Genomic DNA, 57,671 nt, shown 5'->3' on the forward strand with positions numbered 1-57,671 from the left:
GCTTCAATTCCATACAAAATAAAACTTAGCGCTCCCGATTGAAAAACACTGAAATTTTTTACTAAGAATACACATATCAACGGCAGCCCAAAAGCAAAAATCAAAAATAGAACAATGTGTTTCTTAATATTTTCATCTTTCATATTGATGTCCTCACAATAAAACTAACACACATAATCTTTCCTTCGCAATTTCTTACTAACCTATTTTACATTAATATAATAATAAAAATTAATTCAAACTAAATTCAGATTATGAATTAATTTTTATTATTAATAGCATAGAAAATTAAAAAAATAATGACAAGTATAAAATATATAATACCTAATATTAACCCTAAAGTTTTATTTATACTTTTAGCTATTGGTGTTGCAATTATTAATGCTGGTATTATAAATAAAATAATTATGTATTTATATGGTTTCTTTACAGTTATATAATCCATAAAAATTAATATTATTAATAATGAAAATGCAATAATTGGTATTATTTGAGTATTAATATTGAATCACCTCACCGTTTCATCTTATTTTACTAACCTTCACCATATAATTCGGTAAAATATAAAAAGCCTATTTTTTTAACCTTAAAATTATATATCTCATTTGCTGTGCCTATACCACCTATAGGATGATATTTAACACGATAAATCATTGCATTCTCATAATCAAGAATATATTTATCCATTTTATATTGCGGTTCATTAATATCAAAATTTTCCTTAAAAGCTGAAGCTGGATGACCTATCATAAATAAATGTGTTCTAATGGATCTAGAAGGAGTTACATGAACTATAATAAATCCTCCAATAATTATACACATTGATAATAATATACTTATTTTTCTTAAATATTTCATACTATCCCCCTTGTATAATTCTTCTCATCTTACTATTATTTATCAATGAAATTTGTCATTTAGTGAACTTTATAATAAGATTGTGAAATATTTATGGCATTGATGATACTGTAAAAAAGATAAGTCCAGTTAATACCAATAAGCCTATAGATAATATGCTCATAACTAATGTTATTTTGGCTAACAAATTAGAAATTTTATATTTTCTCATTAGTATGGCAACTCCACCGCCAATAATTATGAATATTCCCCACATTACAAAACCTTTAGTTTCATGTAGCAATTGGTCATTAGCAATCCAAAGTTTTAAAATAAAGAAAAACATGATAATAGAAATAAGTGATATTACTTGACTAAATAGTTTTAAAAAAACTTTCATAAATTTATGCCCCCTTAGTTTATCATAATTTACCATATTAATCTTATCTTCATAATAAAATTTAATTTCTATTCTTTGTTATCATCTTTAGAAGCTGTACATACTAATAGTATTGTTGAAGTTAATATACATACCAATATTAAAATATATATTTTTTTTTAACAATCCAACTTTATGATTTATTGTATTTAACAAGGAAAATGTAGCCAATGTTGTACAAAATACCATTACCCCAGATTTTTCATAATTTTTTCTTTTCAATAACATCATTCCTTTTTATGTAGTAATTATGTCTCACTAAATTATCACATTAATTTCTTCAAGAAAAGAGTCTTGCATACCTAAATTGATTTATAATCACTTACGGTTATTTAAACAATAATCTACAGTTTCAGCTTAATTCATATAGAGATTATACCATATTACCCCATATAATCCATTATTACAGATAAAATAAATTGTAGGCTTATTCTATAGCGATCTGCTTTACTTTTATACTCTTTATCCCCAATAACTATACCAAGAATATGCAGTACAAAAAATAAGGTTAACAACCACAAAAAATCAAACCACCAATTAGCCATATATTATATATAAACTAATTGGTGGTTAAGCAACACCTAATTCATTTAAATTTTCTGATATTATTTGAATATTCATCACCTTTTTTTGATTTTTATATGCTTTCTACATTATAAAATCTATTATTTTTATTGATTAAATTTTTATTGAACACATATGATTTGATAATTAACATCCGTATAAATTATATTTATATAGCTTGTGAACTGCTCCGACATATAGAAGTAAGAGTTTTCTACTTCCGAGAGTTCATAATTTAGACTCTTTATAGGCTTGAAATCCCCTTGCACCGAGGATACTGTACTATAATCATCTGTACATAAGCCTTGAATTAAATATAATTTTTAAGATAAAAGCCACTAAATTTTGTGTTCCAATATAGCTTAGCCTCTAGTATATCTAGTAAGCTAATTATATTTATTTCATTTCCATATTCTCAATCTTTTAAACTGTAATAACATTATTATATAGTCATACTTTAAATCAAATACTTAATATCTGTATTTTCTATACCCTAATGCCTTTAAACATTTTTTCTTAATCCTTTTATGAATTAGGGTTGCTAGAAGAAGTTTTTTATATCTTCTTCATGCTTTTATTGTAATGTAAACGTTTATATTTGTCAACTCTTTTTTAATATTTATTTAGCAAAATATTTTTCATTTATGATATGCCTCACCATAATAAGTATAGCGTAGACTTTTTAAAATATTATTTTACAATTTAGCGTCTTATCTATCTAAATTGAAAGTTTTCATAATGAAACTTTCCAACCTTTAATTTACTGCTTATGAATTGTTTTTTTAAATTTTCTCTCATTGGTTTAGGACCACAAAAATATACATCGATAGTTTCCTCAGTCTTTACATGTTTACTAATTTCCTCTACTGATAAAAATCCTTTTTCTTTTGAATTAAACAAATGTAATCTTAAGTTATCACTGCCTATTAGCTCCTGTAATTCATTCACATAAGCCCCTTCTTCTTCATTATTATATGCATAGAAGAAATCAATAGAGTAATCTTTTGGTATATCCACTTGTGAAAAACTTCTGAATGGTGTCACTCCAATTCCACCTGCAATCCATATTTGATTTTTAGTTCCTGTCTTGTAATTAAATTTTCCGTGAGGTCCTTCTACAACAAATTCATCACCAACCTTCAGTGTATCAAATAAAGCCTTTGTATCATCACCTAAATCTTTAATTGTAAATTGCAATTCTCCATCTTTAGGTGCTTCACTTATAGTAAATGGATGAGATGCAAATTTATTGTCTTTATCCAGTATTTTTAGAAAAGCAAATTGCCCTGATTTAAAATTCATGTTAGTTCCTAAGGCACTTCCTGTAATCTCTAATGTACCTTTTGCAACTGTCTCTAATTTTTTAACTTTGAAACGATATTTAAAAGCAGTTTTTTCATAAAAGAATATACTGTAAATAGCAGACAAAATACCTATACAATTTACAATGTTTAGCCATATGCTAAAAGCATTCATAGAAAAAACAGCATAATTTGCACTTCCATAATAGTGATAAATACCTAAGATATATCCAATCAACATGAATTTATGAATTGTCTTCCATCTTTCATAATTTAATTTTTTTGCCAAAATAGCAATAAGTATAATAATTACAAACAAATACATACTAAAACTTCCATACATAGCATATGGATCTCTAGGTATATGGTTACCTGCTTGAATTTCAATTCTTTTACCTATACTTATTGTTATATCATGAACGAAAACCATAAGAAGCGCTGAAATACCTAAGTACTTATGATAAATATATGACTTATCTAATCCATCAAACAGATTATCTAAAACCTTATGTCTGGTAGAAATAAAATTTATTAAAGCAAAGCCAACTAGGGCAAAAGCAGCCAATAATTGAGAATATTGACTTATTAGCGGAATGTCTCTTGTAGGCTTAATAAATAACCAAGACACCCCTGTTATTAAAATGCTAAATAAAATAATTAAAATACCTGATTTTTTTTTCATTATACAACATCTCCTGTAATTCACTGATAACTAAATAATCCTTTAAACTATACTCTAAGAATAATATTTTTATTTCAAAATTTAAAACAAATCCCCTAAAATTAATTTTCACATTTACTATTATTTAAAGAAAGCAGCATAAAACAGCTTTTTATCCTTAAATAAGAAGAATAAATTCCAGCTGCAAAGATTATATAAAGTAGACAATTGATTAAATATACTGAATTATCAACCGCAAAACATTTATAAATGCAAACTATGCCTGGAATAATAAAAAACGTTGCAGATACTAACCTTCCAATCTTATCAAAAACAAATGCTTTATTTGATTCTCTATTATAAGATTTAATAAATTTTGATGTTATTACAAACTCTAAAAATTTTAAACATACAAAAACTAAAAACCATAAAGGTAACATTTTTAGAATTATTAGCGCTGTATATGAAAGAATTATATATAATAAATCTGCAAACACATCAAGTTTAGCTCCTATTATGGAAACGGCTCCCATTCCTCTTGCAATTTTGCCATCTAATAAATCTGAAAAACAAATTGCCAGAAACATAACTATTAAATTTATAAAATTTCCTCTTCCATATGCAAATTGTTCTACAATAAAGTATAAAAATATAAAAGTCATAATTATTCTTGTTATTGTAATACTGTTAGGTATAAATCTAATTATATTTTTCATATATATTCCCTCTTAAAAATAATATTTTTTCATATGTTTCTAGATACTTAAAGTATATTGCTTAAATTTTAATATAAACTTAGAGTTAGCTTAAAATTTACTAAGAAAAAAGTAAATAAACTGTGTATCATGATTTTTAATAACTGTTGTATTTCTTACTTACCATTTTATAAGTAAATAATGGTATAAATATAAAATAAATATGTTAATTTTGTGTGATTTTTAAATAGAAACTGCATATTGAAATATTTTTGAAGTGCGACGCAAAAAATACCGTAAAATTATGTAATACAGTATTTTATAAATTATTAATATAGCGCCACAGCATATTATTTATCACTCTATTCTTAACGGTTTTTCTTATCCAGTTTTCATCATTGTCTTTTGCTTCATAACAGGCAATTCCTTCATTCAACCATCTTGGCGTATTCCCATTTATTTTGTTTACTAAGATATGAACAAACTCATGAACTGCTGTATTTACTACGTTATCAAAATCTGAATTGATTCTTTTTTAAGATTCTCTTTTGATATAATAGAAGCCGTTTGTAGTGCTCGAGTATACGGTGAATAGAGAATAATATCTGACTTGCCTATCCTAGCATCTCTAGAAGCCCTTTTAGCCTGTTTAATACCATTATTTGTTAATGGTATTAAGTCCATTGCTTGTCCTTTTAAATTATATTTATCTATGCTGTCCCACTCTTACTCTACCTGTCTAATGAAATAAAATTGTGTCAATTATATCACTTTTCTTCCTAATTTAGATTAATATTTCCTGTCATATAAAGTACCGCTTTTCCGCTTACCTTAACTCTGTCACCAGCCATCTCACAATATAACAATCCTCCTCGTTTTGATAACTGTTTGGATATCATTTTATCTTTACTCAATCTTTTTGACCAAAATGGTATTAAATTACTATATGCCGAACCTGTTACAGGATCTTCATTTACACCGAGTTTAGGATAAAAGCAACGGGATACAAAATCCACATCATTACCCTTAGCTGTAACAATAATACCTAAACCCTTATCAAGTCTTAATACCTTAGAAAAGTCAGGGCTTAAATTTTTCACCTGATATTCCGTTTCTAATACCACAAATAAATCTCTTGATAAATATAATTCAATAGGTTTTATGCCAATAACATCTGAAATTGTTTCTAACAATGGAATCTTTTCTGGCTCTCTTAACGGAAGATCCATCTCATACAAATCTGCCTTACGTTTAACCTCAAGTATTCCACTCCTAGTATTAAATATCATTTTTTCTATTCCTATATCAATATAATTTGAAATAACATAGGCGGTTCCCATTGTAGCATGTCCACATAAATCTATCTCTGCTTTTGGTGTGAACCATCTTAGCTCATACTCATTTCCTTTTTTAAGCACAAAGGCTGTTTCTGATAAATTATTTTCTGCTGCAATTTTTTGCATTATATCATCCTTTAACCATTCATTTAATACACACACCCCTGCTGGGTTTCCTTTAAATATTTCATCAGCAAAAGCGTCCACAACATAATATCTCATCAATCATATCCTTCTTTCTAAAAATATATTGGTTTTTACATTATTAATGTACCAAATTTGTCATCATTCTTTAAGTTGTATCGTAGCTATCTCCTTTAAATAGATATTCTTCTTCCTAATTTACTACTGTAATGGTTTATAAAAATTATTATTAAACTTCAGATATTATTAATAGTCATAAAGTGGTTTAATACTACAGTAGATACAATCCCGTTATTTATGTTTTTTTCGTAAAAATCTTTCAGGTTAAATAAAATAACATCTTTATTTTTCATTTCTTCCAATTCTTCCAATAGTTCTCCCAAACGAAAAAAATCAGTTACCACTTCTTTGCTATTATCTACTTCGAGTAACAATATATAATTATTCTCTAAAATTTTGAATGCTTTTTCAAACTCTTGAATTTTTATATAATAAAAAACCATATGTATTGTTGGATGCAGAAAACTATCTATAAGAATATACTGCCATAAGGCATCTTTAAACCCATCAATTTTACTTTCACCTATGAGTTCCGAATTATCAAATGACTCTATTTGCTTTTTCAATACCTTATAACTCTTTATAGATAATAATTTCACTTCTTCAATTGACTGATTTTTGTGTCTTTTATAATTTTGTCTATTTAAAACATCAAGATCTTCATGGAATGAAACATATTCAATCTTTTTTACTGATTCTAATTTTTTAGAGGCTAAAATCCTCCATTCGCTTATATGTGAAGCAACATCTTTAAATGTCCAGTTATCATAACTACCTAAAAAATTTTCCTTTTTATCTGCCAATTTAATTATAAAATTTTCTTCCTGAATATTGACATAATCAATAAGCTCAATTAATTTTCTTTTATAATCCATGCTTTGTCTCCCAATAATTTATTTGTATCTTAAATACTCATTAATTTCTATCTGATTACTAAATTATATTGGTATAATCTAGTAATCTGTTATTTTTTCATTTTCAACTGGCTTGTCAATATATTTTCTAATGCTTCTACGCATTTCAATTTCTTTAATCATCTATCATGTTCCCCTTTTTCAATAATATTTTAGTACGTTTTATAAGAAAACTACGTACTATTTAATTTCTGCAAAAATTTCATGTATATTTCCATCTGGGTCGGCAAATAGTGCTGTTCTTTGATTCCAAGGCATATCTTGTGGTTCATGAATAGAAGTTGCTCCTTTAGAGATTAACTTCTTAAATGATTCATCAACATCATTAGGATTTTCACATGGGAAAGCAAGTTCAAAGCCCTGTCCAAATGACTCTTTCCTATATTCGCTACTATACACATACATAACATCTCTCATACAAATAGCAAATCTTGCTCCATCGTTTTCAAATTCAACATAATTACCAAGGTCATTTTCAATTCTAAATCCGAGAACTTGATTATAGAAATTTTTCATTTTATCTATATCATTTGTCCAAATCGTAATAAGATTAATTTGTGCTTTCATTGTATATTTTTCCCCTTTCTTAATTTAACATATAGTTCTCTTTAAATTACCATTGTTCAACAATATAATAAAATTCTAAGCTTCTTAACAAATTAATATTATATTTAAGCTAAGTTTATTTATAAGTATTTTTATTTTTACTTTCTCCTACTGTTTTGCCTATGTAATAACCAACAAGTATCACACCTACTAAAAACAATAAGTATATTACCATGTTTAATGCTAATATATGATATTTACTGAATAATGAGGACAATAAAATTCCTAAAAAAAGAACTATGATACCATACCTTGATACATGATTCATAAATTCATTCACACGATTCATAAGTAACACTTCTTTCATTTTTAATGTTTTGTAAATAACATCTTATATCACAATAAATTACTAACCTGTATTAATTATATATTAAAATAGTACCATATTATTGGTTAGGTAGTAAATTATAATTACTAGAATTAAAGATCATAAATAAAGGCTTTACGCTTATTTTTTCTGTTTTAAAATTGGAATTGCAAAAGCTAATTCAACATATTATAATAAAAATTAGCATTATGTTGGATTAAAACGCATGGTAACAGACCATAAAATATCTCCGTGTATACGTAATTTACTTTCTAGTGCATTACAAGATACTGATATTATCCCTAAATGTAAATTATATCTTAATGTTAGTATAATAATTTTTTAAAAATAGGATAAATTCATCCTAAATATAAGATATATAAAATAAATATTTGGAGGGATTTATATATGTTAGTAAATACTCAGAAAATAATTTCTATGTCTGAAGCTAATTAAAACTTTTCTAAAATAGCAAAAATGGTTGATGAAGATAAATCTGTAGTAATAATGAAAAATAATAAACCTAAATATGTTCTTTTAGATTTTGAAGAATTTAGCAAAGAAGCCACTTCTGAAGAAGAAAAATTAGATAATATTGCGGATAGAATATTAGGAGATAATATAGAAGCATTTAATGAATTAGCTAAATGAAATACATTTCACTTGAATATATGTTAAAACTTCATGAAAAACTTATAAAAGCTACAGGTAGATCAATTGAAATAAGATATATAGAACTTTTAAAATCATCAATAGAAAATTCAAAAGTAACTTTTAATGTAGAAGAACTGTATCTTACTTCTGAAAATAAATCTGCTATAGTATGATAATATATAAAAAACATTCTGTTAACATATTTTGCTATTGTAGAAAAACTAATATGAAAGTTGTAGAATTAGCATGAAATAAGTAAAATGCAAGGAGGCATATAATGGCAATAGACTCTACTTCTCAATTAAACCAACTTAATGCATTGCAACAATTATCTAGTATTCAGAGTAATAGTAATACAAGTAATGATGATTCACTATTTTCTACTATGCTTGAAGGTCTACTTAGTAATGCTACTAATGGTAATACTACTAACAGCAACGCCGTTAATAGTAGTAGTGAATATTCAAAAAGTACTGGTAACAATGTGAGTAATGTGAATGGATTGGACTCTTTATCGCAGTTACAGACACAAAAATTAAATCAAATGGTTCAATTACAAGCTCTACAAAATGAAATGTCAAGTATATCTAGTAATGATAGTAATGACGATTCTAATACTGACACTTGTATAGGCAGCATTGGAGGAAATAGTACTGATATGTCACAATTAATGAATACCCTGATTCAGTCTGTTCAACAAAATCAAAATGGAAATGATAGTTCCATATCTCAGAAAGTTTAACCTATATTTTTTAGAAATTCTCCAATAGGAATATATCAAGATTTATTAATGTTTATAAACAGAGTTCTAAGTATATAATACTTAAAGCTCTGTTGTCCTTGCTTCACACTGAAATACTCTTACGATACATCTTAAGAAAAATGCACATCAATTAATTTGTCCAAAAAAAGAGTCTTGCATGCCTCAATTGATTTGTAATCACTTACAGTTATTTAAATAATAATCTACAGTTTCGGCTTAATTCATATAGATATCATACCATATTACCCCATATAATCCATTATTACAGATAAAAACAAATTGCAGTCTTATTCTATAGTGACCTATTTTACTTTTACAATCTTTATCCTCAATAACCATACCAAGAATATGCAGTACAAATAATAGGATCCGTAACTACAAAAAAATCAAATAAAAGATACAAAAATATATATATTACTTATCTTTGTAATCTTCTTTCTAAGGTCAATTATCTATCATTTAAGCTTTCTATCAAAAGTGTTATCCCTATAATCAAATGGAATATCCATCCTAAAAACGGTATCCATCCCAATGCATTACCTACTATCCCTAATATGTGACCTGCTTTACTTTTATACTCTTTATCCGCAATAACTACACCAACAATATGCAGTACAAATAATAGAACTAATGGTGCCCACCCGTGGGCTACTATAAAGATTCCTCCTAGAAATGGTATCCCTAAAAATAATTCTATTATTGCTATTATAATTTTGTATGTTTTTGATGTATTATTTGACATATAAATCACTTCCCTTATCAATATTTGTACTCTCACTAAATTTAGATGAATTATTCATGTCCATGCCACTGTTATTACTGTCATAAGTTAAATTATTATTTTATAATTATTATACTTTATATATCGTGTATTAATTTTATTTTTTTAGTTTACTTTATGTATATGATTTAATTAAATATAATCAATAAAGTCCAGTTCAATAACTACCAAAAATCAAACCACCAATTAGTCATATATAATATATAAACTAATTGGTGGTTAAGCAACACCTAATTCATTTAAGGCACATTCAAATACTTAATCCTCTTATATTATTTGAATATTCGTCACCTTTTTTTGATTTTTATATGCTCTCTGCATTATAAAATCTATTGTTTTTATCGATTAAATTTTTATTATCCTAATTAGATTAGTGCCTAATAAGAAGCAGCGTTGTAGGCAAAGTCATCTTTATAAATATATGTTTCGATTGCATCTGCTGCTTTGACATATCCCCCTGATGACAGCATTTCTTGGCGCATCTTGTCCATATTGGCTTTATAGGTGGAGTCATTCAAAATCTTGCTTGCCGCTACCCTTAAATTAGTGGCAGTAACATGTTTCTTATCAATCATTTCCCCAAGACCAAGTTCTATCATGCGCTTGGCTACAATTGGCTGATCGGCCCTCTGTGGAATTCCGATCACCGGAATCCCGTAATACATGGATTCATTTGCACTGTTCATACCGCAGTGGGTAATAAATAAATCGGTATGTTCTAATACTGCCACTTGTGGAACGAAAGAATATACATAGAAATTAGCAGGGATGTTACCCAAATCTTCAATGTTTATTTGTTTACCAATGGACATAACCACAGAAACATTAGTGTCTTTAAAGGCTTCCATGCAAGTTTTAAAGAATTTAAGGACATTTGTAGATACGGTTCCCAACGAAATGTAGATAATTTTTTCTTTCATATGATCAAAAGGAATATCACTTTCTTGCACACGCCCGCCCACAGAAGGACCTATAAATACAAATTGTTTTTCATCAAAATCTTCGTTATAGATCTGAAATTTTCTAGAGGTATAAACAATATTTAAATCTGGATTGTGATCAATTAATTCATATATCAAATCAGTATGTCTCAATTTTTTATCTTTGATTAAAAATCTTGAAAGTGCTTTTCTGAATAACTTGCTTTCCATGATTTTACGCAAGAATCCTTTACCTTTGGTAGAATCATTTGTAATCTTTTTATTTAAAGCAAAGGTGGAGGTTAAACAGACTGTTTTTATGTGTAACTCTTCGCCAAGCTTAGCACCAAAGAAAAAGCCCATTTCATAGATAATACAGTCAAAATTTTTGCCGATTTCTAAGGCTTTGTAGTAGATGGTTGACATGATGGCAAAAATATCTCTAACTACTAGTTTTTTGCCAGTTTGTGCTTTATAAGTGATAACATTTGCCCCTACAGAAGCTATTTTTTCTCGGAATTCTTCGCTTATGAGATAAGTAACCTCATGTCCCCTATCTACCAATTCTTTAGTAAGAGCGATAGTGGGATTGACATGTCCATGCATTGGTATGTTAAGCATTAAAATTTTTGCCATTTTGTAAATCTCCTTTCTATATGAAAACAGTTGTTATTGAATATAATTTATATTTTCAAGAATCATATTTACAAGTTATTATCTTCCAGTCAAAATTAAAAGTCAAGAATGTAAATATTTCTTTATAAAAATTTAATATATGAATGACTTTAATTTCTATCTCATCAATAGACTACACACCTTAAGGAAAAGCTAGATTTTATGGAAAAATTTACACCCCTGGGGTGTAAAGAATTCTACCTTTGTAAAAATATTCACCCCTGGGGTGCAATTTTATACAGTTTTTTTACAGTTACATAATAAGCAATTCCTAAGGGTATGCAGGACCCAATCCATGCAAGAGGATTAGCAAGAGATGCCCCAGCAAAACCTAAGTGTTTTGACAAAACCATAGCTGCGAAGGTCCTCATTGCTAGTTCCATAATTCCTGCTACAGTAGGTGCAAAGCTCTGTCCAAGGCCCTGAAGACTATACCTATAGATAAACAGCAGTGCCAATATAAAATACATTGCCCCATTGATATTTAAATAGGTTTGTGCAAGAGACACTACTTCTGGCTGACCCTCCCCTACAAAAAGTTTTATCATCCAATGACCAGCCAAAATATTAACCGCACCAACAACAATACTAAATCCTACAGATATAATGCTGCATTGTTTTATACCAATACGGATTCTCTGAATTTTGTTAGCTCCATAGTTTTGTGCTACATATGTGGCCATTGTAATTCCAAATGACATCATAGGTTGAATAGCTAGCGTATCAATCTTCTGTGCTGCAGTATATGCGGCTACAGATACCTCACCTAAATTATTCAGTGCAAATTGAATAATAATGGCACCAATGGCAATGATAGAAGCCTGAAATCCCATAGGAATTCCCATTCTTAAATGCTCCCATAATATTTCCTTTGTCAAACGCCAATCTTCCTTATGGAGATTTAAAATTGGTATTTTTCTCATAATATAGCTAAGGCATAATATGGCTGCAACCCCCTGTGATATTGTGGTTGCCCATGCTGCTCCTGAAACTCCCATGGAGAATTTCAAAATAAATATAAAATCTAAAACTATGTTTAAAATACTGGCAACGACTAAAAATATCAGTGGTGTTCGACTGTCACCTAAAGCTCTTATAATATTAGAAAACAAGTTAAACATCATTGCAGCTATAATTCCCCAGTAAATTATAATGATAAAATTATAAGCATCTTCTATAATTTCTGATGGTGTATGCATTATTTCTAAAATTGGTCGTGCTAATGCAACACTAATAATTGTTAGCACTACTGTGATTGCAAGACTTAGTACAATACTTGCCACATAACTTTGCCTTACTCCCTGATCATCCCTAGCTCCAAAACGTTGAGCTGTAATTATGGAAAATCCAGCAGTTAGTCCCTGTGCAAAGCCTATGATGAGAAACATAAGGCTTGCTGTACAACCTACTGCCGCTAGAGCATTTACACCAAGAGTACGTCCTACAATTAACGTATCCGCAATACTGTAAAATTGTTGAAAAATGTTCCCAATAAGTAATGGGATTGTGAAAAAAATAATCAGTTTAGCGGGATTTCCCTTTGTTATGTCTCTTGTCATAAAAACTACCTACCTTTGTCTATAAAATTTCAAATTCTACTCTAAGGCATGTGAAAATAAATAACAAGTCAAAGATGCGACGTCTATTTTGAATTATACAAGGAAACAGGTCCTGATGATAGTGGTGCTATCAGAGGGTTCTGCTGACGCAGTAGAATTCAAAATAGGCTAGCATACTGACTAGTTATTTATTTGAATGTGCCTAACTTTTAGTTCTGTAATAACATAATTTATATTTATCGTACAATCTATATATTTATACTTAAATCTACCCTTAAGTCAATAGTTTTTTATAAATTTAGAAATACTTATAATTACATAGTTCTTTTTCTATACTTTAGCATATTGACAATTCTAGTAAACGTTTATATTTAGATGAATTAATTTATTTTCTTGCCAATATTAATTATATTTCTTATAATGTGACTTGAATAGTAATGTCATTTTTTTTAAGATAGCTAAAATCATTTACAGCACTTTAGGCATGTGAAAATAAATAACAAGTCAAAGATGCGAGGTGTATTTTGAATTATACAAGGAAACAGGTCCTGATAATAGTGGTGCTATCAGAGGGTTCTGCTGACGCAGTAGAATTCAAAATAGGCTAGCATACTGACTAGTTATTTATTTGAATGTGCTTTATTCAATACAAGGAGATCCAATGAAAAAATTTAAGAAGACCTATATAGAAATAACTAATGTTTGTAATTTAAATTGTGAATTTTGTCCTAAGTGTGAAAGAAATCCAGAATTTATGAAAATTGAACTATTTGAAAAGATACTAAGTCAAATAAAAAATCATTCTAAGCATATATATTTTCATGTTAAGGGAGAACCTTCACTACACCCACAACTAGGCACATTTTTAGATATGGCTCACACTTATGGCTATAAAGTAAATATAACCACAAATGGTACACTTATAGAAAGTTCAAAGCAAATGCTATTAAATAAACCTGCCCTTAGACAAGTAAATTTTTCACTGCACAGCTTTGATGCCAATATAAAAACTACTACTATGGAGAAATATTTAAATGATATCCTAGTCTTTGCAAAAGAAGCCTCAATGAATACAAATGTCATTTCGGCACTGAGATTGTGGAATCTAAGTGAAGACAACAGTATTAATCTTAGTGAAGAGAAGAATAGATCTATTCTTAGGCAAATAGAGGATACTTTTAATCTTGATTATATGATAGAAGAAAAACTAGCTGAACAAAGGGGTATAAAGCTTGCCCACAACGTATATTTAAATCAGGCTTCCCGTTTTAATTGGCCTGGCATAAATGAAAGTGAAAATAGCCTTTGTGGCTTTTGTTATGGCCTACGGGATCAAGTGGCTATTCTAGTAGATGGTACTGTAGTTCCCTGCTGTCTTGATGGTGAAGGCATAATTAATTTAGGAAATATAAATTATACTAACTTTCAAAAGATCATAGAAAATGAAAGGTCTAATGCATTATACGACGGATTTTCCAATAGAAATGTAGTTGAACCTCTATGCCAAAAATGTGACTATAGAAGGAAGTTCAACTCATAAGGCATATTCAAATAAATAACTAGTCAGTATGCTAGCCTATTTATTTTCACATGCCTAAAGTAAAACACTTTATTCTTTATTTGAGCTCCACTCCACATTCATAAACTCCAAAAATGGAAAAGAGTTTTATCTGATAAGACCCTTTTCCATTTCATAACTTTGTTTAAGTCATTCAATTATATTTTTCATTCCAATTAATATTCTCCCAAGTATTCCTTTACTCTAGCAGTAGACTCTCCAACTCTATTAACTGCATCTGTTAATTCTTCTTCTGTACAATTTAATTCTTCACACCACCAATTTATTTCATCTTGTTCAGTTAAACTTATTTTCAAATAATTTGATGGTGCTTTTTTCCCAATTTTTCTTTTAAATTTAAATTCTAGCATAACATCATCTCCTAAACATATATTTTAGTATTAATAATATATCAAAATATTATTACAAATTTCTTTCAATATTATATATATTATCTTAAGTATTCAGTAAAATTTTTAATACAGAAAAAGCACCAATATTTCTATCTGTGCTTTTTCACAAATTATTGTTTATGGGGTATTCTTTATATTCAATATAATACATAATCATTGTTACAATTTCTTCTCAATAATGTATACATTATTTTAAATATAAATTAATAAATTTTGAATGTAAAACATAAATATGCCTAGAAGAAACATTAAATTTATCACACTGTAAAATAAGAATATATAAAACTATTGGGACTTACTCCAAAAAGTAAGTCCCAATAGTTTAAGTATTTATTTAATAATTTAATTCATCTTGTTTTCATTTGCTGAGTATTTATCATTGAAATGATAAGGACAAGTTGCTACTGTAATATTTTCATTGTGTAAAATTGTCTCTCTTAATAAGAAACTTGTATGGTTATGAAGCAAACTTCCCCACCATTCATCAACCATAAATTGAGACAATAGCAATGTAATTTTCTCATCTTTTCCTGCTGCTTTTGCTATAATATCAATATAGCTTATTAAAGGAGTAACTATTGCTCTATAAGGTGAATACTTTGATACTAAAAGTATATCAGTATTTAATTCCTTCCATTTATTTTGCAATTTATCTGCTTGAACTTTATCTGTATAAATACTAATAGCTATTACATTAGGTGTAATACTTCTTGCATATTGTAGTGCATTTAACGAAGCTTTATTTAAACTCTGTATAGGTATTACAAAAATATGAGTAAATTCTTTGTCTATATTAGCATTAATTAATTCTTCATGAGATGTACTTAAGTTAGCAGCTACCTTAGTATAATGTTTTTCTATAGCCATCATAATAAGTACTAGAATAGGTATAACTATTATAACTATCCATGCACCTTCAGTAAATTTCTCATATATAATAATTATTGCCGTTATTATAGAAATTAAAGCTCCAAATCCATTAATTAATACACGTTTTCTCCATCCACTTTCTTTTCTCTTCTTCCAATGTATAACCATTCCCGTTTGAGCTAATATAAACGAAAGGAACACGCCTACTGAATACAATGGAATTAATCTATGGGTTGTTGCATTAAAAATAATAACAAGTATACATGCTATAAATGAAAGTGCTATAATCCCTGTGGAAAAACTTAATCTCTTACCTCTTATTGTAAATTGTCTTGGTGCAAAACGATCCCTTCCAATTACATACATAAGCATTGGAAATCCAGTAAATGCAGTATTACAGGCCATAAGCAGTATAATGGCAGTAGTAATTTGTACAATATAGAACATAAATGTTTGTCCAAAGACACCATAGGCAATTTGTGCTACTACCGTTGGACTACCTTGTGCAGTTGGATATGCATGATAAAATCTTGCTAGTATTGAGGTACCACCAAATATGAGTAATATTAAAGTGGATAACAAAATCATAACAAATATAGCATTTTTTTGACTTGGCTTTTTAAAATTGGGAACTGAATTACTTACGGCTTCAAGTCCCGTTAAGGCTGAACATCCCGATGAAAAGGCCTTTAAAATTAGATATAAACTTATATCTCCAGCCATTTTAATTTGTGTATTTATCATAGGCGCTGGGGCTCCATATAAAGAATATCTTATTAAACCATAGACAATCATAAATAGCATACTGAATATAAATAGATATGTAGGTATACTAAATATTTTCCCTGATTCACTAACACCTCTTAAATTTAATATAGTCAATACTATAATAAGAAGTACAACTAATACAACTTTATGTTCTGCAAGATTAGGAAATGCAGATACTATTGCTTCCATTCCAGCACTGGCACTAACTGCAACTGTAAGTATATAATCAATAAGCAATGCTGCTGCTGCAATTAAACCAGCTTTAACTCCCAGATTTTCTTTTGCTACAACATAGGCTCCTCCACCGTGAGGATATGCCTTTATAATCTGAATATAGGAGATTGTAAGTATAAAAAGTAATCCTATAATCATTAAAGAAACCCATCCAAGCCATTGATAGGCTAATAAACCTATAACTCCTATTAATACACTCAAAATTTCTTCTGCTGCATAAGCTACAGATGAAACTGCATCGCTAGCCATTATAGCAAGACCAAATGGCACATTATATTTTTCACCAGCTCGTTGTTCATTTGCTAATGGCTTTCCCGTTAATAGATTCAAAAATTTATTTAACATTATATTCCTCCTATTATGTCTAGTATATAAGTCTATTATGTCCATTGAAAATTAATATATATATACTATATAGAAAATACTCCTATTTTTTCAAACTTGCAAGTATTGACTTTTACATATTTATCAAATTTTCTTTCTAATAACTTATAAAGTATTTAAATTTTATTACATCTTCATTTCAAAATACATAAATACATTATGTATTATTGCTAGTAATTAGGCATATGAAAATAAATAGTAAGTCAAAGATGTGACGTATATTTTGAAGCCTACAAGGAAATAGGTTCTTCAGATAGTGAGCTATCTGAAGGTTCTGTTGACGTGGTAGAATTCAAAATAGACTAGCATACTGACTAGTTATTTATTTGAATGTGCCTTAATAAAAAATACCGCAAATTCATTCTGAATAATACGGTATTTACAAATATTATTTTTTATTTTATTTCCAACTTACATCTGCTTTCTTCCTTGGTACTGTCCTTAGATATTTTACATCTGCATAACCTAGTATCATACATGTTACAATTTCTTTTCTTTTTTTAACGCCTAAGAAATCTATAATCTCTTTATTATCTTTTGCAGACTTTACAAAAAATCCACTGAAAAATGTTCCAAGGCCTAATGCATCAGCCATAAGTTCCATATTAGAAGAAGCCAAAGCTCCATCTACCGGGGAACCCGCTGTAACAATTATTACTGCTGGAGCATTAAAAAACAATCTATCATTTACACTAGGATTTTCTTTGTATTCCTCGTACATTTTTATAAGCATCTTAGCATATCTTTTATACATTCTAGTTTCCAGAGTTCGATTGTTAAGAACATATTCTGACATTGTCTTTATGCTTTCAAAAGCTAAAGCTTTCAGCTTATCTAATCCTTCTCTTACTACTATGTAAGATACATCCTGCATATTGCTTCCAGTTTGAGTAAACCTTCCAGCTTCTATAATTTTAGCAATCTTTTCTTCTTCCACTTCTTTATCTTTAAATTGTCTTACAGTTCTTCTGAATTTTATAAAATTTAATAGAGTATCAGAATCTATTGAAAAACGTTCTCTATTATAAGCTTTTACATCTTCCATACTGTAATCATCTGTTGATACCGCGTCTTTAGGACATACTGCAATACAATGTCCACATTTAATACAGGCTTTATTATTGATCTTTGCCTTACCATCAACCATTTCTATATCCATTGGGAAACAATCTTTAATGCATTGCCCACAGCCTATACACTTCTCACTATCTACCTTCATCATAATAACAATCTACCCTTTCCTGCAATCTTCTATTCATTTTAACCTGACTAACTTGGTGTAAGTCTCCCACGCACTCTGTGAAAGCGATTCACACAAAATCAAAAAGAAGATTTTGGTTCTCTGCTTTTCTTCAAGTGGGAGTCCAACGCCAAGTAAGCCATGCATTTGCAGTTCTAAAATTCATATGGGGTAAAAGAATCCCCACCTGAATTAAGAACTTGCTTCAATGTAATCTTTTATTTTTAGATATTTTATCCATGCCTAGCCGCTGTACATTCAATTTCTATGAACGAATCCACTTTCACATAGTGTGATAGGAGTATTATAGTGATTAGTCATCGGATAAATATCCTTTTAAATAATTATACTACATAATTTAGGCATATGAAAATAAATAACAAGTCAAAGATACGACGTATATTTTGAATCTTACAAGGAAAAATGAACCAACTTGATCTTTAGATGTAGCCGAAACGAAAGTACAGTTAATATTGTTCTTAGAATTTTAAATAATGATATTTTTCATTTATGTTATACTAAAAACATGAATTTATCAATAAAAAGGAGTTGAGTTTGGTTCTTATCAAACTAATGAGTTGCTTAGAATATGAACCCTATAATTATGAAATTTAAAAAATTTATATTTATAATTGTCGTTTTTATTTTAGCATCCTATGGAATATTTCGCCTAGGCAATGCTTTATATAAAAAAGTTAATACGGTAACATTTACCATACCTGAAGGATATACAACTGAAGAAGTAGCACAAGTATTGCAAAAATCAGGATTGGTCACAGAAAAAGATTTTATAAATGAAGCTGACAACTGGACAGATAATAATTACTGGTTTTTAAAAGGAGTGCCCAATGGTAAACATAAATTAGATGGCTTCTTATATCCTGACACATATTCTTTTCAAAAGAATACATCAAGTAAAATAATTATAAATAAAATGCTTAAAACTTTTGAAACAAATATGGAACCTAATAAAAATTATATAACTAAAAACAAACTAAATATAAAAAATGTTATAACAACAGCTTCTCTAATAGAAAAAGAAGCGGGAAAAGATGTAGACAGACCAAAGATAGCAAGCGTTATTTACAATAGGTTAAATAAAAATATGCCCTTACAAATAGATGCAACCATACTGTATGTAATTGGACATAGGGACAAATTGTACAATAAAGACTTAGCGGTAAAATCCCCCTATAATACCTACTTAAATAAGGGATTGCCACCCTCACCAATATGCAATCCAGGAATCAAGTCAATAAATGCTGCTATCCACCCAGCAAATACTGATTATCTCTATTATGTATTAAATAGTAAAACTAATGAGCATGTATTTTCTAAAACCTATGCTGAACATGCTAAAAATGTATCTATATATATCAAATAAGGCATATGAAAATAAATAGTAAGTCAAAGATGCGACGTATATTTTGAAGCCTACAAGGAAATAGAACCCTCAGATAGTGAGCTATCTGAGGGTTCTATTGACGTGGGGGATTCAAACTAGACTAGCATACTGACTAGTTATTTATTTGAATGTGCCTTAATAAAAATAGTCCACATATAATACTCATCTGTATTAATCATGTATAGTAAATCCTTAATATACAAAAACAGTACCGTAAAATTCCAGTTAAAATTTTACGGTACATATTTTTTATTACTTTATTTTTCTTCTACTTCCTTACCTGATTTAAATACAAATCCCATTACCTAAATCACAGGAAACCTTTCTTTTTTAGCCCATCTACCATTTCCGTCACAAACTATAGCAAATTTTAATGCTGTTATCATTTAGTGAATTTCAATTGTATATTCTCCTATTTCAGTACCTAAACGACTATACATAGAAAATGCCTTTAGATGACTTGATTTTAATATTGTTGTTGTAAGATACTTACTTTTAAATTCAGTTGAAACACCAAAATTAATACCATTGATTTTACCAATAATATTCGCAATTATTTACCTAATTTAACCTATAAGAAAATTATGACTTAACTTTATTATAAAAATGAAAACTAATATTATTTAAAAATTTATATTTTCATACAACTTTGTTCTAAAACCAATATTTTTATTTAACGCTGTAACAAGTATTTTGATTAAACTTTATTCAAAACCTTCAGAATGCTTGATTCTATACTTTTTTATTATATCAAAATGTCGAAAAAAAATGAACGCTTTTACTTGTTTTGTGGTCACGGATATAGTAATACATAAGTATATAAAGTATTAAGGGAGTGTTGAAAATGAAAAACTCTAAAGAAAAAAATACAGAGGCTATAGAAGCTATAGAAAATACATTAAAAAAATTAGATATTAAACAGCATAAACCATTAATTAATTTATTAAATGAATATAAGAATAAATTAAATACTCAAGATAATTATATACCTCTATTAAATAGTCTAACAGGTAAAATTTCTATGTGTATTTTAAAAAATAATTTAAAAGCACCTAAGGAAGTTAGTGAATTAATGGGAACTTTAAATTCATTAAAAACTAAATATAATTTAAATTTTGGAATTCTTTAAATAAGCGTAAAGCCTTAATTTATAAGGCTTTACGCTTATTTTTTATATTTTTTCAAAAATAAGTTCAACATATGTTACTATGTTACATTAATACAATAATCATTACCTAATTCAACCTATCAGAAGAAATCTAATGAATTAATTCAGCTTCATATTATGGTAAAATAACAAAATCACTGAAAAAAAGATTCTTTAAATTTAATGGTTTTTTTATCCAAATCAATCTCTGTTTCAATTCCATATGGAATAATACATCTTGGATATGCATGACCGAAATTCACATTATAGATTATTGGTAAATCTTTATTTTCAATAATCTTATAATAAATTTCTTTATATTCCTCATAATATTGTTCATCCTGAGGCTTTCCAATAATTATGCCATTAATTGCATTAAAAATACCCGTGCTTTTTAATGCAATTAATTCTTTTTCAAATACTTCTGGTTCTGGTTTTTCCTCACAAGTTTCAATAAACAATATTTTATTTTTCCATTCATCTAAAGATGGAAACAGACCATACTTTTCACATATACCTTTTTCATCGTCATAACGTGTATTAGTTAATATATCATATAAACTTTCAAGACAACCACCTAAAAGTCTTCCATTAAACCGCCCTCTACCCTGTAAAACTTCATATCCTCTTTCTTCAAAATGTTCTACTCTGGCGTTTCCTACTACATCCACAGAAAAATCTGTTCGTTCTTCGTACCACACATTACTTGATTCTATATAATTTTCATTATAATTTTTAAAGTACTTCCAAAATTCTTTTCTTGTATATGGCAACATTTCTTTATCCAATTCAGCTAAATCACAAACAAAATTAGGTCCATAAAAAGTAGCCATTCCAAGTTTATAAAACATCAAATGATTAATTGTGGTATCTGAAAATCCTGTAAATAACTTAGGACTAATATGAACAGCATTGATAAAATCCTTATCTTCCATTAAATATGGTAACGTTCTATAAGTATCATCTCCACCTATTGCACATATAATTCCTTTTATGGATGTATCATAAAAAGCATCTTTTAAATCCTGTGCTCTGGATTCTGGATGATTTTTTAAATACTCTATTCCCTTTAATACATTTGGCATAATAACAGGTACTATCCCAAACTCTTTTATTCTCTTTAGTCCTAAATCTAATTCATGTTTTGCAAAATTTTCACCAAGCATGCCACTGGATAAACTTATAACTGCGACTTTATCTCCTCTAACTAATGATTTTGGCTTTTTCATAATATCACTACTATATTATCTTTACTTCTCAATATATTACATGTAAGAAATACTATATTGTCTTCTGACATATATTTTACATTACTAAATTCTGAATCAAATTCATTTTTCTCTATATTCATATTCATAATTTTCCCATTTCTGATTTGGATTAATTTAATTCCTATCATGATTAATATAGACATTATACCATATCATTCTATATAACCCATTATTATAGATAAAATGTAAAAGAGCCCTATTATGAGCTCTTTTAATTTTATCTTTTTGTTCTGGCAAAACTTGCTGGTGAGGATTAGATGCATCAGAGAATATTTCAATGCATTGGAAACCAGATTAGCAATTAGCCTTGACATTCTCTTACCATCAATATTTAGAAATACTTGTCTGGTGTTGATAAGTCAAAATATAATTTATTTTATATTAAAATAGATGCAGCCCTGACTAACTGCATCTATTTCTAGTATATATATTTAATAAATCAAAGTATTTAGTATACAAATATATAATTTACACAACTTCTATGAATTATTCTATATTAAAATAATAGATATTTTTTATTTTTCCTGAAGCATTTTTGTTGATTTATCGTAAGCACTGGATAACTGTTGTGCTGGTGCATTATAAGGCTGCTGCCAACCTTTTTTTATAACTATATCTGTAAGGGCAGAATGTCCAATAATAATCTGACTTAAAACAGATGAATACATAGCTCTTAACTCTGGAGTAGGACTTGTCATAGCCGCACCAAGATACACAGTTGCAGCACCTGATGCTGCAGTAATCATACTATTAACTATAACTTCATCATTTATTGATGTAGTTTTTCTTGTGATATTCTCTAATAATGATGGCATATTATTGTACCCCCTTAGTTTCTATTACATGATTTTCGTTAATAAACTGTTGTATACCCTTTATTCTACTTTCAGTAGCTAATATTCCAGTATCAGCCTGTCTTTTTATTTCCTCATCAACTATAAGATCCTTCATAGTCCTCGCTACTGCCAATCCATCCTTTTCCATTGTTAATATTCCTGTTAAAGATATAACTTCTGCTTCAGAAAGTTTTCTCATGTATAATACCTCCATTAAATTTGTTTACATATGTATTATCTGTAATTAAACTTTTATTAAACATGTAATTTATTACATGAAGATTAATATTTACTCTATATAGATAAATAGAAATACTTTATATAAATTATATAATGTGAACTGCTTTTCTACTAAGCTACTCTTGTTTTCGTTTAGATACTTATTTTTCTAACCTTATTGTAAATAAAAGTTGCTATTACTAAAATTATTAGACCCAGAATGATGTTTATATATAAGAATTTCCAACTTGCAGCTGTTGAAATTATCAAAATAGGATTTGCTCCAGCAGGTGGATGAATTATACCGGTAAAAATCATAACAAATATTGTCAAACCTACAGCTGCAGAAATTACCAAATAGGATTTACCAAAAAAATACAACATTACTAACCCTATTAATGAACTAATAAGATGACTTCCAATTAAATTTTTTGATTTGGCTAAAGGACTATCATGTAAACCAAATAGTAAAACACAACTTGCACCAAAAGGCGCTATTAATATAGGATTCTTTAAAATAATGCCAAAGATTGAAATAAGTAAAATAGCTAAACCTCCTGCCAATCCACTAATTAATGATTTTTTTAAATTTTCTTTACTTAACTCCACTTTCAATACTTTTCGCCTTCCTTTCAATCCAATGACTAACTACTGTAATACTGATAACAGTATCACGTTCATGGATAATCCATCTAAACTTAGTTGGAATACAAACTCTCACTAAGTCTAGATTCATTAATTTTATAAAATTTTTTTATAAAGATACAACCTCTAGTTTTCCAGTCAGCTGTATTCATCTACTAGTTATAATTTTTAAAAAATCATTTAAAAATTTCTTGAATTTACATTAAATTTATATTAACATAATATTAATTATTAGTATAATTGAATTATTAGAAGTTATAGTTTAAAATTATTGAAGTATGGAGATTGTACGAAATGGAGATTAGAAATCTAATAACATTTTCTAAAATTACACATGTAAAAAGTTTTATAAAAGCAGCAAAAGAACTTGGATATGCTCAATCCACAATTACAACTCAGATTCAACTTCTTGAGCAAGAACTTGGAGTAAAACTATTTGAACGAGTTGGTAAAAACATGAAATTAACTTCAAAGGGTTCAACTTTTCTTGAATATGCTGAAAAGATTATAAACCTTACAAAGGAAGCTAAAGAAGCAGTAATTGATACAGAGGTACCTCAAGGAACTTTAAAAATTGGAGTTGTTGAATCACTTTGTACAATGAAACTTCCAGAAATACTTGAAAGCTATCATCTAAAATATCCTGAAGTAGAAATCATAATTAAAATAGGTACTTGCTCAGACCTACATAATATGCTTAAAGACAATCTAGTTGACTTAGTACTTATTTTAGGGGAACCAATTAACGATTCAGACTTAATTTCATGTATGTCCTACAAGGAGGATATGGCACTTTTAGCTTCTCCATTAAATATGCTTATAAATAAAAAGAATTTAACACTAAAAGATATTTCAGATGAGCCATTAATTCTTACAGAAAATGGTTGTAGTTATAGAAATGTTTTTATCTCAATGTTCTATAAAGAAGGTCTTCAGCCTTATTTATCTTTAGAAGTAGGAAGCATAGAAACCATTAAAACCTTTGTAATGAGTAATCTTGGAATTACTTTGCTACCCGTTATGACTGTAAAAAACGAATTGTCTCAGAAAAAATTGGTTACTCTAGACTTAATTAATTGTGAATTTAATATGACTACACAATTGCTTTATCATAAAAACAAATGGGTAACAGCAGCGATGAAAGCTTTTATACTAGATATGAACACCTAAAAATAAATACCGTAAAATTCCAATTGAATTTACGGTATTTACATATTTTTTATTAGTTTATTTTTCTTTCCTCATGATCCCTATCTACTTCAGTCCAGTAGATCCAAATCCACCTTCTGATCTTTCAGTTTCAGATAGTTCACTAACTTCTTCAATTTGAACTCTAAACACTGGCTTTATCACCATCTGAGCAATTTTCATCTGCTTTTCCACTTTGAAATTGGCCTTGCCATGGTTTATTAGAATTACTCCCACTTCGCCTCTGTAACCCTCATCTATAGTCCCAGGAGTATTCAGTACCGTTATAGAATGTTTCAAAGCGAGTCCACTTCTAGGCCTAACTTGTGCTTCTGTATTCTTAGGTAATTCCATTTGAATTCCTGTGTGTATTAGTGTTGTTTCACCTGGTTTAATAATTTTATCTTCTATTGAAAATAAGTCTAACCCAGCATCACCTTCATGGGCATATTCTGGAAGTATAGCTTCCTCATTTATTCTCTTAATTTTTAAATTCATCTTATGTAACTCTCCTTTTTGTATCCATATACAATTTTTATAACTCTACTAGTTCCTTGTAAAAAACCCTTTTACTATATGTTTTTTTTGTGACATTTTTTCTTCTTTAACATCCTTTACTTCAATATTTGTATCAATTGATAGTGAAGGAGTCTTAGAATATATAATAATCTGAGTTGGATATATACTTGTATGTCCAACTATTATATAACTTACTCCAATCGCTATAGCAGCATATATTCCAACTTGATTTCCGAAAAGCTCCATGGCAATTATAATCGAAGAAATAGGGACATTTGAGCATGCTGCTAAAAATGATGCCATACCTATTGCAGAATAAAAAGCTATATTTGAACCTGTGATTTGGGCCCAAGCATTTCCAAAAGATGATCCGATGAAAAGCATAGGAGTGAGGATTCCGCCACTTCCACCAGAACCTAGTGTCAAAGCAGTTACTAAGGATTTATTTATAAATAAAAATTTACTAAATCCTTCACCTGAAATTATTCTATTTATAGTTCCATCTCCTATTCCAAGTGATTCAAAAGAATTAAACATATAAATTATAATTATTATTAAAATACCACCTATAATTCCTCTTAATGGAGCATATATTTTGATCTTTTTAAATCCTTTTTCAAGATATTTAACTAATTTTATAAATAATATAGCTAAAAATCCAATAGCAATACCAAAAACAAATACTTCTAAAAATGCAGTTATATGATTATTAGGTATATATTTTATAGTAAAAATTAATGGCTTATTTCCCATATATAATCCAACATAGTAACTTACAAAGGAAGCTATAAGAGAAGGAAGTAGCGAGATGTAAGAAAGCTTCCCTATGTATAGAACTTCACAAGCAAATATTGCCGCACCAACTGGAGCATTAAATACAGAAACAAATCCAGCACTTATTCCACATACTACAAGGCGGCGCTTGTCCATAATATTCATTTTTGTTATATTACCTATAAAAGATGAAATAGCACCACCTATTTGAGTTGCTGGCCCTTCAAGGCCAACTGACCCACCAAAAATTATAGTTATAAATGTAGTTAAGAGTTTTACAGGAACTACAGCTAGCTTCATGTTACCATTATTTTTATTTACGCTTTCAATAGCTTTTTCTGTACCATGACCTTTTGCATCAGGAGCAAACTTATATATTATAAAACTACTAAAAAAAAGTGCTATTGGAAGAAATAAATAATAAAATTTAAACTTTGATGTAAAATTAACACCAATTACTATAATTTTTATAAATAGTGTTGTAAAAGATCCTACTAATAATCCTATTAGTATAGATAAAAGAGTCCATTTTATTGCACTTGCAATGAAAATTGATTCATCCATGGAAAGTTTTTTTAAAGATTTCATAAAAAATCACCTCTTAATTCTATCTTATGTAGCCCTATATATAATTCCAATACAATTGAGCTGTTTACTCCTAACGCTTACAATTGAGTATATTATACCATTATATAATTAATCATGTGGCAAAAACAGTAGCATGGAAAACAAAGCTTAACATGATGCCTATACCATTAGTTGAAGGTATCACTGGACCTAAACTTAATCTAGTAAATGTAACTCACCTCAAATTATATGAATATAATATATTAATTCGAGGTGAGCTATAATGGCATTGTTTGATTCACTAAGTCCTAAAGAATTTGTTATTTTAGCAAATTTAATTGCATTTACACTTTCAGAAGGCAAATCAGCAGAGGATAATAATATGCTAGGAACTTTTATAACTGCCATTGGAACTACAATACTTTCAATATCAACTCAACAACAAAATATTGAGCCTAATAAGGAAGATAAGAAAGATGAACCTGATCAAAGCGATAAACTGTACAATGATCTGCCATAGTAAAGTCTCAAAATGTATGTATTTTGAGACAGCTCCCTTTTACATATTATTTTCATATATTCATGCTTATATATAAGTAATAGAACAAATTCATTCCATTTTTTCATAGGTTTCAAATTCCTCTGGTTTATTTTCATTTATTACAAATACCCTTACACCTCTTGCAAAGTCATTTTTTCCATATCCACCATAGCCAGTACAACGCCCATATCCTAAAGTAATACCCTTAAGATTCCCAACGTAAGCATTTGTATGATCATGACCTACAAATACTCCTTTTACATCTCCCATTTGAAGCAACGCAGAGAATAATCCACTATCAAATTTCTGAGGACACTCCTTTTCATTTCTAACTCCTACAAACTTTCCACTTTTCCATACTTTGTTATGCTGATGTAGTGGAATATGAAAAAACATAAGTGACGGAATCTTCCTTCCAAAATCATTTTTAAGATTGGAAGATACTTTTTTATACCAAGCTATTTGTTGTGGTTTTATATAACCATAACCACCTAGAAAGTAATCCCCAGAGTCAATCATATAAACATTAAATACAGGACTTTTGTGTTTTGAGTCCTTTATTAAAATGTTATAATCTCCAGCTCTAGTAGTAATAGTTGAAAAACTTTGACTAAGATTGTATTTATAAGACATATATATTTTCATCTGACTTTTTCTGCTTATTTTGCAAAATTCACTATCATGATTGCCTAGCAGTACTGCCCAAGGAATTTTTCTATCTTCCATAGGCTTTGCAATATCAGAAATTGCTTTTTCAACACCATCTCTAAACATGCAATGTTTACCTTCTATATTGTCTCCAGTTAACACTACAAGATCTGGTTTTTCAGAATCCAAAGTATTCTCCATGAATTTTATAGTTTTTTCATTTTTTGAAGGATGTTCATGTAAATCCGTAAATTGTATAATTTTGAATTCACCCTTTTTATTAAAATTTAATTCAATCTTTTGTGAAGCTGCCTTATAGTTCCCATGAAAAATCAGACTAATTATTATAATAAAAAATGCTATTCTTTTTAATATACAATTTAGTTTACTATTTTTAAATATTTTTATATTGTACTTTAATTTTTTAAATTTTTAATCCTCATATCAGTACACCTACTGAATATTTATTTTTTTAATGCTTATTTAATTATTTGCTTTCCTATAGGATTCATTATTCAGCATTAAAAATTTTTATTAAAGCATATGAAAATAAATAGACTAGCATACTAACCAGTTATTTATTTCAATGTGCCTAAATACAATTATTTTATAATTATCTTTTACTTTCTTACTTTTATTATTCTTTTGTTATAGCATTTCTATAATAAAAATTAATTTTAAAAAAGTTTAATTCCTATGGAAAAGACACCATAAAATTCATAGTTGAATAAATGGTGTCTTTTAATATTTTTTAATTTTAGGCATATGAAAATAAATAGTAAGTCAAAGATGCGACGTATATTTTGAAGCCTACAAGGAAATAGGTTCTTCAGATAGTGGGGCTATCTGAGGGTTCTGTTGACGTGGTAGGATTCAAAATAGACTAGCATACACTAGTTATTTATTTGAATGTGCCTTAGTCTTCTTAGTCATAAAAAAATCATGCTTTTATTAACTTCTTTAAATAATAAACTATTAGAGTCATTACTGGGATTATAACTACAACAGGTAAGGAAATATATGTTAATACAAAATGCCAACCAGTATATATGTGCTCTGGATAAGTTTTTGCAATTACATCTGAAATGATGATTACTATTATTCCCAATATACTACATATTGCTCCCCACTTTTTAGTCTTAAATACTTGTGAAATTCCTAGTGCTGATACATATATAAGTATGGATATTTTAAAGAATCCCCCTAGCATTAAAACCACTACAAATATTATATCCAATCTATTTAGGAAATCCCCAATATGCACAAGTCTAAGTGTTTCCAGGAGAGGATAATTGTTTACTCTGGCAAATTTATAGCCTAAAGCCACTATAAATAGCATATTATTTAATGCTAGAAATGTTCCTTCTAAAATCGATGTAAAAATTACAGTTTTTTTTAATCGAGTTTTTTCAATTAAAACAGGATAAAGCATGGTCATTGCTATAAATTCACCATATGGAAACATAGAAAGTTTCCATCCCTTTAAAACCACATTTATAAAGCCTTGATGTAAAATAGGTAATAAGTTAGCGAATTCAACGCACCCCTTACTAATAAGTAGCAGCACTATAATGAGAATAGTTGAAGATATAATAATTACAACTCCCATTTGTGCCATACTACCTATATTCTCAATACCTTTATAAACTGCATAGGTAATAACAAGCATGAAAATTATTTCAATAACATATCTAGGCGCTCTTGTTAGTGAAAATACTTCTATGAGTTCAGTAAAATCTCTCAGATTTCTGCCAGCATTATATACAAAATACCCTATGTATGCAATACTTAATATGAATCCAATAAACTTTCCATATACCTTAGGCAAATACTGTACTATAGAATCCTTAGGATATTTATTAAAGAGACTTATATAAATCATTTGAATAATTATAGAAACAACCGCATAAAACAATAATGCAATCCAAACATCATTTTTAGTTTCCGGTGTTAGAAAAAATAACCCGGCACTTCCATAGGGTACTAAAAACATTATTGCTAGAAACTGATATGAAGTTATTTTTTCCTTCATTTTTCCAACCTCTTAAACTTTCATTTAATATATGTTAACTTTCAATATATGTTAATTTCTATTTTATTCTTTCACAAAATCTGTTATTTTATGAAAAAAATCATATCAATAATCAAACTAAGATCAAATCCCTTTGGTAATTTATCCTTTGCAGGCCATTTTGTACTTTGATCAAAAGATATATTTGAAATCACCGATAATGAAACCTGCGACATGTCCTTCTGTTCTATATTCTTTCCTGAAAAACCGTATGTTGTTTCCCTTTCTGAATTATGTTTTTCTAAAATTTTATCTGTTATTACCCTCGGAAGTTTCTCTGGATTAATTCCCAAATAAGGATGATTCAACTGTTGAAATTTATAAAATCCCAAAACACCTACTCCAAAAATAATTACTACCACACTTAAAATCACTACTATCTTTTTTAACATACTTTATATTCAGCCCCTTTATTAAATTCTATGTTTCTAATTATATAGAGAGAAAATTCATATCTTATATAGTAAAAATAAAGAAAAAATAAAGTTTTCAAATCCTTTCCAATAATTGCACCCCAGGGGTGTAAAAAATTTCACATATGGAAAAATTTACACCCCTGGGGTAAAAGAAAAGTAGTGTAAACACTCCTAGAAATAGCATACATATTCTTAAATTAGCAAGGAGGCAGCAAATGAATATAATAAACAGTAATTTAAAATTCAAATCCTTATCCACCTATGGAAACATCCCTGAAATGGTGGTATTACATCATGCTGATGCAGTGAATTGCAGCATAGAGGACATACATCAATGGCATCTTCAAAACGGTTGGTCCGGATGTGGATATCACTATCTGGTAAAAAAGAATGGAAGCATATATGCAGGAAGACCTGAGGCTGCCATTGGTGCTCACTGCCTTGGTTACAATGAAAAAGCCATAGGAATATGTACAGAAGGCAATTTTAATATTGAAAATATGGGAGAAGTTCAGTACAATGCACTGAAAGAACTCGTCAGTAACCTTCTAAAAAAATACAACATTCATAAAGTACGTGCTCACAGAGAACTGTGCTCAACGGATTGCCCTGGTAAAAACTTTCCTTTAGATAGGATAAAGAATGAGTTAAATAATGGAACAAGTTCCTCTACTAGCACACAAACCAGCAGTAGTAATCGGACAAGCACTTTAACTAGCAGCCAAAATACTAATCCCAAGTTCTCACCTCCATACCCAGGTTACATGATGAAAATGAATCCAAGAACTTATAATAGCAATGTTAAACTCTTTCAACAAAAACTCATTAATTTAGGATATAATCTAGGAAACTTTGGTGCTGACGGCTATTTTGGAAAATACACTTTTGATGCAGTACTGGCCTTTCAAAGGAACAATGGTCTCTTAGTAGATGGAATTGTTGGTATTAACACTTGGACTAAACTTTTCCTATAAACAGAGTTCTTTGTTTCAGGTGGAGTTTTTTTGTTTTCCACCTCTGAAACTTACTAACAGAGTTCTAAGTATCGGTTTGTGATACTTAGAACTCTTTGTCCTTTATGGTAAATCCTTATCCAAGTACGTAGCAGCCGTTATCTCCCACTTTCATAGAAAAGCAGAGAACCAAAATTTTTAATTTTGTGTGAATCGCTTTCACAGAGTGCAAGCAGAGAACAAAAATCTTTGATTTTCTGTGAATCGCTTTCACAGAGTGCGATAGGAGTATTATATCTAGTAGTCATCGGATAAAATATATTCTATCACTAGACTATAATCCTCAGATTAACCTTTTTAAGCATAATCTCATAATATATGTTGTAGTTAATTAATTTTGGAGGTCAAATTTAATGGAACATTACTATAGATGTCCTTTTGCTTACAATCAACATTATTATAGTATGTATAGAAATGAAGGGAATATTCAACCTGATCCCTATACTTACCCAGGGAATTTTCCAGGGGCACTAAGACTTATTGAAGAAGCAGTAACTGGTGAAAGAGAAGATGAACTTTTTTATGATTATTTAATAAGTGCTGCTCCTACGCAGGAAGCTAAAAATATAATTGGAGGTATCAGAGACAACGAAATAAAGCATAACAAACTTTTCAGAAAAATTTATACTGATTTAACAGGAAAAGTACTGCCAGTTAATCAAAATGTAAATTTTGAAAGACCTAGCTCATACTGTGATGGAATTAAAAAAGCACTGCAAGGAGAATTAGCAGCTGTTCAAAGATATAGAAGAATTCTTTTCGCTCTTCAAAATAGAGTTCATATAAATATGCTTACAGAAATTATAACCGATGAGATTAGACATGCAAACCTTTATAATTTTTTATTTACATTAGGTAGATGCGCTGAACAATATTAAAATAACAATATAAAAATATCCCCTAAATGTTTATAGCACTTAGGGGATATTTCTAGTTACATATAATTTAATTTTGAAGGTACTATATATATATTGTATAATACTTAATATTATTCCAATTATATTAATAAAATTATATTCTATAATTTATATTCACCTATAGACTTTCTCAACTTCTTCTGCATATGGAATAGAAGGCTGAGCTCCTTTCCTTTGAATAGTTATAGAAGATACCTGATTCCCAAATTTCACACCTTCTTTAATACTCTCAAAGCTAATATCTTTACTATCTATTTTTGACACTAAAGCCCCTAGAAAGCTGTCTCCCGCTGCAGTAGTATCCACTACCTTAACTCTATAGGCTGGTATTATTTCTCCATGATTTTCTGTAATTATGGCAGCACCCTTTTCTCCCAATGTAATTATTACAACTTTTACACCTCTTTCAATAAAAAATTGTGCCGCCTTCCTACAACTCTCTAAATCCTGAACCTTTATTCCTGTTAAGTCATAAGCTTCAGTTTCATTTGGTATTATCATATCTGTATTTTTCATAAGTTGCTCATGAATTTCTTTTGAAGGTGAAGGGTTTAAAACTGTAAGTTTATTGTATTTTTTTGCTATTATAAAAGCCTCCTTCACCCTCTCTATAGGTACTTCAAGCTGAGAAACTAAAATATCACAATACCCTATTACACTTTCTGCCTTCAATATATCTTTCTTTGAAATTGACATATTTGATCCAGGAACTACTATTATTGAATTATTGCCAGCTTTATTTACTGTTATTAATGCCATACCGGTATTTTTATTATCATCTTTAAATATATTTTTTATTTCAATGCCATCTTCTGAAAGTTTTTCTGTTAAAACCTTTCCATATTCATCCTTTCCCACTTTTCCTATAATATGAACTTCCGCTCCACTTCTCTTAGCTGCAATAGCTTGGTTAGCACCCTTGCCACCAGGAATCTTTTTCATATCCTCTGATAATATGGTTTCGCCCACCTTAGGCATTGAATTAACCTTTATTACTAAATCCATATTTATACTTCCCAGTACGCAAACCTTATTCATTTTCACACCCCCACTAATAAAACCTTTTATCATCCATATATTTAATTCCTATTCTATTATTTCATAATTACCATTTACTTTTATACAAATTTTCATAATTAATAAATCCCTTTATCTTAATCCTAAGCTAATCACTGAGCTGTTTGATAATCATATATCATCTTGGATATATGAGCAATTACTTCATCTGCATTAGTAACCCCTTTTGTATAAACTGATATTATATAAGGCTTGTCTGTATATATTATACCCACATCATTTACATAATCACTATAATCCCCAATTTTATGTGCCACTATACTTTTATCCACATATTTGTCCAGTCTATCATGAAAATCAGTTTTTTTCATTATATCTACTATATGAGAATAATAAGAGTTTTCATCTTTATTTTCATATAATTGTCTTAATAGTTTTGTCTCATCCCTAGACGTAATGTAGTTACCAGAATGATCAGTTGCCTGTCCAAGTTTTTTATCCACTGCCTTTCTGAAATTTTCATATCCAAGTCTATCTTCAATCATATTAGTAGCTATATTATCGGAATGAATTATTGAATAATCTGACAGGGTAGTTATATCATAAGGCTTTGACAAGTCAGTACCCTGAAGTACTCCTGCTCCATCTTCGTAATCACTATCCTTATAGGTTAATTGTTCATTTTTGCTAGCTTGTCCATTAGCGAATTGGTCTCCTAAAACCATATTTAATTGTACCTTTACCGTACTTCCTGCCAAAAATACTTTATTGGGATTTATATCTATTTGCCCTCCAGAAGTTATATCATAATAACTTAGTCCTACACTATCTATATTATTACCAAGATAATTTTTTATGTCACTCTCTAGCTTATCCTTTTTTGCATCTTTAAGCTGTTGTTCTTCAGTTTTACCATTAGTTACCTTATTATATAAACCTTTAATTTCTAATTGGCCTTTATGTAATCCTTTACTAATAGAATTATTCTTAATACTTTCAACCTTTCCATGTTTAGCTACGGCTAAAACCTGACTAGGCAATATAATACATAATATTAGAAGTAAGCCAATACCCAATTTTACAAATTTCATGCTATTACCTCCCCATAATACTCTAGTATTATATTACTTCTTTTTTGTTACAATTTCATGACAATATTATTAATAAAAAAGGGCTGTCTCAAGAGACAACTCCTTTTTCACTTAAAAAGCTATGTCTATTTATCTTTTTTATCGGGACCATCCACAGTAGCTGCCACCTGAGTAAAGTTCTTTTCAGCTAACTTTTTCCAAGCTTTACTGTTAGATAATTCTATTAGATATTTCATGAATGGCTCTCTTAAATCTTCTCTTTTCAATGCCATCTCTACTGTAGCTTGTAAATATCCAAATTTATCTCCTACATCATATCTTCTTCCCTTGAATTCATAGGCATAAATAGCCTGATGTCCAAGAAGATTCTTTAAGGCATCTGTTAATTGTATTTCATCACCTTTTCCCGGTTTAGTCTTTTCTAGCACATCAAATATATCTGGCATTAATATATATCTTCCAAGAATCGCTATATTAGAAGGTGATTCTTGTACACTTGGTTTTTCAATTAAATCTTTAACCTTATATACTCCCTTTTCTATGTTTAAATTCTTAACTATTCCATATTTAGATACCTGGCTTTTTTCTACTCTCTGAACACCTAAAATTGATGTTTTATATTCATCATAGCAGTTTATAAGTTGTTTTAAGCATGGAATTTCAGCATCTACAACATCATCACCTAGCATTACTGCAAAAGGTTCATCACCTACAAAACTCTTTGCACAGTGAATAGCATGACCTAATCCTCTAGGCTCTTTTTGTCTAATAAAGTGGATGTTTGCCAAATTAGTTACATCCTTTACTATCTTTAATAATTCCTTCTTATTGTGACTTTCAAGTTCTAATTCTAATTCCACTGATTTATCAAAATGATCTTCTATTGATCTCTTATTTCTTCCTGTTATTATAAGTATCTCTTCTATACCAGAGGCCACTGCTTCTTCTATTATATACTGTATAGTTGGCTTATCAACAATAGGAAGCATCTCCTTTGGCTGTGCTTTTGTTGCTGGCAAAAATCTTGTTCCAAGACCTGCAGCGGGTATTACTGCTTTCCTTATTTTACTCATGTTATACGTCCCCCTAAAATAATTATATATTTATGTTATTACAGTATCTGTTGTTTTTCAATGTAATATTTTCAGTTACCATAAATCTATCTTTATAATGTATTCTAGTATTAGTTCTAAATTCCTTCATTTATTTCTTGTAAAATCACCATATATCTTCAATAATCTTGTAATTTTTCTAGAACTATATAATATATGTTATATAAGTATCTGGTTCAAATCTTTGTTCCTCGCTTTTCCCCTATTCTATACTTCATAGTCCTTTTTTATTATTATATCTTAAACTTCTGCACCAAATCATTGAGTTTTAAGGCTAATTCAGCTTGACTTTGCGCCGTTAGTGAAACCTGTTCCACAGCTTTTGTATTTTCATCAATACTATTTCTTATTGCTTCTGTGTTTTCAGAAGACTTCTGCTGGCCATTTGCCATATTCTGTACCGCTTCACTTACTTGTCCTATAGTTGCAGTTAGTTCTTCTGACATAGCAGCTACTTCTTCTGACATCTTACTTACAAAATCAGAATCATTATAATAATCATTACCCATTTTCATAAATCTATCCAATTGAGGATTAACTTTTTCATGTATAAACTCTAGAATATCATTACTACTACCAGAAAGATCATCAAAGGCTTCATTAACCTTTATAATATTACTATTTATCTCTGTAACTGATTTCTGCGACTGCTCCGCAAGCTTTCTCACCTGCTCTGCCACAACTGCAAAACCTTTTCCCTGTTCTCCTGCCCTTGCTGCCTCTATAGCTGCATTAAGTGCTAGTAAATTTGTCTGTTTAGCTATAGACTCAATAGTTCCTGCCATAGCCTTTACATTTTCTACTATCTTTCCACGCTCGATAGCTTCTAATATTGATGCTCTTTTTTCACTATATAAATTTTTTGCATCCTCCACTGCCAATTTGCCATGTTCTTGAACCTTAAGAGCTCTTTCTTTAAATTTACTTGCATTACTGCTTCCTTCCATAGCTTTTTGTGAAAGTTCATTTACACTGGAATCTATCTCTTCAATAGAAGCTGTTATTTCCTCTGAGGTTGCACTATTTTCTACTACACCACTCGATATAACATTTATTGCTTCATCTATGGTCTCAGTTTTCGATAGTAATTCTTCTGAAGTTGCAGATAGTTCTTCACTGGAACTACTTATTTCTTCAGAACTAATCACAATTGATTTTAATAAATCCACTATATTATTTCGTGATTCATTTAACATAAATGCCATTTCCCCAAACTCGTCCTTTGATTTCAATATTATTGGAGAAGAAAAATCAAATTTAGAAAAATTCTCTGCCAACTTTCTAATTCTTAATATAGGCGCATTTATTTTTTCAGCTACAATTACTGCAATAATTATACTTACAATAAACATAATTAAAAGCATTATAGCAGTTAAGTTCTTAATTATAGAAGTATCTCTTAGTAATTCACTCTCATCAAGAACAGCCATAAGCTTCCACTTTTTAACGTTATCTGTTCTATAACTCACATATTTTTTATTTCCATTGTATTGATATTCTCCAAATCCAGTTTTCCCAGAATTCTTTATGGTATCCCATATTCCAACTATGGAAGACACACTTTTACCTTCCATAGCCTTATCAGGATTAGAAATTATTACTCCACTTGAATCCACTATATAAAGATGTCCTGAATTTCCTATAGTTATACCTGACATGGTTTTAGATAACTGATTTATATCTATATCCATCCCAAGGGCCCCTACCACTTCACCATTTTTCTCTACGGTTTTAGAAATGGTAATAACTGTTTTTCCTGTAACTGCATCTTTATAGGGATTAGTATAAACTATATTTCCTTTACTCTTTAAAGCACTTTTATACCATTCTCTAGAAGTTGGATCATAATTTTCAGGTAATTTTTGTTCTGGATAAATATTCATTTTTTTATTGTCCTGAGCAAAATATAAATTAATAATATCTTTATTATTGTCCTTTATATTTCCTAAATATGACATTAGAAAAGGTGTATATTCAGGGTGATCATTTAAATCTTTTGTATCTGTATTACTAGATAGAATATTCAAATATCCTTCTAGCCCTATAAAATAATTATCAATTTCAACATCAATGGCCTTTAGATCTTGTTTAGTATGTGTCTGTAAATTAGAATACATTATTTTATTAGCTTCATTATAGGATAATATTCCAACTATAGATACTGGAATCAATCCTAAACAAAGCAATATAATAAATAACTTAATCTTAATACTTCTAAAATTAATTTTATTTTTGCTATTTTTCATAAATTATATCTCCTTTTGCTACCGTTTTATTGTCTTATATTAAGTTATTCACTTCACTATAAAGAATAATCGTACTTTTTACCATTACACTTAATACCTATTTACTATAATAATCTTCTTTCTATATGCAATTTAAGTTCTTTAATTATATAAAATTTCGAAACCAAAAGGCTTGCTCCAGAATAAATACTGTGCAAGCCTTTAATTTTATTTATAATATCTCCAACAATTTCCGCCACTTTTTTTAGCTTCATACATAGCCTTATCTGCCTTTAATATCAATATGTCCACATCTAACTTCTTATCATACTCTTTATCTATAACTATTCCTAAACTTAGGGTTACTTCTATTACAGATCCTGATTCATCTGATACTTTGATCTTTTCACTAAAAATTTTTGATAAAGTATCTTCAATATCTTTATAATCATTAAAGGAATTCATAACCACTAGAAATTCATCTCCACCGAATCTAGCCGCTAAATCTCCTTTATTTATAGATTTTGAAATAATTTTACTAACAGCTACAATAACTTCATCACCTTTTTTATGACCATAAGTATCATTTACACTTTTAAATTTATCTATATCTATAACCATTAGTGCAATTGAACCTTCACTTTTCTTTTGAAGAATTTCAGTAGTTAATTTATAAAATAGTCTTCTGTTTGAAATACCTGTCAAATAATCATAATAAGCCAGCTTATTTATAGTCTTTTCCTTTTTCTTCAATTCATTATTTAAAACATATAATTCATTCACATGATTCTTTAACTGTGCAATATGAAGAAACTGATTTGTTACATCAGAAAATTGAAATAATACTATGCTTTTATTTTCATAATTTACTTTACTTATATCTAGATTTACATATCTATCATTATCAAGTAAATTCTTATGTATAGCCGCTGATAGAAAAATTCTATATTCATTAATTACAATGTCTTTCATACAATTTTTCAAAATAGGTTTATTTAGGTTTTGTAAAATATCATATATCTTCTTATTAATTACACTTTCAGAACTTATTCCAGTGACATATTCCATATGATTATTCCAGTATATTATTGCTAAATCTTCATCAGTTAAAATTACGCCTTCATTTATATCATTTAAAACATTACTTAATATCTTATCCATTAAAACCATCTTCTAACATCGTAATTTTTTCTAATATATTTTCTATAGATTTTAGTGTAACATTAATTATAATAGCACCCTCTATAGCTTCTCCTTCTATATTAAAGGTTATATATAACATTAAAATATATAGATATTCTTCATTTTCAGCAATACATTTAAAATCCAAATTATCAACTACCTTTACTTCTGGCAAAGTATAACTAAGCCTTATATTTATATAATTTCCAAATTCACCCAATACAGAATTCAAAATTATATTCCCTATCTCCTTTACCACATCAAAATCTATGTCTGTAAAGTTTATATCTTCACACTGATCCTCACTTATTTCATGCAAACAGAGTTTTATGAATTTTTTCATTTTAGATGCTGGGAAAATAAGACTTGCCTTTCCAACTAATTTTTCTTTAAATGAAATAGAAGATAACATAACTGCATCATATGCTATGTTGTTAAGATATTCATTAAAATGTACTTTATTTTTTTCATCCTCTAAACTTAAAATTTTTACATTTGGTACATTTAATAATATCTTTTTTTCAATAATCTCTGACAAAACACTTGATGCTTTTCCTATACTTATATTAAATAATTCTTTTAATATGTCTTCATTTGATATGTTATTAGTCATGTAATCTCACCTGCATCATATCATTACATATTAACTCCATTTTTTCATGATTTAAAGGCTTATTTACAAAGCCAAGTATTCCAAATTGCTCCATTTCATCTTTAATACTTTTTTGTACATCTGCGGAAATTATGATTATCTTAGAATCACTATCATATTCCTTTATCAATTTTATCATATCTTTACCATTTAACTTTGGCATTAATAAATCCACAAATATGTAATCTGGATTTATTCTCTTGTATTCATTAAATCCATCTTTACCATCATTTGCAAAATAAATTTCTACATCTCCCAAAGTTTTTTTTATTAGATTCGAAGTTATTTTTTGAGAAAAATTAGAATCATCTACAATTAATATTTTCAGTATTTTAGACACCCCCTTAAAATCTTGTATCTAGGTTATTTGTACTAACAAGTATAACATAGTTGTATATTATTTAAAATAATTCTTTTTTATTAACCTATATTAAAACAAAACTACCAATTAAGTATATATTATACAATCTAATATTTATATAAGTTGCAATTAAGATTATAGATTAATAGTAATTAGTAGATGAGTTCTAAACAAACTAGCAATTTTATAATAATATAATTTATTACAATATATTTATTAAAATAAAAACTTTTTCTGTAATAAATTCTACTAGAGCATATATATATTCACAAGCACAGAAAGGAGGCGATAACATGGCAACAGTAGCATCACACAAAGTATCATCTTCTCTAGTTATTGAATTAGCAGCTGGTAAAGATGAAAACGGAAAAGATATAATCACAAGACTAAATCTTGGAAAAGTTGATCCTACAGCAGCAGATCAAGACATTTATGATGTAGTAACTTCAATAATTGAAGTATTAGATTATCCAGTTCAAACCATTCAAAAAATTGACAATAGTTTACTAACTGACCAGTAACTAAACAACGATAACTTTCTAATGAGTATTATTACTACATTATTCAAGGAGGTATAAAAAATGTCACATAAACTTACTATGAGATTTAATACTGAGGAAGATGGTAAATACTTTTCACTATCTATAGACAATATAAAAAAAGATGAAAATGGACAACCCGATATAACGGAAGAACAAGTAAAAAGTCTTATGGATATCATAATTCAAAAGAAGATATTTGTAAGTAAAACTGGAGATCTAACTGCTAAAAAGGATGCAAAAATAGTTAGTACTTCATCTGAGAGTTTTCAGGTTTAAATAAATCAATATACCTTTTGCAGCCCTCTACTTTTATAAGTAGGGCTGTTTTTTAGTCACCTAATCAAAAAAATAATTTAAATTTTTTATTTTATTATTTACTAAAATACTACATATCATATTAACTCTAAAGATAAGAAAAGTTTATTTTTATAAATATTATATTTTTCAATATTGCGTGCATACTATTTATATACTTTGCAAATTATAATCTTGTAAAACAATCTATCTTGATTTGCAATACATTTTATTTTAAAAGGAGGCAATTGTTTATGGCACAGAATAGAAAAAATGGTAATGAACAGCACTCAGGTGGTAGTAGTCTTCTACATTGGGTAGGAAGATTGATATTAGTCGCAATTATTTTAGTGATAACATCGTATCTAACACCTGGTTTTACAATTAATGGACTTTGGTCCTTTTTATTAGCTGCAGTTATAATCATTGCAGTAGATTATTTAGTAGAATCCTTTATGGGCGTCGATGCGTCACCTTTTGGAAGAGGAATAAAAGGTTTCATTATTTCTGCTATAATAATATATCTAACACAATTTTTAGTTCCTAATATGCATGCATCTATAATAGGTGCATTATTAGCAGCTTTAGTTATTGGAATAATAGATGCAATAATTCCTGGAAGGGCAATGTAAAAAGGTATTTCATATTTCTTTACATTCACATTAATCTATTATAAAAATAGTGTTTAACTTATAAGACTCTACTCTTATTAAAAAATTAAATTTTAATAGATTTGATGCTTACAATTATCAAGAGAAAAAGGTAACTAGGAAATTTTATATCCAGTTACCTTTTTTCTTTCTTAACTAAATTCTTAACTAAATTCTTAATTAAGAATTTGGCATATCTTGTAAAGGATGTACTATAGAATTTTTAGTACTATTATTTAAACTATTATGACTTAGTGTAATTGTTGATATTGCTAGCATTAGCATTAAACATCCTATCGCAGCAACTAATCCTTTAATAATTTTATTTTTCATAATAAAAGACCTCTTTCACCTAATATATTATTTTATTAAATCTTCTACTGAAAGCAAATGTAAATACTTTTCGCAGAGATCTACTTGCTCATTTTTTAAATACATAAATGCTAATTTATTATAAATTTGTCTAAGATTATCCTCATCATTATTCTTTAATAATTCAATTATTATAAGATAAGTCTTCTCCAAATTTTTATTATCCTTTAAATCATCATATATATCCGCCAATATGTAGTTACCTTTTAATAAGTATTCACTATTTTTATATGTTTTTGCATAGCTCAAACCTAATTCTATAGTTTTAATGGCCTTAGCATATAAATTTTGTTTTATAAATACATTTGCTTTTTCTATAAGCGTAGCCGATAAATTTGCTTTATCTATTTTTCTTCTAAGGCTTTCAGCCAAATCAAAGTATTTCATGCTCTCCTGAAAATCGTTTTTATAGCAGTATGCTAGTCCCAAATTATTATATATATATCCCAAAGGAATATCTGTGCTATCTAAAATCTTAGTAAGCATAAATTTATATGTATCTATAACAGCATCATAATCTTTCTTAGTTTCGTAACAAGTTGCCTTAACACCATAAGCGTAAATATATAACCTATAGTCCTCTTTTTCATCACAAAGAGATAAGTATTTATCAATAGTATTCAAAGCTAAATCTATTTCATTTATTTTTTTATAGCTGTTTGCCAAGGAATACAGGCATAATTTTTCAGTCTTACTATCATTATTTACTAGGCAATAATACTGACTTAATTCATAATATTCAATTGCAATATTATACTTTAAATTATTGGCCTTACAAACTCCAATCTTCCAGTAAATATAACCAAGCTTTTCATTATTATTAATGCTTATATATATATCTTTAGCCCTCTTATAGTTAACATAGGCTTCATAAAAATCTCTTTCATCAGAACAAATCTCAGCAAGATTACAGTATACTTTAGCCTGAATTTCCAGTAATCCATATTCAGCAGCTATTTTTAAAACTTCTCTTGTTTTAATCACATTTTTTCTATAACCTCTAAGCTGGTCTAAGCAGTATATTTCAGCTTCTTTTCTTTTAGATAACATTAAATAATCTTTGTCTATATATAAATCAATACTAAGTTCCTCTGCTCTTGTCTTTAACTTTTTAGCTATTTTTACAGCGGCTCTGTGGGTTAACTCCCTTTTATTAGTCTCTATCATACTAATAAGTGCTCTAGTAACATTTTTCCCCTGTAAGTCTTCCTGTTTTAGCTTTAATTTAGTTCTTAGTTTTCTTATCCTCTCACCAGGAGTCAAAAATTCCATTACATCACCTTGCATACATTAATTAATTATCACTATTTCTATTGAAAAGCATCATATACTTTTACAACAAATTACATATTATTTAATATTAATTATTACTTTCATTGAAAAACATCATATCATATATTATATATTTTTACAACAAATTACATATTATTTAATTCTAATAATATTCCCTTTAAATCACCTATCTATTGTCATATATTATAAAAAAATAAGTATATTCTTGCTAATCTATAATTATTATGTTTTAACATCATCTAAGGCATATGAAAATAAATAGTAAGTCAAATATACTAGTATACTGACTAGTTATTTATTTGAATATGCCTAAATACAAAAAATCAAAAAAAATAATAATAATTTAGTAAAACTTTGATAATACTAATATCAATGCGTTTAAGGAGTTGATAATAATGACGGTAGGTTCAAAGGTAAAGCAGACATTGGCTGGCTTAAAGGGAATTGAAAGCACATTAAGAATTTATTCCGTTCAAAGTAAAAATAAAGATGATGTGAAGGTTTATAAGGATGCTCTTAAAACCACAGAATCAGTTATCAAGAATGTAGAAGATAGAATAAAGACACTAGAGTTTGAAGAACCTCAATATAAAGGAAATTAAGGTATTTTAACTAAGGAAAGAATTGATTATTTCTTTATCTTGTCTAAGAAAGGAAAAAAGATTATGCAGAATTGGGCTATATCATTATTGTTAAGAACTATAATTTTGTTTCTTTTAACTTTAGTAATAGTTAGAGTTATTGGAAAAGTAAACTTAGCAAAAGTAACACCCTTTAAATTTGTGAGTTACATAGTAATAGCTGTTATTGCCGCGTCCATTTCACTAGGTTTAATACAAAACATTGCTTTTGGCTTTATAGTATTAGCTACTTGGGTTCTACTCTCCTTAGCACTGGACTATTTATCACTAAGAAGTAAGCTAATACATGATTTTGTAAATGGAAGAGAAACCATACTAATGAAAGATGGCAAGGTTATGGAAGAAAATCTAATGGATGTTAGGTACACAGGTGAAGAGTTGTTAAGAGAATTGCGTTCAAAAAATGCCTTTAATCTAGCAGATGTTGAATTTGCAGTAATGGAATCAACTGGGGAAGTAAATGTGTTATTAAAGTCCGATAAAAAGCCAGTTACTTCACATGACTTACAAAGAAAGGTAGCACCTTTATCCGAACCAGAAACAGTTATATTGGATGGAAATATTCTTGATGAATCTCTAAAAAATAGAGGTTTAGATAGAGAATGGCTAAAGGTTCAATTATCGGGCCTCGGAGTGTCCCTTGATAATGTGTTCATTGGTCAAGTAGATTCTTCTGGAGATTTATTCATAGATATCTTTGACGATTCAATACAAATTACACAACCTCAGGTTAAAGAACTCCTTTATGCCAGTATTTCAAAAGTTCAATCTGATTTACTTACCTTTTCATTGGAAACAGATGACTTAAAAATGAGAAAAATGTATTCAAATAATGCCAATCAAATAAAGAAAATGATGGATAAACTAGAACCATATTTACTACGTTAGAAGGTGACAAAATATGTCCAATAAAAAAAGAAAAAACTTACTCCTACCCAGCAGGAATATCAGGATTTCGCCTCAGATAGAGAGCCTAAACGTCCAGTTCTAAAAAATTGCATAAGAGCCTTTCTAGTGGGAGGTTTTATATGTACAATTGGTCAAGGGCTTCAGTGGTTTTTTATAACATATTTTAACTTTACAGAAAAAACTGCTGGAAATCCTACATCTGCTATTCTAATAATAGCTTCTGTTCTCCTTACCGGCTTTGGAGTTTATGATCATATAGCTCAATGGGCTGGAGCAGGTACTGCTGTGCCTATTACTGGTTTTGCAAATACCATTGCTTCTGCTGCAATTGAACACAACACTGAAGGTTATGTACTAGGTGTAGGAGGAAATATGTTTAAACTGGCTGGATCAGTGATTGCTTTTGGAGTTTTCTCAGCTTTTGTTGTTGCAATAGTAAAAATAACTGTCATGTGGTTAGGTGGGATGTAAATGCTTAAAGGACATCAAACATGGGTTTTTGATTCTAAACCAGTAATACTATCCTCCGCTGCCGTTGGCGGACCCTTTGAAGCTAATGGAGCATTAGCTGATGACTTTGATATTCTTCATGAGGATGTGTGGCTCGGACAGGAAAGCTGTGAAAAAGCAGAAAGAAAGTTATTGGAAGAGGCTTGTGAAACGGCAATTACTAAGGGAAATATGCAAAAAGAGGATGTTCAATTTTTTATAAGTGGAGATTTAATGAATCAAATCATATCCAGTAGCTTTACTGCACGTACACTAGGCGTTCCCTTTCTTGGAATATTTGGAGCTTGTTCAAGTTCTATGGAAGGTCTTGCACTGGCTTCTCTGCTAATCGATAGTAAATCAGCAAAATATGTTGTAGCCGGTGCTTCCAGCCACAATATTTCCATTGAAAAACAATTTAGATATCCTACAGAATATGGAGCACAAAAACCTCCAACTTCTCAATGGACGGTAACCGGTGCAGGAGCATGCCTATTAGCTGCAAAAGGTGAAGGACCAAGAGTAACCTGTGCAACTATTGGTAGAGTAGTTGATATGGGAATTACAGATCCATATAATATGGGATCAGCTATGGCACCAGCCGCAGTAGATACAATAGAAGCCCATTTTAGGGATTTAAATATAGATCCTTCCTACTATGACTTAATTGCAACAGGAGATTTGGGGAAAGTTGGTCATAGAATTGCCAGTGACTTATTGGATAAACACAATCTAAAAATTCCTGAAAATATATTTACTGACTGTGGACTTCTAATTTATAAAAAAGATCAGCCCGTAATAGCTGGTGGAAGTGGCTGTGGTTGCTCGGCTACTGTTACTTATGGTCATCTTCTTAAGAGAATGAAAAATGGAGAATTAAAAAAAATACTGATTATTGCAACAGGGGCACTTTTATCTCCTCTATCCTATCAACAAAAGGAAAGCATCCCCTGTATTGCACATGCAGTATCTATAGAGATATAGGACTTCTTTAAAGATGCCATATCATTTTTAGATGTCTAAAGTGAGGTGTTAGTTAAAATTGGGAATTTTTATTTTGGCATTTATAGTAGGTGGAATTATATGCGTTATAGGTCAGATAATGATGGATGTTTTTAAGCTTACCCCTGCTCACACCATGACTACCTTCGTTGTGGTAGGAACAATACTTGGAGGTTTAGGATTATATGACCCCATAGTAAAGTTTGCAGGAGCAGGCGCTTCTGTACCCATATGCAGTTTCGGTAATGCATTAGTTAAAGGAGCTTTAATGGAAGATGAGAAATATGGAATTATTGGAGTACTCACTGGTATATTTGAAATTACAAGTGCAGGTATTTCCTCTGCCATAATTTTTGGATTTTTAGCATCCTTAATATTTAGAACTAAAGGTTAATACTTATTTTATATTTAGATAACAACTTCTAGTTTATAATTAAGTATTATCTTATCTTCATATAAAAGTTCTATTCACAAAATACTTGAAGGGAGGTGAACACTATGACAGTGGGAACAAAGATGCAGCAAGCTGTAGCTGGTATTGAAACAGCAGCAGCTACAATGAAAACTTTCGCATTGGATACAGACAATGAAGCAGCAAAAAAAGATTTCCAGCAATTATCTAAAACTTTTGAAGATGCTTTACAAGTTTTAAATGGAAGATTAAAACACATTCAAGAAGAAGAACCTCAATACAATAAATAATAAATTTTAATCTTTAATTGGGCAGGTTAACTACTAAACTATTGATAATACTATACTTATATTAAAAAGTTTTTAATAATGGATAGCATATATAAATTCAATAATTAGGAGGTTGCCTGCCTAATTATTTATGCTCTATACACATTTTATTGACTAAACTCCTAAGGCACATTCAAAAAATAAGGCCACTAATTAGCTATATACTTCTATATAAACTAATTAGTGGTCAAGCATCTCCTAACTCATTAAAACAATCTGATTCTACTTGAATATTCATCACCTTTTCCATAGTTATTTTTTACAATGTGTATTACACTGTAAAAATTTACTCTTTTAATTTTCATTATATAATCTTAATCGATATACAATGCCGTTCATGGGTTAACCCTACTATATACCTTTACAATTACATTAATTATATTTAGCATCTTTGCAACTATTATTCTACAGTAATACTTTCAATTAGATATTGGTTTAATATCTGTATCTTGCATTTACTCTAGTTTAACATTACTAAATGCCCTTTGGTTTCCTCGAACATTCTCATAAACCAAATGTCCACTACATCTCATAGTCCTCTTCTTATAGCTTACATCTGTAAATATTAAATCATATTTGCCTTTGTTTACTATAAAGTGTATTACTATTCAATGTTTTAGATTCCTAAACTTTTAAAACTACTCTTTAGTTCTCTTCATGAGTTAGGTATGCTAGAAGAAGTTTTTTCCTTCTTCTTGTCTTTATTATACTGTAAACGTTTTGATATGTCAACTATTTTTTATTTTATTCGGATAAAATAATATTATTATCTTCAATAAATATTTATTTTCACCTGCATATTATTATATAATAATATTATTAGGCATGGTAAATAAATAACTAGTCAGTATACAAATATATTTTCACATGGCTTAAATCTAAATATATCACAATAAACCCATGGAGGTGTAAAATGATTTTTTCTAAAAAAATGAAACAGCTGACTTCAGCTATATTTTCTCAGCTAAGCTACAAAAAAAATGATCTTATAAATGAAGGTAGAGAAGTAATTGATTTTAGCATAGGTACTCCAGATATACCACCCGCACCTCATGTTATTAAAACAATAGTTGAGGAATCCAGTAAAATAGAAAACTACATATATTCTATAAACGATACAACTGAATTAATAAACTCAGTACAGAAATGGTACTATAGAAGATACGGAGTAACACTTGAGAAGGATGAAATAGTGTCCCTACTAGGTTCTCAAAGTGGTTTTGCAGAATTATCATTATCCATTTTAGATGCAGGTGATGTGGTATTAACGCCAGATCCAGGATATCCTATTTTCACTGTAGGTCCTTATCTTGCTGGTGCACAAATAGTTAAAATGCCGCTTTTAAAAGAAAATAATTATCTCATTGACTTTAGTTCAATAGATACGGAAATAGCTAAAAAAGCAAAACTTATGGTAGTGTCTTATCCAAATAATCCTACTGCTGCTACAGCTCCCAAGAACTTTTATAAAGACCTGGTGAAATTTGCAAAGAAATATAACATAATTGTACTTCATGACAATGCCTATAGTGAGCTTGTATTTGATGACACTGAGGGCGAAAGCTTTTTATCCATACCTGGCGCTAAGGATATAGGAATTGAATTTAATTCACTATCAAAAACTTACAGCATACCCGGTTGCAGAATTGCCTTTGCTGTTGGAAATAAGGAAGTTATAAAACAGCTTAAAACTTTAAAATCTCATGTGGATTATGGAATGTTTTTACCCTTTCAAAAGGCTGCTATATCGGCTTTAGAAGGGCCTCAAGATTATGTTGAATTAGTAAAAAATACTTATAGGAAAAGAAGAGATCTTCTAGTAAAAGGCCTATGTAAAATTGGCTGGCCTATTGATAACACTGGCGGAAGCATGTTTGTCTGGGCTGCTATTCCCCCAAAGTATAAATCCTCTTTGCAATTTACCTTTGACCTCATGGAAAAGACAGGAGTTATTGTAGTTCCCGGCAGCAGTTTTGGAGAGCACGGTGAGGGCTTTGTACGTTTCGCTCTTGTACAGCATGAAGAACAAATAATTAGAGCAATACAGAATATTGATATTAGTGGAATTTTAGACATATAAAAAAATAAGCTATTTTAAAATGATTTTTTAAATCATTTTAAGATAGCATCTCTATATCCATAAATTCTATTTTACTGCTTTTAATTTTGATATATCATTCCAATTCTTTGATGTTATTATCTCTACTGCTGTAAGATCTTCTCTAATTCCCTTAACATTTCCTTCAACATTTGCAATCACATAATTGGCTTTATCTATTTCTGTTTTATGGACCTCACTTGAATGTTCTAAGGCTCTTAATATTTGAGTATTTTCATCTAAAACTATAGTATGCTTATCTAAGACTCTAGTATGTTCATCTAAAACTTTAGTATGCGCATTTAAAATTTCAGTATGCTCTTCTAAAACTTTACTGTGCTCATTTAATATTTGTGTATGCCCATCCAGTTTACTGTTAATATCTTTTAATAGCTCCAAAATTTCATTTTCCATTTTTTCACCACCACTAAATTAGTATTTACATTCTATCATCAATATTTTCCAATTTCAAGCTATTTAATTCATTTTAACTTAATGTAAATTTTTCCTATATTCTTAAAATTAAATCCTAAATAAAGTAACGTGAAGTTAGATTATTTACTATAGTAGTCCTTATATAAAAATTACAAATTCAATTTAGGCACATGAAAATAAATAGTAAGTCAAAGATGCGACGTATATTTTGAAGCCTACAAGGAAATAGGTTCTTCAGATAGTGAGCTATCTGAAGGTTCTGTTGACGTAGTAGGATTCAAAATAGACTAGCATACTGACTAGTTATTTATTTGAATGTGCCTTATAATTATTGTTGCCATTTTTCACGAATGTTCCCTTCTCAATTTCATCGAAGGCATTTTTAAGTTCTTCTTTTGTATTCATAACAATTGGTCCACCCCAAGCTACTGGTTCTTTAAGAGGGTTACCCATAAATACTGAAAAACGCATTCCCTTATCACTTGAATGAACTTTAAGTTTTTCACCACTAGTTAATAGTACTGCATTTTTTTCATGGACATACTGCTTATTTTCTTCATCAAAGCAGCCCTCTCCTTGAAAAATGTAAATAAACACCGTGGACTCACTGTTAGTTTCAATTGACCAATCCGAATTTTTTTCCATATTTACATCAAAAATCTGAGTCTTCACATATTCCCCTTGGATTGCTCCTGGATTACCTTTATAGTTCCCTGATATTACATTTATTGTACAGCCATCTTCATCTATTTTTGGTATGGTTTCTGCCCTTATATCATGATATTTTGGATTACACATTTTATTTTTCTTAGGAAGATTAAGCCAAAGCTGAAATCCAAACATTCTTTCTGAAGGCTTTGGCATCTCCTGATGAATTATTCCGCCGCCTGCTGTCATCCATTGGCAGCAGCCATCATCAATGCTTCCCCTATTACCTAAACTATCTCCATGTTCTATCTTCCCTTGAATAAGGTAGGTTATAGTCTCAATACCTCTATGTGGATGCCATGGGAAACCCTTAATATAATCCTCAGGATCAACAGAATCAAAAACATCCAGCATTAGAAATGGATCGAATTTCTTAACTGTTTTATTGGCTATTACACGAACAAGTTTTACCCCTGCACCATCATAACCTACATTTCCATCTACAATCTTATCTATAGTTCTCATATTCATATTTAACCCTTCTCCTGTGTTTTATTTAAATTTTTTGTAAAGATAAAAACTAGGAATTATATAATACTTCGGAAATACATTTAGCTATTTAGGCATATGAAAATAAATAGTAGTCCAAAGATGCGACGGATATTTTGAAGTCTACAAGGAAACGGGTTCCGAAGATAGTGAGCTATCTGAGGGTTCTGTTGATGTAGTAGGATTCAAAATAGACTAGCATACTGACTAGTTATTTATTTGAATATGCCTTACATACTTTCTCTCTTATTTTCCTTCTAGTAACTCCTTTGTTTCTAATAGCTGCAATTGATCTGCATACATCATAAACTTGCCATCTCTACCAATAAAACTTTTACCACAGTTACTAACACTTTCTGGTATTGCATATCTAAATTCTGTTTCTTTAAACTTCTTTATATAAAAAAACTGTAAATTGAAACAATAAAGTCTATAGCCAATATAGGATGTAAATTCCAATTGATTTTTTAACTTTATGTCACCTAATTCTAAATTTTTAGATGGTTTACGTGTCTTAAAAAGCAACTTTATTATTAATTTTTTTAACTCTTTTAACTCTTTATCTGTAATCATTTTTTTCCTCCAAAACTATATTTATAAAAGAATAGTTAGTTCACAATTTAAGAAGAATCCGAACTATATACTATTTTATTGAGATAACCACAAACGCTTTTATAGTGTGTTTATTTCCATATTTATCACTAAAATAATAATCTATCGGAGTTATATTGATTTTTGAAAAGTTTGAATATAATTCTTTTAGTTCCTCAATAGTAGAATAATGGTGTGGTATGTTCTCTTCGCCCTCAAGATTATTAATAAAAGTATCTTTTTCTATCTGTTTACCTTTACCGTAATTTTTATCATCTACTGAAATATAATCAATAACTACTATCCCATTGGGTTTTAATACTCTATATATTTCATTTACATTTTTACGAGAATCCTCTAACGTGCCATGTCCTGTTGTCCATAAACATAAAATTCCATCAAGTGAATTTTTATCGAAATCTATATTTCTCATATCATGCTGTTTAAATTCAATATTACTCAAATTCAGTTTTTTAGCCTTTAATCTAGTTGTGCCCAATCCTGTTTTAGAAATATCAGTAGCATATACTTTAAAACCTTGTTGAGCAAGATATATTGAATGTCTGCCTGTACCACACCCTAAATCCATTATACTCTTACAATTATTTTTCTTAAAAATATCTGCGGCTACCTTTACAGTTGGAAGCACATCAAATTGAACCTCACCTTGTTCTTTATATATTTTATCCCATTCTTGTTCCCATTTAATATTCATTATTATACTCCCGTATTTATATTATTTAACTACTGTGACATTACTTTAGACTATTATAAAACCATTTATTTGCTTCCTCTGTAAAAAGCGTAGGTGTCCAACTTTTCCTACCCTTAATATATGGAATATCTTTTTCAAAATATATTTTCTTTAAATATGGCTTCAGTGGAAGACTTCTATAAATTTTTAATATATGAGCACCATCCCTCACACCTAAACCATCTTCAATTATTTTATGTGCATTAAAATACATCCTGACCTGTGGAGTATATTCAACATCTCCATTTGTACATATCTTACCTTTTTGTCTTGAACTTACAACAAGTTCACTGCAACCATTCAAAGTATCTAACATGACATAATCATTATAATCATCTGGTTCTCCCAAGGGGTCAATTCCGATTCCAACAATTTCTATGCCATCTTCATTAAGTTTTCTAGTTGATTTAATTTGTCCTGATTCTTCAATTAATCTCCATAAATCCAGTGATGTACTATGTACCAACCACTTATCATCTGTGTAACGAACTTTTTTTCCTTTAAAATTATTCTGTGTAGCCTTTTCTATTATAAAATTAGGGCTTTGTATTTCAGGAATATGAACAATAATTTTTCTGTGATAATATGTTTCGTATTGTATAAAATCACCTAATCTAAATTTCCAGTCATCATAATTTGGATTAACAGACAAGGTAAATATTCCTTTACCTTGCTTACCAATACCATATCTTCCTTGCAAATTACAATTTAAAGTAAACATTGACCAACTAACATCATAAGTTCCATACTGTGTAAATGGGTTATTTTTTTGAGGTGTCCAATCTTTAGGTGGAAAAAATATATTATGCATAAATATCTCCTTGCTTCATAATGTATCACCATTATTACATTAAATAAAATTAAGCACACTTTATACCAAACTATTACACCTGATGCTTTACGTTAATTATATTATATCTAAATTTAATAAAAACTTCATCTATCTCTTTATTTGATATTACATTTATTATAGCACCCAAAGTTAATTTCTAACATAAACTAATACTGATAATTAATATTAAGGTGGTTCAATATGCCCATATATAGATTAGGTTCTAGCGGAACAGAAGTAATGAAAATTCAAGCAGTTCTAAGAAAAATAGGGTACAATCCTGGTACTATTGACGGAGTATTTGGAAGCCAAACTGAAGCAGCAGTAAAGAATTTTCAAAGGAATAATGGATTAACTCCAGATGGAATTATAGGCCCCTCTACCTATAGAATATTAGAGAGATTTATGCTAGGCTATGATATTTATGTTATTAGATCAGGGGATACGTTGTACAATATAGCCATGAAATACTATACTCAAGTGAATAAAATCATAGCTGCAAACCCTGATATAAATCCTTCTAATTTAGTGATTGGTACTAGCATTACAGTTCCCTATGGAATCGATGTAGTTGATACAAATATAGACTATACTTATGATATTTTAGATAATGATCTTAGAGGTCTTAAGGCAAGATATCCCTTTATAACTATTGGCAGTGCAGGCAGAAGTGTACTAGGACGAGAACTTTATTATGTAAAACTTGGCACAGGACCAAATCAAGTTTTCTATAATGGATCCCACCATTCATTAGAATGGATTACTACCCCATTACTCACAAAATTCATAGAAAATTTTTCTAAATCCTATGTAGCTGGAACAAATATAAAAGGATACAACCCAAGGAACATATGGAATAGAAGCAGCATATATATAATGCCTATGGTAAATCCTGACGGAGTTGATTTAGTGCTCAATGGTTTATCAAGTGATAATCCTTTCCACAATGATTTGATAAGATGGAATAACGGCAGTGCAGATTTTTCACGAACCTGGCAGGCTAACTCAAGAGGTGTTGACTTAAATCACAATTACAATGCACTATGGAATCTGTCAAAAGAAGCTGAAGCACAATATGGTATTTTTGGTCCTGGACCTACCAGGTATTCAGGTCCCTCTCCAGAATCGGAACCAGAAACACAGTCAGTAGTTAATTTTACAATAAATCATAATTTTAGATTAGTGCTTGCTTACCACAGCCAAGGTGAAGTGATATTCTGGCAGTTTTCTAATCTTACTCCCACTGAGTCCTTAGCCATAGGTAATCAATTGGCAATGGTAAGTGGTTATGCACTATCACAAACAACGGGCATAACCTCCTACTCTGGCTATAAAGACTGGTTTATTCAAGATTTTAGAAGGCCGGGATTTACAATTGAAGTGGGGCTTGGCACCAATCCCCTTCCAATAAGTCAATTTGACCAGATATATAATGATAATGAGGAATTGCTGATGTTAGCATCTATTATTTGATTGAATTATATACAAGTTAAAAGTGATGTCTCACAATGCACATTTATGCATTATGAGGCATCACCTTTCTTCATTACTAAACACTTATAACAAAATTTCACTTAGGCATGTGAAAATAAATAACAAGTGAAAGATGCGACGTATATTTTTACTCTGTTTTTGTATCTATCTCTTCTTTATCAAAAGCAGTAATGAACATTTGCTTAATTTCACTTATTAATGGATATCTTGGATTAGACCCCGTACACTGGTCATCAAAAGCAAGCTCACACATCTTATCAAGTGTAGCATAGAAATTCTTTTCTGAAACTCCAGCATCTTTAATACTCATTGGAAGGTTTATTTTCTCTTTTAATTCATGGATGGCCTTAATTAAAAGCTCAACTTTTTCATCATCCGTATTGCCACCTAAATTTAGATAATCTGCAATTTTACCATATCTCCATTTAGCATTTGGATATTTATATTGAGGATATGCTGCTTGTTTTACTGGGTTATCTGCCGAATTAAATCTTATAACTTCTTCAATTAACAGTGCATTAGCAGTTCCATGTGCTATATGGTGCTCTGCTCCTAACTTATGTGCCATTGAGTGACATACTCCTAAGAATGCATTAGCAAAGGCCATTCCTGCCATAGTTGATGCATGAGCCATTTTCTCTCTTGCCTTTTCATTAGTAGTACCTTCTGCATATGCTGTAGGCAAATATTTAAATATTAATCTTATGGCTTCTAATGCAAGTCCATTAGTATATTCTGATGCAAGTACTGATGTATAAGCTTCTATACCATGAATCAAAGCATCTATACCTGATGCTGCTGTTAATCCTTTTGGCATGTTCATCATTAATTCAGCATCTACTATTGCCATATTTGGAGTTAATTCATAGTCTGCTAGTGGATATTTAACTCCTGTCTTTTCATCTGTTATTACAGCAAAAGGTGTAACTTCTGATCCTGTTCCGGCAGAAGTTGCCACAGCAATCATCATAGCCTTTTCCCCCATCTTTGGGAATTTGTATATTCTTTTTCTTATATCCATAAATCTCATAGCAAGATCTTCAAATTTTACCTCAGGATGCTCATATAGTACCCACATAATTTTAGCTGCATCCATTGCTGAACCTCCACCAAGTGATATTATAGTATCCGGTTTAAAATTCAGCATTTGTTCTGTACCTTTTCTAGCTGTAGCTAGTGTTGGATCTGGCTCTACTTCTGTAAATATCTTAAAGTCAATACCCATATCTTCAAGTACTCTTGTAATAAAATCTACATATCCAAGATTATAAAGAACTTTGTCAGTTACTATAAATACTCTTTTCTTATTTAAGTCTTTCAACTCTTTTAATGCAAATTGAAGACATCCAAACTTGAAGTAAACCTTTTCCGGAACTCTGAACCAAAGCATATTCTCTCTCCTTTCAAGTACACTTTTAATATTTAAAAGATGTTTAGGTCCTATATTTTCTGATACTGAATTTCCTCCCCATGACCCGCATCCAAGTGTAAATGAAGGTGCTATTTTAAAATTATATAAATCTCCACTTGCTCCCTGTGCTGTAGGTATATTTACAAAGGTTCTTACCGTTTTCATAGCGTTGCTGAATTTATCTATCTTATCCTTTGCAGTTACCACATTTGCGTATATTCCCGATGTATGTCCAAGTCCCCCTAAGTTCACAAGAGTTACAGCTTTTCCAAGGGCATCATCAAAATCTTTTGCTCTATACATAGCCAAAACTGTAGATAATTTTTCATGGGCAAAAGGTTCTTCCTCCGTTAAAGAAGTGACTTCTCCTATAAGAATTCTTGCGGTTTTTGGTACTTTAATTCCTGACATTTCAGCTATTTTATATGCTGATTGTCCTACTATCTTTGAATTTATACTGCCATTTATAAAAATTGTTTTTCTTACTTTATCTATTTCATTTTCTTTAATTATATATGCTCCTCTTTCTGCAAATTCTTTTCTTACTTCATCATAAATAGAGTCCAAAACTATTACTGATTGCTCTGACGCACATATGACACCGTTATCAAAAGTCTTTGAAAGAATTATTGAGCTTACTGCCATCTTTATATGTGCACTTTCATCAATTATAACAGGTGTATTTCCTGGTCCAACTCCTATAGCTGGTTTACCAGATGAGTAGGCTGATTTAACCATAGATGGTCCACCTGTAGCAAGAGTTATATCTGCTTCCTGCATTAGAATCTTTGTAAGTTCAATAGATGGATTGTCTATCCATCCTATTATTCCTTCCGGTGCACCTGCTTTAACTGCTGCATCAAGTATTATTTTAGCTGCTGCTATAGTTGAATTTTTTGCTCTTGGATGTGGTGATAACATTATAGCATTTCTAGTTTTTAGTGATATCAATGCCTTAAATATTGCAGTTGAGGTTGGATTAGTTGTTGGTATTACAGCTGCTACAATACCTATTGGTTCTGCTATTTTAGTTATGCCATAGGATTCATCTTTTTCTATTACGCCGCAGGTCTTTTCATCTTTATATTGATTATATATATACTCAGCGGCAAAGTGATTTTTTATAACTTTATCTTCAACAAGTCCCATTCCCGTTTCTTCTGCTGCCATTTTCGCAAGTGGTATTCTGGCATCTAATGCTGCCATTGCTGCCTGTCTAAAGATTTCATCCACCTGCTCCTGTGAATACTCTGCAAAAATTCTCTGAGCTTTTTTCATTTCCTCTAACCCTACATTTAATTCATCAATACTACTAACTTTCATAAGTTACACCTCTCTCTTAATTTTAATACATGTCAATCTTGAGTTATCTTAATCGAATGTATTTTTAAAGACCACCCTAAAAGTAAATAACATTACTCTAAT

At 29.5% G+C, this 57,671-nt stretch carries 62 protein-coding genes and 2 pseudogenes; 21 read left to right on the forward strand and 43 right to left on the reverse strand.

What is annotated here, in order from left to right; translation table 11 throughout:
• Positions 1–259 precede the first annotated feature (259 nt).
• The 11 genes and pseudogenes from RH99_RS18870 to RH99_RS02980 form a co-directional block, all read right to left on the reverse strand.
• Positions 260–445, reverse strand: coding sequence for a hypothetical protein (locus RH99_RS18870; protein WP_138990580.1), 186 nt, complete (start codon positions 443–445; stop codon positions 260–262).
• Positions 446–534: 89 nt separating this feature from the next.
• Positions 535–858, reverse strand: coding sequence for a YjcN family protein (locus RH99_RS02940; protein ID WP_010233716.1), 324 nt, complete (start codon positions 856–858; stop codon positions 535–537).
• 91 nt (positions 859–949) lie between these two features.
• Positions 950–1,237, reverse strand: coding sequence for a hypothetical protein (locus RH99_RS02945; protein ID WP_010233718.1), 288 nt, complete (start codon positions 1,235–1,237; stop codon positions 950–952).
• Positions 1,238–2,554: 1,317 nt separating this feature from the next.
• Entirely contained in the window at positions 2,555–3,823 is a 1,269-nt protein-coding gene (locus RH99_RS02950; protein ID WP_010233721.1) for a ferredoxin reductase family protein, read from the reverse strand.
• Between the two features lie 101 nt (positions 3,824–3,924).
• Entirely contained in the window at positions 3,925–4,518 is a 594-nt protein-coding gene (locus RH99_RS02955) for a CDP-alcohol phosphatidyltransferase family protein (protein WP_010233726.1), read from the reverse strand.
• A 483-nt stretch (positions 4,519–5,001) separates the two neighbouring features.
• A complete protein-coding gene (locus tag RH99_RS18225) occupies positions 5,002–5,181 on the reverse strand; it encodes a phosphoglycerate mutase family protein (RefSeq protein ID WP_010233728.1) in 180 nt (59 codons plus the stop codon).
• A gap of 95 nt (positions 5,182–5,276) precedes the next feature.
• A complete protein-coding gene (locus RH99_RS02965; RefSeq protein WP_010233730.1) occupies positions 5,277–6,056 on the reverse strand; it encodes a PhzF family phenazine biosynthesis protein in 780 nt (259 codons plus the stop codon).
• Positions 6,057–6,214: 158 nt separating this feature from the next.
• Positions 6,215–6,913: a ClbS/DfsB family four-helix bundle protein gene (locus RH99_RS02970; protein ID WP_010233733.1), complete on the reverse strand. Its 699-nt coding sequence runs from the start codon at positions 6,911–6,913 to the stop codon at positions 6,215–6,217.
• Between the two features lie 84 nt (positions 6,914–6,997).
• Positions 6,998–7,075 (reverse strand): annotated as a pseudogene (locus RH99_RS19585) (nitroreductase family protein); the annotation flags it as partial.
• 57 nt (positions 7,076–7,132) lie between these two features.
• A complete protein-coding gene (locus RH99_RS02975) occupies positions 7,133–7,519 on the reverse strand; it encodes a VOC family protein (protein WP_010233735.1) in 387 nt (128 codons plus the stop codon).
• Between the two features lie 115 nt (positions 7,520–7,634).
• Positions 7,635–7,865 (reverse strand): hypothetical protein, encoded by a 231-nt coding sequence (locus RH99_RS02980; protein WP_138990582.1) that lies wholly within the window; start codon positions 7,863–7,865, stop codon positions 7,635–7,637.
• Positions 7,866–8,333: 468 nt separating this feature from the next.
• Between RH99_RS02980 and RH99_RS02985 the strand changes: the two genes are divergently transcribed.
• The 3 genes from RH99_RS02985 to RH99_RS02995 all read left to right on the forward strand — a co-directional run bounded on the left by RH99_RS02985 (position 8,334) and on the right by RH99_RS02995 (position 9,261).
• A complete protein-coding gene (locus tag RH99_RS02985) occupies positions 8,334–8,516 on the forward strand; it encodes a type II toxin-antitoxin system Phd/YefM family antitoxin (RefSeq protein WP_243441438.1) in 183 nt (60 codons plus the stop codon).
• Positions 8,513–8,692 (forward strand): hypothetical protein, encoded by a 180-nt coding sequence (locus RH99_RS02990; RefSeq protein WP_010233741.1) that lies wholly within the window; start codon positions 8,513–8,515, stop codon positions 8,690–8,692. Before RH99_RS02985 ends, RH99_RS02990 begins: the two co-directional genes overlap by 4 nt.
• A 104-nt stretch (positions 8,693–8,796) precedes the next feature.
• Positions 8,797–9,261 carry a hypothetical protein gene (locus RH99_RS02995; RefSeq protein WP_010233743.1) on the forward strand — a complete coding sequence of 155 codons (465 nt, stop codon included), beginning with the start codon at positions 8,797–8,799 and terminating at the stop codon, positions 9,259–9,261.
• Positions 9,262–9,730: 469 nt separating this feature from the next.
• On the opposite strand, the gene RH99_RS03000 is transcribed toward RH99_RS02995, so the two are convergent.
• The 3 genes from RH99_RS03000 to RH99_RS03010 form a co-directional block, all read right to left on the reverse strand.
• On the reverse strand, positions 9,731–10,024 hold the full coding sequence (locus RH99_RS03000; protein WP_010233746.1) for a hypothetical protein: 294 nt from the start codon (positions 10,022–10,024) through the stop codon (positions 9,731–9,733).
• 416 nt (positions 10,025–10,440) lie between these two features.
• Positions 10,441–11,619: a macrolide family glycosyltransferase gene (locus RH99_RS03005; protein WP_010233750.1), complete on the reverse strand. Its 1,179-nt coding sequence runs from the start codon at positions 11,617–11,619 to the stop codon at positions 10,441–10,443.
• A gap of 254 nt (positions 11,620–11,873) precedes the next feature.
• Entirely contained in the window at positions 11,874–13,217 is a 1,344-nt protein-coding gene (locus RH99_RS03010) for an MATE family efflux transporter (protein ID WP_010233753.1), read from the reverse strand.
• Positions 13,218–13,878: 661 nt separating this feature from the next.
• On the opposite strand from RH99_RS03010, the gene RH99_RS03015 reads away from it, so the two are divergent.
• A complete protein-coding gene (locus tag RH99_RS03015) occupies positions 13,879–14,757 on the forward strand; it encodes a radical SAM/SPASM domain-containing protein (RefSeq protein ID WP_010233756.1) in 879 nt (292 codons plus the stop codon).
• A 194-nt stretch (positions 14,758–14,951) separates the two neighbouring features.
• On the opposite strand, the gene RH99_RS03020 is transcribed toward RH99_RS03015, so the two are convergent.
• The 3 genes from RH99_RS03020 to RH99_RS03030 form a co-directional block, all read right to left on the reverse strand.
• Positions 14,952–15,146 carry a DUF3606 domain-containing protein gene (locus tag RH99_RS03020; RefSeq protein ID WP_010233760.1) on the reverse strand — a complete coding sequence of 65 codons (195 nt, stop codon included), beginning with the start codon at positions 15,144–15,146 and terminating at the stop codon, positions 14,952–14,954.
• A 384-nt stretch (positions 15,147–15,530) separates the two neighbouring features.
• Entirely contained in the window at positions 15,531–17,405 is a 1,875-nt protein-coding gene (locus tag RH99_RS03025; protein ID WP_010233763.1) for an APC family permease, read from the reverse strand.
• 439 nt (positions 17,406–17,844) lie between these two features.
• A complete protein-coding gene (locus RH99_RS03030; RefSeq protein ID WP_010233766.1) occupies positions 17,845–18,666 on the reverse strand; it encodes a nitroreductase family protein in 822 nt (273 codons plus the stop codon).
• Between the two features lie 622 nt (positions 18,667–19,288).
• On the opposite strand from RH99_RS03030, the gene mltG reads away from it, so the two are divergent.
• Both mltG and RH99_RS03040 read left to right on the forward strand, forming a co-directional pair.
• Complete coding sequence (mltG, locus tag RH99_RS03035) at positions 19,289–20,068, forward strand: endolytic transglycosylase MltG (RefSeq protein ID WP_138990584.1); 780 nt, start codon at positions 19,289–19,291, stop codon at positions 20,066–20,068.
• Between the two features lie 865 nt (positions 20,069–20,933).
• On the forward strand, positions 20,934–21,218 hold the full coding sequence (locus RH99_RS03040; RefSeq protein ID WP_010233772.1) for a bacteriocin immunity protein: 285 nt from the start codon (positions 20,934–20,936) through the stop codon (positions 21,216–21,218).
• A 173-nt stretch (positions 21,219–21,391) separates the two neighbouring features.
• On the opposite strand, the gene RH99_RS03045 is transcribed toward RH99_RS03040, so the two are convergent.
• The 6 genes from RH99_RS03045 to RH99_RS19140 all read right to left on the reverse strand — a co-directional run bounded on the left by RH99_RS03045 (position 21,392) and on the right by RH99_RS19140 (position 24,298).
• Entirely contained in the window at positions 21,392–22,465 is a 1,074-nt protein-coding gene (locus RH99_RS03045) for a S66 family peptidase (RefSeq protein ID WP_010233774.1), read from the reverse strand.
• Complete coding sequence (locus RH99_RS19510) at positions 22,462–22,635, reverse strand: hypothetical protein (RefSeq protein ID WP_158511926.1); 174 nt, start codon at positions 22,633–22,635, stop codon at positions 22,462–22,464. The genes RH99_RS03045 and RH99_RS19510 overlap by 4 nt, the downstream gene beginning before the upstream one ends.
• Before the next feature lie 387 nt (positions 22,636–23,022).
• Positions 23,023–23,322 carry a spore coat protein gene (locus RH99_RS03050; protein WP_010233776.1) on the reverse strand — a complete coding sequence of 100 codons (300 nt, stop codon included), beginning with the start codon at positions 23,320–23,322 and terminating at the stop codon, positions 23,023–23,025.
• Position 23,323: 1 nt separating this feature from the next.
• The gene (locus tag RH99_RS03055) at positions 23,324–23,542 is read right to left on the reverse strand and encodes a hypothetical protein (protein ID WP_010233778.1); all 219 of its coding nucleotides are present in this window, start codon (positions 23,540–23,542) and stop codon (positions 23,324–23,326) included.
• A gap of 173 nt (positions 23,543–23,715) precedes the next feature.
• Positions 23,716–24,171: an HPP family protein gene (locus RH99_RS03060; protein ID WP_138990588.1), complete on the reverse strand. Its 456-nt coding sequence runs from the start codon at positions 24,169–24,171 to the stop codon at positions 23,716–23,718.
• Positions 24,158–24,298: a hypothetical protein gene (locus RH99_RS19140; protein ID WP_158511927.1), complete on the reverse strand. Its 141-nt coding sequence runs from the start codon at positions 24,296–24,298 to the stop codon at positions 24,158–24,160. The genes RH99_RS03060 and RH99_RS19140 overlap by 14 nt, the downstream gene beginning before the upstream one ends.
• A 203-nt stretch (positions 24,299–24,501) precedes the next feature.
• Between RH99_RS19140 and RH99_RS03065 the strand changes: the two genes are divergently transcribed.
• Positions 24,502–25,377, forward strand: coding sequence for a LysR family transcriptional regulator (locus RH99_RS03065; RefSeq protein WP_010233782.1), 876 nt, complete (start codon positions 24,502–24,504; stop codon positions 25,375–25,377).
• 84 nt (positions 25,378–25,461) lie between these two features.
• Here the strand turns inward: RH99_RS03065 and dut are convergent, their stop codons facing one another.
• Positions 25,462–25,893 (reverse strand): dUTP diphosphatase, encoded by a 432-nt coding sequence (gene dut, locus RH99_RS03070; protein ID WP_010233784.1) that lies wholly within the window; start codon positions 25,891–25,893, stop codon positions 25,462–25,464.
• Positions 25,894–25,941: 48 nt separating this feature from the next.
• On the reverse strand, positions 25,942–27,276 hold the full coding sequence (locus tag RH99_RS03075) for a chloride channel protein (protein WP_010233786.1): 1,335 nt from the start codon (positions 27,274–27,276) through the stop codon (positions 25,942–25,944).
• 262 nt (positions 27,277–27,538) lie between these two features.
• Here RH99_RS03075 and RH99_RS03080 point away from each other — a divergent pair, with 262 nt between their 5' ends.
• The gene (locus tag RH99_RS03080; RefSeq protein WP_010233789.1) at positions 27,539–27,775 is read left to right on the forward strand and encodes a hypothetical protein; all 237 of its coding nucleotides are present in this window, start codon (positions 27,539–27,541) and stop codon (positions 27,773–27,775) included.
• 90 nt (positions 27,776–27,865) lie between these two features.
• On the opposite strand, the gene RH99_RS03085 is transcribed toward RH99_RS03080, so the two are convergent.
• From RH99_RS03085 to RH99_RS03095, 3 genes are all read right to left on the reverse strand, one after another.
• Positions 27,866–28,852 carry a metallophosphoesterase family protein gene (locus RH99_RS03085; protein ID WP_026038380.1) on the reverse strand — a complete coding sequence of 329 codons (987 nt, stop codon included), beginning with the start codon at positions 28,850–28,852 and terminating at the stop codon, positions 27,866–27,868.
• A 532-nt stretch (positions 28,853–29,384) separates the two neighbouring features.
• Positions 29,385–30,476 (reverse strand): GerAB/ArcD/ProY family transporter, encoded by a 1,092-nt coding sequence (locus tag RH99_RS03090; protein WP_010233795.1) that lies wholly within the window; start codon positions 30,474–30,476, stop codon positions 29,385–29,387.
• A gap of 83 nt (positions 30,477–30,559) precedes the next feature.
• Positions 30,560–30,907, reverse strand: a complete 348-nt coding sequence (locus RH99_RS03095) for a hypothetical protein (protein ID WP_010233798.1) — start codon at positions 30,905–30,907, stop codon at positions 30,560–30,562.
• 239 nt (positions 30,908–31,146) lie between these two features.
• Between RH99_RS03095 and RH99_RS03100 the strand changes: the two genes are divergently transcribed.
• Positions 31,147–31,905: a peptidoglycan recognition protein family protein gene (locus RH99_RS03100; protein WP_010233800.1), complete on the forward strand. Its 759-nt coding sequence runs from the start codon at positions 31,147–31,149 to the stop codon at positions 31,903–31,905.
• Between the two features lie 392 nt (positions 31,906–32,297).
• Entirely contained in the window at positions 32,298–32,822 is a 525-nt protein-coding gene (locus tag RH99_RS03105; RefSeq protein WP_010233802.1) for a ferritin family protein, read from the forward strand.
• Between the two features lie 153 nt (positions 32,823–32,975).
• Here RH99_RS03105 and rbsK read toward each other — a convergent pair whose 3' ends face one another.
• From rbsK to RH99_RS03140, 7 genes are all read right to left on the reverse strand, one after another.
• Entirely contained in the window at positions 32,976–33,899 is a 924-nt protein-coding gene (gene rbsK / locus RH99_RS03110; RefSeq protein ID WP_010233804.1) for a ribokinase, read from the reverse strand.
• A gap of 131 nt (positions 33,900–34,030) precedes the next feature.
• Positions 34,031–34,969, reverse strand: coding sequence for a serine hydrolase (locus RH99_RS03115; protein ID WP_010233806.1), 939 nt, complete (start codon positions 34,967–34,969; stop codon positions 34,031–34,033).
• Between the two features lie 125 nt (positions 34,970–35,094).
• Positions 35,095–36,042 (reverse strand): UTP--glucose-1-phosphate uridylyltransferase GalU, encoded by a 948-nt coding sequence (gene galU, locus RH99_RS03120; protein WP_010233808.1) that lies wholly within the window; start codon positions 36,040–36,042, stop codon positions 35,095–35,097.
• Positions 36,043–36,314: 272 nt separating this feature from the next.
• Positions 36,315–38,327 (reverse strand): methyl-accepting chemotaxis protein, encoded by a 2,013-nt coding sequence (locus tag RH99_RS19145; RefSeq protein WP_010233810.1) that lies wholly within the window; start codon positions 38,325–38,327, stop codon positions 36,315–36,317.
• 207 nt (positions 38,328–38,534) lie between these two features.
• Positions 38,535–39,467, reverse strand: a complete 933-nt coding sequence (locus RH99_RS03130; protein ID WP_010233812.1) for a sensor domain-containing diguanylate cyclase — start codon at positions 39,465–39,467, stop codon at positions 38,535–38,537.
• Positions 39,460–40,101 carry a chemotaxis protein CheC gene (locus tag RH99_RS03135; protein WP_010233815.1) on the reverse strand — a complete coding sequence of 214 codons (642 nt, stop codon included), beginning with the start codon at positions 40,099–40,101 and terminating at the stop codon, positions 39,460–39,462. Before RH99_RS03135 ends, RH99_RS03130 begins: the two co-directional genes overlap by 8 nt.
• On the reverse strand, positions 40,094–40,480 hold the full coding sequence (locus RH99_RS03140; RefSeq protein ID WP_010233818.1) for a response regulator transcription factor: 387 nt from the start codon (positions 40,478–40,480) through the stop codon (positions 40,094–40,096). The genes RH99_RS03135 and RH99_RS03140 overlap by 8 nt, the downstream gene beginning before the upstream one ends.
• 314 nt (positions 40,481–40,794) lie before the next feature.
• On the opposite strand from RH99_RS03140, the gene RH99_RS03145 reads away from it, so the two are divergent.
• The 3 genes from RH99_RS03145 (at position 40,795) to RH99_RS03155 (ending at position 41,969) form a co-directional block, all read left to right on the forward strand.
• Positions 40,795–41,022: a DUF1659 domain-containing protein gene (locus tag RH99_RS03145; protein ID WP_010233821.1), complete on the forward strand. Its 228-nt coding sequence runs from the start codon at positions 40,795–40,797 to the stop codon at positions 41,020–41,022.
• 60 nt (positions 41,023–41,082) lie between these two features.
• The gene (locus tag RH99_RS03150; RefSeq protein ID WP_010233823.1) at positions 41,083–41,319 is read left to right on the forward strand and encodes a DUF2922 domain-containing protein; all 237 of its coding nucleotides are present in this window, start codon (positions 41,083–41,085) and stop codon (positions 41,317–41,319) included.
• Between the two features lie 272 nt (positions 41,320–41,591).
• Complete coding sequence (locus RH99_RS03155; protein WP_010233826.1) at positions 41,592–41,969, forward strand: phage holin family protein; 378 nt, start codon at positions 41,592–41,594, stop codon at positions 41,967–41,969.
• A gap of 198 nt (positions 41,970–42,167) precedes the next feature.
• Here the strand turns inward: RH99_RS03155 and RH99_RS19150 are convergent, their stop codons facing one another.
• Both RH99_RS19150 and RH99_RS03160 read right to left on the reverse strand, forming a co-directional pair.
• Positions 42,168–42,320 (reverse strand): hypothetical protein, encoded by a 153-nt coding sequence (locus RH99_RS19150; protein WP_158511929.1) that lies wholly within the window; start codon positions 42,318–42,320, stop codon positions 42,168–42,170.
• A 27-nt stretch (positions 42,321–42,347) separates the two neighbouring features.
• Positions 42,348–43,646 (reverse strand): helix-turn-helix domain-containing protein, encoded by a 1,299-nt coding sequence (locus tag RH99_RS03160; protein WP_081504365.1) that lies wholly within the window; start codon positions 43,644–43,646, stop codon positions 42,348–42,350.
• 401 nt (positions 43,647–44,047) lie between these two features.
• On the opposite strand from RH99_RS03160, the gene RH99_RS03165 reads away from it, so the two are divergent.
• The 7 genes and pseudogenes from RH99_RS03165 (at position 44,048) to RH99_RS03195 (ending at position 49,514) form a co-directional block, all read left to right on the forward strand.
• Positions 44,048–44,254: a DUF1657 domain-containing protein gene (locus RH99_RS03165; RefSeq protein WP_010233833.1), complete on the forward strand. Its 207-nt coding sequence runs from the start codon at positions 44,048–44,050 to the stop codon at positions 44,252–44,254.
• A 63-nt stretch (positions 44,255–44,317) separates the two neighbouring features.
• The gene (locus tag RH99_RS03170; RefSeq protein ID WP_010233836.1) at positions 44,318–45,181 is read left to right on the forward strand and encodes a DUF421 domain-containing protein; all 864 of its coding nucleotides are present in this window, start codon (positions 44,318–44,320) and stop codon (positions 45,179–45,181) included.
• Positions 45,182–45,205: 24 nt separating this feature from the next.
• A pseudogene (spoVAC, locus tag RH99_RS03175) lies at positions 45,206–45,673 on the forward strand (stage V sporulation protein AC); the annotation flags it as partial.
• On the forward strand, positions 45,674–46,675 hold the full coding sequence (spoVAD, locus tag RH99_RS03180; RefSeq protein WP_010233842.1) for a stage V sporulation protein AD: 1,002 nt from the start codon (positions 45,674–45,676) through the stop codon (positions 46,673–46,675).
• 58 nt (positions 46,676–46,733) lie between these two features.
• Entirely contained in the window at positions 46,734–47,087 is a 354-nt protein-coding gene (gene spoVAE / locus RH99_RS03185) for a stage V sporulation protein AE (RefSeq protein ID WP_010233845.1), read from the forward strand.
• Positions 47,088–47,191: 104 nt separating this feature from the next.
• A complete protein-coding gene (locus RH99_RS03190; protein WP_010233848.1) occupies positions 47,192–47,395 on the forward strand; it encodes a DUF1657 domain-containing protein in 204 nt (67 codons plus the stop codon).
• Between the two features lie 952 nt (positions 47,396–48,347).
• Positions 48,348–49,514 (forward strand): aminotransferase class I/II-fold pyridoxal phosphate-dependent enzyme, encoded by a 1,167-nt coding sequence (locus RH99_RS03195; RefSeq protein ID WP_010233851.1) that lies wholly within the window; start codon positions 48,348–48,350, stop codon positions 49,512–49,514.
• 66 nt (positions 49,515–49,580) lie between these two features.
• Here the strand turns inward: RH99_RS03195 and RH99_RS03200 are convergent, their stop codons facing one another.
• The 5 genes from RH99_RS03200 to RH99_RS03220 form a co-directional block, all read right to left on the reverse strand.
• A complete protein-coding gene (locus tag RH99_RS03200) occupies positions 49,581–49,946 on the reverse strand; it encodes a hypothetical protein (RefSeq protein ID WP_010233854.1) in 366 nt (121 codons plus the stop codon).
• A 324-nt stretch (positions 49,947–50,270) separates the two neighbouring features.
• On the reverse strand, positions 50,271–51,146 hold the full coding sequence (locus RH99_RS03205; RefSeq protein WP_010233857.1) for a pirin family protein: 876 nt from the start codon (positions 51,144–51,146) through the stop codon (positions 50,271–50,273).
• 264 nt (positions 51,147–51,410) lie between these two features.
• Positions 51,411–51,737, reverse strand: coding sequence for a hypothetical protein (locus RH99_RS03210; protein WP_010233859.1), 327 nt, complete (start codon positions 51,735–51,737; stop codon positions 51,411–51,413).
• A gap of 70 nt (positions 51,738–51,807) precedes the next feature.
• A complete protein-coding gene (locus RH99_RS03215) occupies positions 51,808–52,470 on the reverse strand; it encodes a class I SAM-dependent methyltransferase (RefSeq protein WP_010233861.1) in 663 nt (220 codons plus the stop codon).
• 40 nt (positions 52,471–52,510) lie between these two features.
• Positions 52,511–53,320, reverse strand: a complete 810-nt coding sequence (locus RH99_RS03220; protein WP_010233863.1) for a hypothetical protein — start codon at positions 53,318–53,320, stop codon at positions 52,511–52,513.
• Between the two features lie 222 nt (positions 53,321–53,542).
• Between RH99_RS03220 and RH99_RS03225 the strand changes: the two genes are divergently transcribed.
• Positions 53,543–54,814, forward strand: a complete 1,272-nt coding sequence (locus RH99_RS03225; RefSeq protein WP_010233865.1) for a M14 family metallopeptidase — start codon at positions 53,543–53,545, stop codon at positions 54,812–54,814.
• 148 nt (positions 54,815–54,962) lie between these two features.
• Here the strand turns inward: RH99_RS03225 and adhE are convergent, their stop codons facing one another.
• Positions 54,963–57,569 carry a bifunctional acetaldehyde-CoA/alcohol dehydrogenase gene (gene adhE / locus RH99_RS03230; protein ID WP_010233867.1) on the reverse strand — a complete coding sequence of 869 codons (2,607 nt, stop codon included), beginning with the start codon at positions 57,567–57,569 and terminating at the stop codon, positions 54,963–54,965.
• Between the last annotated feature and the right edge of the window lie 102 nt (positions 57,570–57,671).

It is taken from the genome of Clostridium arbusti SL206 (genome assembly GCF_000246895.1).
In the GTDB taxonomy this organism is placed as follows: Bacteria; Bacillota; Clostridia; order Clostridiales; family Clostridiaceae; genus Clostridium_I; species Clostridium_I arbusti.

What these genes read in the sequence shown, in the direction of transcription:
- RH99_RS18870 (WP_138990580.1), bottom strand. Translation starts at nt 445, where the DNA reads ATGGATTATATAACTGTAAAGAAACCATATAAATACATAATTATTTTA.
- RH99_RS02940 (WP_010233716.1), bottom strand. Translation starts at nt 858, where the DNA reads ATGAAATATTTAAGAAAAATAAGTATATTATTATCAATGTGTATAATT.
- RH99_RS02945 (WP_010233718.1), bottom strand. Translation starts at nt 1,237, where the DNA reads ATGAAAGTTTTTTTAAAACTATTTAGTCAAGTAATATCACTTATTTCT.
- RH99_RS02950 (WP_010233721.1), bottom strand. Translation starts at nt 3,823, where the DNA reads ATGAAAAAAAAATCAGGTATTTTAATTATTTTATTTAGCATTTTAATA.
- RH99_RS02955 (WP_010233726.1), bottom strand. Translation starts at nt 4,518, where the DNA reads ATGAAAAATATAATTAGATTTATACCTAACAGTATTACAATAACAAGA.
- RH99_RS18225 (WP_010233728.1), bottom strand. Translation starts at nt 5,181, where the DNA reads ATGGACTTAATACCATTAACAAATAATGGTATTAAACAGGCTAAAAGG.
- RH99_RS02965 (WP_010233730.1), bottom strand. Translation starts at nt 6,056, where the DNA reads ATGAGATATTATGTTGTGGACGCTTTTGCTGATGAAATATTTAAAGGA.
- RH99_RS02970 (WP_010233733.1), bottom strand. Translation starts at nt 6,913, where the DNA reads ATGGATTATAAAAGAAAATTAATTGAGCTTATTGATTATGTCAATATT.
- RH99_RS02975 (WP_010233735.1), bottom strand. Translation starts at nt 7,519, where the DNA reads ATGAAAGCACAAATTAATCTTATTACGATTTGGACAAATGATATAGAT.
- RH99_RS02980 (WP_138990582.1), bottom strand. Translation starts at nt 7,865, where the DNA reads ATGAAAGAAGTGTTACTTATGAATCGTGTGAATGAATTTATGAATCAT.
- RH99_RS02990 (WP_010233741.1), top strand. Translation starts at nt 8,513, where the DNA reads ATGAAATACATTTCACTTGAATATATGTTAAAACTTCATGAAAAACTT.
- RH99_RS02995 (WP_010233743.1), top strand. Translation starts at nt 8,797, where the DNA reads ATGGCAATAGACTCTACTTCTCAATTAAACCAACTTAATGCATTGCAA.
- RH99_RS03000 (WP_010233746.1), bottom strand. Translation starts at nt 10,024, where the DNA reads ATGTCAAATAATACATCAAAAACATACAAAATTATAATAGCAATAATA.
- RH99_RS03005 (WP_010233750.1), bottom strand. Translation starts at nt 11,619, where the DNA reads ATGGCAAAAATTTTAATGCTTAACATACCAATGCATGGACATGTCAAT.
- RH99_RS03010 (WP_010233753.1), bottom strand. Translation starts at nt 13,217, where the DNA reads ATGACAAGAGACATAACAAAGGGAAATCCCGCTAAACTGATTATTTTT.
- RH99_RS03015 (WP_010233756.1), top strand. Translation starts at nt 13,879, where the DNA reads ATGAAAAAATTTAAGAAGACCTATATAGAAATAACTAATGTTTGTAAT.
- RH99_RS03020 (WP_010233760.1), bottom strand. Translation starts at nt 15,146, where the DNA reads ATGCTAGAATTTAAATTTAAAAGAAAAATTGGGAAAAAAGCACCATCA.
- RH99_RS03025 (WP_010233763.1), bottom strand. Translation starts at nt 17,405, where the DNA reads ATGTTAAATAAATTTTTGAATCTATTAACGGGAAAGCCATTAGCAAAT.
- RH99_RS03030 (WP_010233766.1), bottom strand. Translation starts at nt 18,666, where the DNA reads ATGATGAAGGTAGATAGTGAGAAGTGTATAGGCTGTGGGCAATGCATT.
- mltG (WP_138990584.1), top strand. Translation starts at nt 19,289, where the DNA reads ATGAAATTTAAAAAATTTATATTTATAATTGTCGTTTTTATTTTAGCA.
- RH99_RS03040 (WP_010233772.1), top strand. Translation starts at nt 20,934, where the DNA reads ATGAAAAACTCTAAAGAAAAAAATACAGAGGCTATAGAAGCTATAGAA.
- RH99_RS03045 (WP_010233774.1), bottom strand. Translation starts at nt 22,465, where the DNA reads ATGAAAAAGCCAAAATCATTAGTTAGAGGAGATAAAGTCGCAGTTATA.
- RH99_RS19510 (WP_158511926.1), bottom strand. Translation starts at nt 22,635, where the DNA reads ATGATAGGAATTAAATTAATCCAAATCAGAAATGGGAAAATTATGAAT.
- RH99_RS03050 (WP_010233776.1), bottom strand. Translation starts at nt 23,322, where the DNA reads ATGCCATCATTATTAGAGAATATCACAAGAAAAACTACATCAATAAAT.
- RH99_RS03055 (WP_010233778.1), bottom strand. Translation starts at nt 23,542, where the DNA reads ATGAGAAAACTTTCTGAAGCAGAAGTTATATCTTTAACAGGAATATTA.
- RH99_RS19140 (WP_158511927.1), bottom strand. Translation starts at nt 24,298, where the DNA reads ATGAATCTAGACTTAGTGAGAGTTTGTATTCCAACTAAGTTTAGATGG.
- RH99_RS03065 (WP_010233782.1), top strand. Translation starts at nt 24,502, where the DNA reads ATGGAGATTAGAAATCTAATAACATTTTCTAAAATTACACATGTAAAA.
- dut (WP_010233784.1), bottom strand. Translation starts at nt 25,893, where the DNA reads ATGAATTTAAAAATTAAGAGAATAAATGAGGAAGCTATACTTCCAGAA.
- RH99_RS03075 (WP_010233786.1), bottom strand. Translation starts at nt 27,276, where the DNA reads ATGAAATCTTTAAAAAAACTTTCCATGGATGAATCAATTTTCATTGCA.
- RH99_RS03080 (WP_010233789.1), top strand. Translation starts at nt 27,539, where the DNA reads ATGGCATTGTTTGATTCACTAAGTCCTAAAGAATTTGTTATTTTAGCA.
- RH99_RS03090 (WP_010233795.1), bottom strand. Translation starts at nt 30,476, where the DNA reads ATGAAGGAAAAAATAACTTCATATCAGTTTCTAGCAATAATGTTTTTA.
- RH99_RS03095 (WP_010233798.1), bottom strand. Translation starts at nt 30,907, where the DNA reads ATGTTAAAAAAGATAGTAGTGATTTTAAGTGTGGTAGTAATTATTTTT.
- RH99_RS03100 (WP_010233800.1), top strand. Translation starts at nt 31,147, where the DNA reads ATGAATATAATAAACAGTAATTTAAAATTCAAATCCTTATCCACCTAT.
- RH99_RS03105 (WP_010233802.1), top strand. Translation starts at nt 32,298, where the DNA reads ATGGAACATTACTATAGATGTCCTTTTGCTTACAATCAACATTATTAT.
- rbsK (WP_010233804.1), bottom strand. Translation starts at nt 33,899, where the DNA reads ATGAATAAGGTTTGCGTACTGGGAAGTATAAATATGGATTTAGTAATA.
- RH99_RS03115 (WP_010233806.1), bottom strand. Translation starts at nt 34,969, where the DNA reads ATGAAATTTGTAAAATTGGGTATTGGCTTACTTCTAATATTATGTATT.
- galU (WP_010233808.1), bottom strand. Translation starts at nt 36,042, where the DNA reads ATGAGTAAAATAAGGAAAGCAGTAATACCCGCTGCAGGTCTTGGAACA.
- RH99_RS19145 (WP_010233810.1), bottom strand. Translation starts at nt 38,327, where the DNA reads ATGAAAAATAGCAAAAATAAAATTAATTTTAGAAGTATTAAGATTAAG.
- RH99_RS03130 (WP_010233812.1), bottom strand. Translation starts at nt 39,467, where the DNA reads ATGGATAAGATATTAAGTAATGTTTTAAATGATATAAATGAAGGCGTA.
- RH99_RS03135 (WP_010233815.1), bottom strand. Translation starts at nt 40,101, where the DNA reads ATGACTAATAACATATCAAATGAAGACATATTAAAAGAATTATTTAAT.
- RH99_RS03145 (WP_010233821.1), top strand. Translation starts at nt 40,795, where the DNA reads ATGGCAACAGTAGCATCACACAAAGTATCATCTTCTCTAGTTATTGAA.
- RH99_RS03150 (WP_010233823.1), top strand. Translation starts at nt 41,083, where the DNA reads ATGTCACATAAACTTACTATGAGATTTAATACTGAGGAAGATGGTAAA.
- RH99_RS03155 (WP_010233826.1), top strand. Translation starts at nt 41,592, where the DNA reads ATGGCACAGAATAGAAAAAATGGTAATGAACAGCACTCAGGTGGTAGT.
- RH99_RS19150 (WP_158511929.1), bottom strand. Translation starts at nt 42,320, where the DNA reads ATGAAAAATAAAATTATTAAAGGATTAGTTGCTGCGATAGGATGTTTA.
- RH99_RS03160 (WP_081504365.1), bottom strand. Translation starts at nt 43,646, where the DNA reads ATGCAAGGTGATGTAATGGAATTTTTGACTCCTGGTGAGAGGATAAGA.
- RH99_RS03165 (WP_010233833.1), top strand. Translation starts at nt 44,048, where the DNA reads ATGACGGTAGGTTCAAAGGTAAAGCAGACATTGGCTGGCTTAAAGGGA.
- RH99_RS03170 (WP_010233836.1), top strand. Translation starts at nt 44,318, where the DNA reads ATGCAGAATTGGGCTATATCATTATTGTTAAGAACTATAATTTTGTTT.
- spoVAD (WP_010233842.1), top strand. Translation starts at nt 45,674, where the DNA reads ATGCTTAAAGGACATCAAACATGGGTTTTTGATTCTAAACCAGTAATA.
- RH99_RS03190 (WP_010233848.1), top strand. Translation starts at nt 47,192, where the DNA reads ATGACAGTGGGAACAAAGATGCAGCAAGCTGTAGCTGGTATTGAAACA.
- RH99_RS03195 (WP_010233851.1), top strand. Translation starts at nt 48,348, where the DNA reads ATGATTTTTTCTAAAAAAATGAAACAGCTGACTTCAGCTATATTTTCT.
- RH99_RS03200 (WP_010233854.1), bottom strand. Translation starts at nt 49,946, where the DNA reads ATGGAAAATGAAATTTTGGAGCTATTAAAAGATATTAACAGTAAACTG.
- RH99_RS03205 (WP_010233857.1), bottom strand. Translation starts at nt 51,146, where the DNA reads ATGAATATGAGAACTATAGATAAGATTGTAGATGGAAATGTAGGTTAT.
- RH99_RS03210 (WP_010233859.1), bottom strand. Translation starts at nt 51,737, where the DNA reads ATGATTACAGATAAAGAGTTAAAAGAGTTAAAAAAATTAATAATAAAG.
- RH99_RS03215 (WP_010233861.1), bottom strand. Translation starts at nt 52,470, where the DNA reads ATGAATATTAAATGGGAACAAGAATGGGATAAAATATATAAAGAACAA.
- RH99_RS03220 (WP_010233863.1), bottom strand. Translation starts at nt 53,320, where the DNA reads ATGCATAATATATTTTTTCCACCTAAAGATTGGACACCTCAAAAAAAT.
- RH99_RS03225 (WP_010233865.1), top strand. Translation starts at nt 53,543, where the DNA reads ATGCCCATATATAGATTAGGTTCTAGCGGAACAGAAGTAATGAAAATT.
- adhE (WP_010233867.1), bottom strand. Translation starts at nt 57,569, where the DNA reads ATGAAAGTTAGTAGTATTGATGAATTAAATGTAGGGTTAGAGGAAATG.